Here is a 57671-nt window from a genome sequence, read left to right on the forward strand (position 1 = left end):
CGGGTAATTGATGCGATCCACACAAGACACGAAAAGCTGACAGCGCTAATCATTACAAAAAAGTCGGTAGAAATGAAAAAGGCAATTCATGACCATTTAGTTAGAGGGATTACAACGTTCCCTGCCAAAGGAGCTTTTACAAACGAAAGCAAAGAAATGATGATGATCGTCATTACTCGGTATGAATTATTTGATCTTGAGAGAATTATTAAAGAAGTGGATCCCAATGCTTTTACCAATATCGTTCAAACAGCAGGTGTGTACGGTTTCTTCCGCAGGGATTAAATAACTGGAGGGGTGCAGGGATGCTGCGACTATTAGGTGTTCTGTTTTTTTTAGCATTTTCTCTGCCTTTACAAAGCTCTGAGGCTGCTGGGAGCAAAAAGCCTTATGAATTTGAGGTTTTACCTTATGCAGGACCGGAACGATTGGAAATGGACATTATTTTAAGAAATACTGAAAATGATCCTTTGGATTTTGAATTTCCAAGCTCACAGAAGTATGAAATTTTGATTTATGATGAAAAAGGCAATCCGGTATACTCCTATTCAAAAGGCAAAGTTTTTTTACAGGCTTTGCAAACCCTTAAGTTAAAACCGGATGAGAGCTTGATTTGGAGGGAACAATGGGATTATGTCTATAATGGCAATCGAGTAACGGAAGGGGAATATCGGATTAAAGCCATTCTGCAGGCAAAAAAACTTAACGAGGAAACTTTGACAGAAAAACCTGCTTCCGAATCGCCTGTTTATATACCTGGAAAAAGTGCATCATTCCGCCATGCAAAGACTAGCGGGGAAGACGGCGCTTATACAGTTGCCTTTGAAGCACGCTCTCTAGGAGGAAAGTTATTCTATGCTGTAGAAGATGGCCATAATGAGTTATGGGCTGAACGGCCGCTCCAAACAAAATCCAGGAACTGGGAGTCCATTACATTAAAAATAAATATCCCTAATCGGAAATTGCCTAGAAGCGGTTCTGTAATACTGCATTTGTATGAAAAAAGCCAAAAAGACGGAAGTATTATTCAATCCGTTCCGGTAATACTGGAAAATAGGTAAAAAAAGCTGACAGCCTATTTGGGGCTGTCAGCTTTCTTAAATTTTAAAAAAATGTTTGTCGATAAATGTCTAGCTCCAGCATTTTTCTTCATTATCGGCTCTATTGTTCCAGCTTCTGCTGCATTTCACGCAGCTGCTCCTGTTCAGCCGCAGTGGAATTAGCAAAGGCGGAACTTAACGCATTTTTTGCACGGGAAATAGCTTCTTCCTGGCCAGGAGAACCTTTAGCAATTTCTGCATATTTCCTGGCTTCCTGATATAATCTGTTTCCCATCTTATATTCCTCCGAGGGATGATTCTTTCACATTAGCCAATTTTTCGGCTTCTGCATCAGCATATGTCATGTGATACGGGATACGCTCATCATGCTTACTAACAGTATCAATACCTTGTTGAACGAAGCGTTTTGATTTATTACGTTTACCCATTCGAATCCCCTCCGCCTGAAGATTTTTGAAGCAGCTTGTCTGCTTCATCCTTTAGTATGCTCTAAAGAGATGTTTTTCAAAAGAGGGTTATATTGGCCAGTTTTCTAATTTATGTTTTTTGCTGTGAAGCTGGTTAAAGAGCTTTTAAGTTAAGTAAATCATTTAAATAAATTCCAATTCCATCTTCTTCATTTGTCAAGGTAACTTCGTTGGCAATATTCTTGACCCTGTCAATGGCATTTCCCATTGCAATGCCGTAGCCTGCATATTCAAGCATTTCCAAATCATTATCTTCATCGCCAAAGGCAATAATCCGATTGGAAGGTATTTGGAAATGTTCTGAGGCTTTTTGCAATCCTACAGCCTTATTAAGGCCGGCCTTCACGATTTCTATCACATGCCATGGAGCGGCCCAGCGCCTATGATCAATCACTTCAGCGTGCACTTTGGATAAGTGGTCCCTGATGGTTCTTACATGCTCCTCATCTGTATGGATCAGCATGCTTGTAGGATTATCATTGAGGTAATTGCGCAAGTCGCCAGTTGTTATATTCGGGTCGCCGAATCCAAAGATATCCAGCAGTTTTTCATCATGATAGTGCAAATAAACATCATCAATAACCTCTGCAACGATATTATGGAAAGTATAGCTGTTAACAGCTTCCACAATTTCTTTCGCTACGGTCATTTGCAGCGGAGTATGGTAGACCCCCCAGTTGCGATCTTTGGGATGATGAATGTATGCTCCGTTAAAATTTACAATAGGAGAAGTAAGGTCCATTTCCCGATAATAAATCTCACTTGAACGAAACGGCCTTCCCGTAGCAATCATGACCTCATGTCCCTGTTCACGAGCTTTTTGAATGACCATTTTTGTTTTTGGTGATATTGTTTTATCATCTTTTAATAAAGTGCCATCAAGGTCAAGTGCAATTAAATGTTTTTCTGCCATAATATCTCCTTTTATGCGCTTTGCGCTTTATAAATTTTTTATGTCAGTCATCCACAATAAAAAGATGCCTTTGCATTTAAGTTTAAAGGTTTGTGAAAAAAAAAGTCCACATGTTATTCTGAAAATATAGGAAGAATTTACAATGCTGTGTAAATTTCAGTTTACAAAAATCATTTTATACGTATATGTTACCAATATTCTAATATGGTTGTAAAAAAATTCACTTTGCTTACATAATAAAAACAATTGAACTTGCCACTTAACAATTAGGCATAAATGATTTAGGAGGAAGGCCATTGGTTATTATAGAAAATAAGCTTATCAGGGAGATTCCTGTTCTCGAGGTGGCCAGACAGGAGAAAAAGGAGGATCGATTGCCATTCGTTTTTTTCGTTCATGGATTTACGAGTGCGAAAGAACATAACCTTCATTATGCTTATCTGCTTGCTGAAAAAGGCTTTAGGGTGGTGCTGCCGGATACGGTATTCCATGGGGAAAGATCAAACGGCTTAACAGGTAATCATTTGAACTTCAGGCTTTGGGATATTGTTCTCAATACGATAGCAGAGTTGGGAATGATAAAGGAAGCATACGAAGGGGAACACCTGATAAATCCAGATAGAATTGGTCTTGTCGGAACCTCCATGGGGGGCATCATAACACTTGGCGCTTTAACACAATATGAATGGATTAAAGCTGCTGTCAGCCTTATGGGGATGCCTTATTATGAAAAGTTTGCCCAAATGCAGCTGGAAGAACTTCCGAAACATAATATTGAAATTCCTTTAAGCAATGAAGAGATCTCAGATTTGCTGGCTTCTCTAAGAGAGCGCGATATAAGTCTGCAGCCAGAAAAACTGTGTGGCAGGCCCCTTATGTTCTGGCATGGAAAAAAAGATTCTGTTGTTCCTTATTCCTATACATACCGGTTTTATGAAAACATTCAGCCACTATATCGTGATGCACATGAAAAGCTGAGATTTATTTCGGACGAACAAGCAGGACATAAAGTGAGCAGAGAAGGTGTGCTTGAAACGGTAAAATGGTTTGAAGTGCATCTTTAGACAACATTTTGTCAATTCATTTAAATATTTGTTATGATTAATTAAAGTACAAAAGAAGGAGTGCTTCAAAATGAATCAGGATTTAAAAGACAGCATCATGGGCGCACTAGAACTTGTAGTAGACCCTGAGCTCGGCATCGATATTGTAAACTTAGGCTTGGTATATGACGTAAAAATGGAGGAAGAGGGCAAGGCGGTTATTGATATGACCCTTACTTCCATGGGCTGCCCTTTGGCTGGAACCATAGTAGAACAAGTCAAGGCTGCATTGGCTGATATCCCTGAAGTCAAAGATACTGAGGTAAATATTGTCTGGAACCCGCCCTGGTCCAAAGACAGAATGTCCCGTTATGCAAAAATTGCCCTAGGCGTACAATAAAAAATCCCCAGCTAACCCAGTAGGCAGCTTTTTGCCTGCCGGGTTAGTATATAAAATGAATCCTATAATCCGTAATGATATGCTTAGCTGCTAATTACAGTTTAATGACAAAACCTTCATCACCCTGCACTTATCAATCATCCTTGCACCTTCTAGTCACCTCCTTGTCAAATTTCCAAAAAGAACAGATATTTGTGAGATAGTTCACTTATTTACATTTGAAATTACCCTATAATAACGATGCAAAGACAAATAAAGTTCACTTCAAATGGCATCATCATTGAAGAAGCTGTCTAAAAAGGGGCAGCTAAGGAGGCATCTATTATGGAATTTAATAGAGATTTTAATCAGGACCCTTTTATTGTAATTTGGGAGTTAACAAGAGCTTGCCAGCTAAAATGCCTGCATTGCCGCGCGGAGGCACAATACAGAAGAGACCCTAGAGAGCTTTCCTTTGAAGAGGGGAAAGAATTGATTGATCAAATATATGAAATGAACAACCCGATGCTGGTATTCACAGGTGGAGATCCATTAATGAGACAGGATGTATTCGATATAGCCGACTATGCAGTGAAAAAAGGAGTTAGGGTTTCCATGACACCAAGTGCAACCCCGAATGTAACAAAGGAAGCTATCGAAAAAGCAAAAGAGGTAGGCTTATCTCGCTGGGCATTCAGTCTCGACGGACCCAATGCAGAAATTCATGACCATTTCCGGGGTACCTCAGGCTCGTTTGATCTAACAATTGAAAGGATCAAGTATTTGCATGAACTTGAAATACCAGTCCAAATCAATACGGTTATTTCCCGGTATAATATTGATTATCTCGAGGAAATGGCAATGGTTGTTGAGAATCTGAAGTGTGTGCTTTGGAGCGTGTTTCTCCTTGTGCCTACAGGCAGAGGGCAGGAAAAGGATATGATTTCTCCTGTTGAGCATGAGAAGGTATTTACCTGGCTATATGACTTAAGCAAACGAGTTCCTTTTGATATTAAAACAACAGCTGCACAGCATTACCGAAGAGTGGTTATACAGCAGAAAATAAAGGAAGCAATAGCACAGAATCAAGACATTCAGTATCTTGATGCGCTAACACAGAAGGGCTTGACTGGTTCTATTGATGGGCTGGGAAGGGCGCCAAAAGGAGTGAATGACGGGAACGGTTTTGTATTCATTTCCCACATAGGAGATGTCTATCCGAGCGGCCTTCTTCCTATTAAAGCGGGCAGCGTGAGGGAACAGCCTCTCGCAGAAATTTACAGGGAGTCTCCCATTTTTAAAGATTTAAGAAACCCTGATAAATACAAGGGAAAATGTGGACAATGCGAGTTCAGATATGTTTGCGGAGGGTCAAGGTCCCGAGCTTATGCGATGACCGGAGACTATCTTGAAAGCGAGCCATTCTGTGTCTATATCCCTAAATCATTGAGGAAGAAAGCGGCAAACACCTAATAAAATGATTAGAAACAGCGTCAGTGGAATAAGGATAAGCCTATTTTTCCGGATGAATAAGAGTGCAGCATAAAAGCTGCACTCTTATTCAATGCTGCAATAGACCGCAGGACAATTTTCGCAGCCAATCTCATTTTTTAAGTATTGCAAGTTCTTAACAATAATTTTTCCGTTCAAGCTGGCAATAATATCATCCTTCTTAAGCTCACCCAGGATCCTGTTCGTGCTTTCACGGGAGGTTCCGCAGAAATTGCCCAGTTCCTGGTTGGTGAGAGGCAGGTCAATGAGGATTCCTTCATCCACATTGACACCATAGCTGTTAGTCATTCTTATTAAGGTTGAAAAGAGGGCGCCTTTCTTTCCGTTGAGGACAAGATCTCTAAATTTTGTTTGGGTCTTCCTAAAATGATCGCTCATCCATTTCATAAACTCATAAGCCAGCCTGCTGTTTTTAAAGATTTCCCTTTCCAGAACCTCTTTTTTAACAACAGCGATTTCACCAGCATCAATTACCAAAGCATTTAGTAAATATTTCGGGCAGTTAGTAAAAAGAGTCAATTCACCAATGATTTCATTTTTCCCGCATATTCGAAAAGTAAGCTCTCTTCCCTCTGCCGTTATTTTGCTGATTTGGATTTTGCCGGACAAAATGATATAGAGCTCATTAGCTTCCATTCCTTCCTGAAAAATATAAGAGCCTTTCTTTGTTTGTATATGCCGGTCCGCAAAGTTAAGAAGCTCCTTTATTTCAATGGAATGTGTAGGTTTATTGGCTGTTTGTGACATGCTAATCCTCCATCTGATAAAACTTCTGTCTTTTTTCACAATAATATCATCTAAATAGTGAAAATACGCCCGGTGTTTGTGTCGTTATTGTGGCACTTTGTTGCAGTTTTTGAATACTGGGGATGCGCATAATCAAAAAAAATTAATTAAACTGTTAACAATTATAGAAATTTATGCTCTAATAGTAAAAGCCCTTAATTTTAAGTGCAGGATTATTTCTGTTATCTTAAGGGAAAGGTTAAAATATACATTAGATAAGTTTAAATATATTTTTGCTGAAATAGTTGATGATTTAAAAAAGTCACTCTTTATCTGGAGTTGAACGCAATGGCTAAAACAATCATTAAAGATAAATTAAATAGACCTTTGAGAGACTTGCGGATATCGGTTATTGACCGCTGTAATTTCCGCTGTCAATACTGTATGCCTGCAGACGTTTTCGGCCCTGACTTTGCTTTTCTCCCTAAAAGTGAGCTGCTAAGTTATGAAGAAATTAATAGGCTGGCAAATATCTTTGTCGGCCTAGGCGTTGAAAAAATCAGGTTAACAGGTGGAGAACCCTTAATGAGAAAGGACCTCTCTATACTAGTAAAAATGCTCTCGGAAATTGAAGGATTAAACGATATTGGGTTAACCACCAATGGTGTATACCTCCCGAAACATGCAAAGGATCTAAAGGACGCAGGACTAAAAAGGGTGAATATTAGCCTGGATAGCCTGGATGACGAATTATTTGGGAAAATTAACGGTCGCAATGTTGGTGTAAAACCTGTATTAAAAGGGATTGAAGCTGCAAAAGAAGCCGGGCTTGGCGTCAAACTGAACATGGTTGTAAAAAAAGGACTGAACGATTCAGAAATTGTTCCAATGGCCAAGTTTTGCAAAGAAAATGGGCTGCAGCTTCGTTTTATTGAATATATGGATGTTGGAAGCACAAATGGCTGGAAGATGGACCAAGTCGTGACCAAAAAAGAAATATATGAAATTTTAAAGGAACATTATCTGCTTGAACCGGTAGATCCTGATTATTTCGGTGAAGTTGCTAAACGCTACCGTTATAAAGGCACAAATGTAGATGTTGGATTTATCACGTCTGTATCTGAATCCTTCTGCTCAAGCTGTACCCGTTCAAGGCTCTCGGCTAATGGGCAAATCTTCACCTGCCTCTTCAATGGAGAAGGACATGATTTAAAAGAATTTATGAGAAACAATGCCTCAGATGAAGAAATTACTGAGCGCATTATCACTATCTGGAATGGCCGCATAGATAGATATTCGGACGAGCGTACAGAGGAAACGATTGCAAATAGGAAGAAAATTGAAATGTCCTATATCGGAGGGTAATTTCCCTCGATGTGATTTTCTTATTTGAAAAGGCCCCATCCCTTACCCTATCAAGCTTCATGATTGAGAAATAAAAAATCTGCAGGCTTTTAAGCTGCAGATTTTTTAAGTTAATTAATATATCGTGGGAACAGAATATTATTTTCTAGGTGGACATGCATAAAAGTTTGGCCTTCTAAATCTTCAAGCCGTTTATAGACTAATCGGTAAGATCCGCATGCATCTGACGGCGGAACAAAATCTGAAGTGATTTCGCGAAGCTCTTTTAAAATCGCACCTGCATGATCATGTTCTTTTTCAAGTTCTTGAATATAGCTAATAATTTCCTCGCGATTATCAGCAGGAGGATCCTCGAGCTTGAGCAGCAAAGGGAAAACCGACTCTTCTTCCTTGGCAGTGTGTTCGAGAAGTTCCCTTTTTAACTCGAAGAACAATTCGTGAACTCTTAGCAGTTCCTCATGGCCTGCTCCATGAACCCGGGCAACCTTTGTCACATATGGACTTAATTGCGAAAGTTCTTCTTCAAGCGGTCGGTGGTACTGGTTGATGACGTATTCAATAATATCCACAGAACTGCTTTTTGTCCAAACTTGTATATCTTCTTTAGGATTTTCTTTTTGAATTACCTCGTTTAATTCTTTTATCAGTACTTCCATATCAGCAGATTGCTCAGCTGCTGCCCGTATTAATGAAATATTTCCTCCACAGCAAAAATCTATCCGATGCCTTTTGAATACATCACTTGTCTTCGGGAAATCATTAACAAGATCTTTTACGAGCCGATCCTCAGAAAGCTGCATAGTCATATACTTGCTCCTCCTTTAATATTGCGGATTATATCTATAGGATAAAAGAAGTAATACTGCAAAGTGGTGATGCTCATCACACTTAGAGCATTTTTAAAATTTTCTTTGTTGAAGCAGCGAAGCTGAATGTGTGATGTTTGTCATGTTTGACTATTTCATGTACGTTTATAATAAGCAAAAATAGCATTTTTGGATTATTTAGAAACCGCGATACATAGGAGCTGATATCATGTTGGAAAAAAGAACTCCCATTCAGGTTGGGGAAGCCGTGAAAAGAATAATGGCTTATCAGAAAAAAGGAGATATTGAACATGTTTCCATAAATGATAGCTTTGGACGCTTTCTTGCAGAGGATTTAAAAGCAACCAATGATGTCCCGCATTTTGACCGATCGCCCTATGATGGATTTGCAGTACGTTCGAAAGATACAAAAGGAGCTTCCATGGATAATTCAGTTGAGTTTGAGGTAATCGACCATATTGGAGCAGGTCATGTAACGACTAAACAAGTGGGTGCTTTTCAAACCGTGAGAATTATGACAGGTGCCCAAATGCCTGATGAATGTGATGCTGTTGTGATGCTTGAATTGGCCAGCGCCTATGAAAAGGACGGCAAGAATTACATGTCCATCAAACGTACCTATAAACCTGGCGATAATGTGTCATTCAAAGGTGAAGATGCCAAAGAAGGTGAATCTCTTGTTAAAAAAGGAGCAAGAATTAATCCAGGAATTCAGGCTATACTTGCCACATTTGGCTATGACAAGGTTTCTGTTGCTAAAAAGCCTGTCATTGGATTGTTTGCTACCGGTACGGAGCTTCTGGAAGTACATGAACCATTGCAGCCAGGGAAAATCAGGAACAGCAATGCCCATATGATTTCTGCACAAATTGAAAGAGCAGGAGCAGAGGTTATATACCTCGACAAGCTTCCGGATGAATTTGATACTTGCTTTGATGCAGTAAAAGAAGCTTTGGATCATGTCGATATGCTGATCACAACAGGAGGTGTGTCTGTGGGCGATTTTGATTATCTGCCTGCCATTTATAAAAAAATGCAGGCAGAGGTCCTTTTTAACAAGGTTGCGATGCGTCCAGGAAGTGTTACGACTGTTGCCCAGCATCAAGGAAAGCTTATGTTTGGCCTTTCGGGAAACCCATCTGCATGCTATGTCGGGTTTGAGCTATTTGCAAGGCCAATCATTCGAAAAATGCTGTTTGCTGAAAAACCGCATCTGAGAAGGGAAAAAGCTGAACTTGCAGCAGAGTTCCCGAAAGCAAATCCATTTACCCGATTTGTCAGAGCTACGCTCAATTATGCTGATGGCCGGCTTATAGCTGCTCCAAGCGGTGTGGATAAGTCGAATATCGTCATGAGCCTTGCTGGCGCGAATTCTTTAATGATTCTTCCAGGAGGAACCAGAGGATATAGCAAAGGGGATGAGGTAGAAGTCTTATTGCTGGAGGACCATGAAGGAAGCGAATGGCCATGGTAAGGGAGCCTGTTGTCATACAGGTTTCCGGCTATCAAAATAGCGGTAAAACAACCCTGGTAAATACATTAATTTCCGGATTAAGGGAAGCAGGGGTTTCAGTCATAACGATTAAGCACCATGGGCATGGAGGCATGCCCGAAGTGCCTGGCGGGAAAGATACCAGCAAACATATCAAATCGGGGGCATTAGCCACACTGGTGGAAGGGGGAGGCAGGCTTCTAATACAGGCTGAGAAAGAAGCATGGAGCCTTGAAGAACAAGTAAAATTAGCCTCAAAGATGGATTCCGATCTTATTATCATAGAAGGGCATAAGCATGCTCCATACCCTAAAGTGCTGCTTTTAAGGTACTGTGATGACCTGCACCTGCTAAAGCAATTAACCAATATCAAGGCAGTATTTTACTGGGATGACGAAGCGAAAAGTGCGGAGCATGGGGAAGTGAAGATCCCATTTTTCAATATCCATGATCCAAAAGGTCCAGAATGGATGATCAAATATATAAAAAGTGAATTGAATTCAGAGCCAAAGTAGCGGCTGAGAAAAAGATGACAGCATTACTGTGAACACATCAACTAACTCGGATCACGATCATCAATAAGAAAAAACCTCGTACAAAACAAAGCATCCGTTGCGGAAAAGTAGTCAGCTTGCGCAGAACCATCTACTGTGCATTTGGACACTCAACGTGTAAGCCTCTGGCGTAAACTTCCAGAGGCTTTTTGGCATTAATGAACGTTCTGTGGCGAAACACCAGTTAGTGATAAGCCTCACTTCTTTTTTAGTCTGTAAATTTTATATTATAGGCAGAAAGCAACGGGGAGGAATTAGAAATGAAGTTATTTTTGCCAAAGCAGCATGGTGCATGGGCGATGCTGCTCCTGCCTTTTTGGCTGGGAGCGGCAGCGTCAGAAGTAGTTTGGTCCCATATCCCGTTTTTCTTAGGGTGGACTTTACTATACTTAGCTACTTATCCGTGCCTTCTTTTGTTTAAGAGGAAAAAAGTCGCCTTTTATGCAAAATGGACAGCTATTTATATGATTCCCGCCATTATGCTGCTTTTGTTTCCTTTATTGGCAAGACCTTCTATCATTCAATTCGGGCTTCTCATGGTTCCTTTTTTTATCATAAATGCTTATTATTCATCAAAAAATCAGGATCGGGCACTCGGGAATGATTTCAGTGCCATTTTCGCGTTTTCGTTAGCAGGGCTTGCTAGTAGCTATTTGCCTAGTGGAGAAATTACGCTGCTCTCCTGGATTGTATTTGCAGGCTCTATTTTATTTTTTTCAGGCAGCACTTTTTATGTAAAATCAATGATTCGGGAGAAGAAAAATCTATCTTTTAGGTGGGTGTCATGGATTTACCATGCGGTTGTGCCAGTTATTTGGATTCTGTTGGGACAGTGGGTAGTGGCAGCTGCATTCCTGCCAAGTCTGTATCGAGCTATTGCGTTTTATGGAAAACCTTTGTCTCCTAAAAAAATCGGCATCTTTGAAATCGCAAATGCCGCTATCTTCTTTTTCATTATAATAACCGCTTTTCACAACTAAAACCCGGCCTTTGAAGGCCGGGTTTATTATTTGATGCTGCAAATGTCAGCTGGACAATTCTCACAGTAAATTTTTTAGAAGGCGATTATAACTTCCCTGAAAGCTCCGCAAAAGTTGTCTAGTTTCTGATACGTAAGAAGCACTTCAATGGAATTTATTTCCCTTAATTTAACCCTGAAGCTAATGGAAAGGCGAATCAAAGTTGAATAAATGGCGCCTTTTTTCCATTCAAGATGAGATCCCTGAATTTACTCTGGGTTCTACAGTGCCAGCCCATTGGCTCCAATCTCTTCCTGAAACAAAAAACAGCCCTTTTTCCATTCTTATTTAACGGTGAATAGACAGCAAAAAATTCCTTAGCTCTGCTGATATTTCAGTTGTTGGCTGCATGCTAAAACCACCATTTTCCGATGCATTATGCATTTTCCCCGGGAAGAACGAAACTATCTAATAAGAATCATAAAAAAATGACAATAGAACCCTGATTTAATGCTAAAAGGCCAGTGCCAATAACTTTTCACTTGTTAAAAAATAAAATTTGTATTTTAAGAATCTTTAAAACTTCGAGAAAATAGGTTGCAATTTTCTTCCGCAGTTTTTATAATAAGAGAAACAAAAAATTTATAAATATGTATAAATTTGATTAAATATACATTTAAGTATTGAAGGGAGCAATTATGAACGTTTCAATTATCGGAACAACCGGGTATGGAGGTGCGGAATTGCTTCGTATCCTTCAGCACCACCCGGAATTTAACGTTAAATCCATTCATTCAACAAAAGAAGATTTGCCTATCTGGAAAGAATACCCGCATTTATATGGGATCATGGATAAAGATTTACAGAAAGTTGACCCTGATCAAATTGCAGAGCAATCCGATATTGTTTTTCTTGCCACACCTTCAGGAATCTCGGGAAAACTGGCAAAGGATTTTTCAGGGAAAGGCATTAAGGTAATTGACCTCTCCGGGGACTTACGGATACCTGCAAAAGATTATATCGAGTGGTATAAGCACGAACCTGCGGATGAGGATCTTGTGGGTAGAGCCGTATATGGTCTATCTGAATGGCATCATGATGAGATTGTCTCTGCTGAATTGATATCCAATCCCGGCTGTTATCCAACTTCTGCCCTGTTAGGTCTGGCTCCGGCTGTAAAAGAGAATTTAGTGAACACAACAGGTATCGTTGTAGATGCTAAATCAGGGATATCGGGAGCTGGAAGGTCGCTTTCAAGAACTTCAAGTTATGCGGAAGCCAATGAAAATTTGCGTGTTTATAAGGTAAACCAGCATCAGCACACACCGGAAATTGAACAGGAACTCAAGAAATGGAATCCTGTAGTGGAACCCATAACCTTCACCACTCATCTCCTTCCGATTACAAGAGGAATCATGACTACTAGTTATGCTCAGTTAACAAAAGAATATACAACTGCACAGATTCTTGAACTCTATAAATCAGTTTATGAGAAACATCCATTCATCAGGATACTTCCAGAAAATACTTTTCCTTCTGTAAAAGAAGTGGCTGGCTCCAATTATTGTGATATTGGTGTCCATGCAGATTCACGGACAGGAAGGCTGACAGTTGTTTCAGTGATCGATAACCTGATGAAGGGTGCAGCGGGGCAGGCTGTCCAAAATGCAAATATTATGAGCGGGCTTGATGAATCAGCAGGGCTTGGATTTGTTCCGCTCTATCCATAAGGAGGAATAGCAATTGCCAATATTATCACAAACAGCAGAAGTAACAGAACGGTCCTCAGGAAGCATCATTTCGCCAAAGGGATTCGCTGCTGCTGGCGTTCACGCAGGACTTCGTTATTCAAAAAAGGATTTGGGGGTTATAGTAAGTGAAACCCCAGCACAATGTGCAGCCGTTTATACAACAAACCATTTCCAGGCTGCACCGCTTAAAGTGACACAGGAAAGCATTGCTGAAGAAGGGCTTATACAGGCAGTCATTGTTAATAGTGCCTGCGCGAATGCCTGTACGGGTGAGCAAGGTCTTAAAGATGCTTATCTAATGAGAAAGCTTGCTGCTGAGAAATTTCATTTGAAAGAACATTATGTAGCTGTTGCCTCAACAGGTGTAATCGGAGAGTACATGCAGATGGACAAAATTGAAGCGGGGATTCAGACATTAAATTCAGGCAGCGATACGTCTCATTCGGAGGACTTCCAAACAGCTATTTTAACGACAGATTTAGTAATGAAGAAGTGCTGCTATTCGGCAGTGATCGATGGAAAAGAAGTCACAATGGGCGGATCGGCGAAAGGCTCTGGGATGATCCATCCAAATATGGCGACAATGCTGGCGTTTATAACAACAGATGCAAATATAGATAGCGGCGACTTACAGTTTGCTTTAAAACAGGTTACTGACCGGACGTTCAATCAGATTACCATAGATGGAGATACATCAACAAATGACATGGTTCTTGTTATGGCTAATGGACAAAGCGGGACGGATAAGCTTTCTCCGGATCATCCTGATTGGGACGTATTCATCGAGATGCTATCGAAAACAAGCGAGAGCCTTGCTAAGCAAATTGCAAAAGATGGCGAGGGAGCGACCAAACTAATTGAGGTAGAGGTTTCTGGGACAGAGAGTGACGATGAGGCCAGAAAGGCTGCTAAACAGATTGTCGGCTCCAACCTGGTGAAGACGGCTATGTATGGTGCGGATGCAAACTGGGGCCGTATTATAGGCGCAATCGGGCAGAGTCAGATCAATATGGATCCATCTTCGGTAGATATCTCAATTGGACCTATTGAAATGCTAAAGAATAGTGTACCACAGGCATTTTCAGAGGAAGATGCAAAAGAGTATTTAAGTAATCAATCGATACAAATTTCGGTAAATCTGCATACCGGAAATGGAATAGGGAAGGCATGGGGCTGCGATTTATCCTATGACTATGTAAAGATTAATGCCAGCTATCGTACTTAGGGGGATGCAAGTTGAAAAGTATAGTCATAAAGTGCGGCGGAAGCGTGATGGAAGATTTGGGAGATTCGTTTTTTGAAAGTCTTTCAGAATTGAAGGAAGAGGGATATCAGCTTGTGTTTGTCCATGGAGGCGGTCCTGCCATCAACAAAATGCTCGAACTCTATCAGGTGCCTCATGAATTTGTAAATGGTCTACGAAAAACGACTCCCGAAGTGATGGAAGTGGCGGAAATGGTATTGTCAGGCCAGTCAAATCGGAAGCTTGCTGCCATGCTCCAAAAACAAGGCTTAAAGGCATTGGGATTAAATGGAAGCGATGCGGGATTATTTTTAGGGGAAGTTGTAGACCAGGAAAAACTTGGTTTGGTTGGAAAAATTTCAGGTGTGAATCGGCCCTTGCTTGAAAAATTGCTCAGTGAAGAGCTTATTCCGGTGATCACACCTATTGCATCAACAGAAGATGGTACAAAGCTGAATGTCAATGCAGACTATGCAGCCGCAGCTGTTGCAAATGCAATAGATTCTGAGCACTGTATATTCGTAACGGATGTAGAAGGAATCTTCATTGATGGCAAGCTGTCATCTCATTTGGATAAGAAAGAAATTGAGCAGCATATAAAAGATGAAAAGATAACAGGTGGAATGATTCCGAAGGTTACATCCGCGATGAAGGCAATCAGCCAGGGGATAAACAGTGTAATGATTGTATCCGGGAAGGATGCGTTTTATAAAAATGGAACTTGGATCGGGACGAATGTGTCAGCCAAAAAGGAGGTATTCAATTGAGTTTTCTATTCCCGACATATGCCCGGTGGGAAGTGGAGCCGGAAGCAGCAGAGGGCAGCATCCTAATTGATAAAAACGGCAAACACTATTTGGATTTTACTTCAGGCATAGGGGTTTGCAATTTGGGACATCGTCCCGCAGCTGTACAGGAAGCAGTCAGTACCCAATTGAATAAATTCTGGCATGTTTCCAATTTGTTTGTGCAGGAGCAGCAGGAAATTGCTGCGAAGCACCTTTCTGAAGCAGCAGGCATGGGTCCTGTATTCTTTGCCAATAGTGGTGCAGAGGCAAATGAAGCAGCAATAAAGCTAGCAAGGAAAGCAACAGGGCGTCAGAAAATCATTAGTTTTCAGCAGTCTTTCCATGGCAGAACTTTTGCTGCGATGGCTGCTACAGGACAGGATAAAATTAAAGAAGGTTTTGGCTCCATGCTTGAAACATTTAAGTATGTTCCTTTTAATGATAGTAACGCATTAGAAAAAGAAATGGATAAAGAAACAGCGGCTGTTATGCTTGAAATCGTTCAGGGAGAAGGCGGGATTCATATTGGGACGCAGGAGTTTCTTGAAAAAACAGAACAGCTTTGCAGGAAGTATGGATCCCTCTTAATTATAGACGAAATCCAGACAGGAATAGGCAGAACAGGAAAAGCCTTCGCATTTCAGTATTTTAATCTTGACCCCGATATTGTCACATCAGCTAAGGGGCTCGGGAGTGGATTGCCAATCGGTGCAATGATTGGAAAGCAAGAGTTAGAAGAAGTCTTTGGGCCCAGCAGCCATGGATCAACATTTGGCGGTAATCCAATCAGCATCGCTGCAGCAATCGCCACAATGGAAACTATTTTTAAGAAAGAATTCTTAAAGGGTGTACAGGAGAAGGGCACCTATTTAGCAAATAAATTAACTGAATCACTCGAAATTATTACAGCCGTTAAAGAAATTCGCCAGCTTGGGATGATGGTTGGAATTGAAACAGATGTTCATCTCCCTCACCTGCTTAAGGCATTAAGGGAAAAAGGTTTGCTGGCACTGCCTGCGGGTAAAAATGTGCTGCGCCTGCTCCCTCCGCTGACTGCAACAGAAGCAGAAATTGACGAGGCAGCTGAAATTCTTCAATCCATATTAAAAGAATACTCAAAATCAGCTGTGTAGGCTGTATTATTTTTCATATCATTGCATAAAAATTAGTTTAAGTATATAAATATACGGATTACTTCGAGGTGTTGATAATGGAAGGTTACCTTCATTTAAAAAGCGGCCATTCTTATAAGGGCCAATGGCTGACAAATCAGCCTGAAAAGGATATAAAGGGAGAAATCGTATTTTTCACAGGGATGACTGGCTATCAGGAAGTTTTGACAGATCCTTCTTATAAAGACCAAATAATCGTTTTTACGTATCCTTTGATCGGAAATTATGGGATTAATGAAACTGATTTTGAGAGCAAAAAGCCTCATGTGGCTGGGGTTATTGTATATGAAGGAAGCATGAGCCCTTCACATTATAAATCAGCATTTAGTTTGGCAGATTATTTGCAAAAATGGGATATTCCTTTACTTGGGCATATGGATACAAGGTCAATTGTGAAGAAAATCCGTACCGAAGGAAGTATGCCTGCAAAGATGTCAACAAATGAAATGGGTAGTGCAGAATTATTCCTGGAAAAGGATGAAAAGGTATGTAAAGTATCTTCCAAGGCGATTGAGACATATGGAAATGGTGAGAACCATGTGGTGGTTATCGATTTTGGAGCAAAGAAATCGATTGTGGACTCCTTGCTTAAAAGATCCTGTAAAGTTACATCCCTTCCTTTTAACACGAACTTAGAGAAGATAAAAAAATTAAATCCTGATGGGGTAGTTCTATCAAATGGACCAGGGGATCCAAAGGAATTAATAGGCATCTTGCCTGAAGTGAAAAAAATTCTGAAACAGTATCCGTCATTGGGCATTTGCCTTGGGCACCAGCTTGCTGCACTTGCATTTGGCGGGAATACAAAAAAGCTTTCGTTTGGCCATCGGGGAGCCAATCATCCTGTAGCAGATTTGAAAAAAGGAACTGTATTTATGTCCTCACAAAACCACAGCTATGTAGTGGATGAAGAAAGCTTAAGAGCAACTGGATTCAAAACAAGATATGTAAACCTGCATGACCAGTCCGTTGAGGGACTTATGCACCAGGAGCTGCCTATCCAGACCGTACAGTTCCATCCTGAGGCCCATCCAGGACCTGCAGACGGTGATTACATCTTTGATGAATTTATGATGATGATTAAAGCCGAGAATAGGAGAGTATTTGCTTATGCCTAAAGACACCAGTATCCAATCCATTTTAGTGATCGGTTCAGGGCCGATTGTGATCGGTCAGGCCGCAGAATTTGATTACGCAGGCACACAGGCATGTGCAGCCTTAAAAGAAGAAGGCTATAAAGTAATCCTTGTTAATAACAACCCTGCTACAATTATGTCTGACAAGGCTTTTGCTGACAAAATATACTTTGAGCCGCTGACTGCCGATAGCCTTGAAAAAATCATCAATAAAGAACAGCCAGACGGACTCCTTGCCACCCTAGGAGGGCAGACCGGATTGAACCTGGCCTTCCAGCTGAGCGAAACAGGTGTCCTAAAGCGGTATGGAGTGAAGCTTTTGGGCAGCAGCATTGAATCAATTAAGAAAGGCGAAGACCGTGAAGCTTTCCGAAAATTGATGAAGGAACTAAATGAGCCTGTTCCTGAAAGCATCATTGTCCATGAGGTTAAAGAAGCTATTCAGTTTGCACAAGAAATAGGTTTCCCTATCATTGTCCGCCCTGCATATACGCTTGGGGGAACAGGTGGGGGCATTGCCGGCAATTTTGATGAGTTGCATTCCCTGGTCAGGGGCGGATTAAAAGAGAGTGCGATTAATCAATGTCTGATCGAAAAGAGCATCGCCGGCTTTAAGGAAATTGAGTATGAAGTCATGCGTGATTCACAGAACACATGCATCATCATTTGCAATATGGAAAACATTGATCCTGTCGGGATTCACACAGGTGATTCAATTGTCGTTGCACCTTCACAAACGTTAACAGATGACGAGTATCAGATGCTAAGATCAGCTTCGATCAAAATAATATCTGAGCTTGGCATTATTGGAGGGTGCAATATACAATTTGCGCTGGATCCACATAGCAAAAATTACCATCTGATTGAAGTGAACCCGAGGGTTAGCCGCTCATCAGCACTTGCTTCCAAGGCTACTGGCTATCCAATTGCCAGGATGGCTGCAAAACTGGCAGTCGGATATTCATTATCCGAAATTATAAACCCGGTTACTGGCGATACTTTTGCAAGCTTTGAACCGGCTCTGGATTATGTCATTGTTAAATTCCCAAAATGGCCTTTTGATAAATTTCCCCTTGCAGACCGGAAACTGGGGACACAGATGAAAGCAACCGGAGAGGTAATGGGGATAGACCGAAATCTGGAGCGGGCTCTGCTAAAAGCAGTCCACTCACTTGAAGTAAAAGGGAATGACCTAATTAATCCGGTATTAGCTGGTAAAACAACAGAAGGTCTTGAAGGCTTGCTGAAAGAGCAGACAGATGAAAGATTTTTTATTTTGATGGAATTAATCCGAAGAGGCTATTCTTTAGAGTCATTGCATAACATCACAAAAATTGATTATTTTTATCTGAACATTTTTCAAGGGCTTGTTAATATCGAAAATACCATTTCATCTTTGTCATTAGAGGAAGCCGGAAAAGAAGAGCTTCAGCTTTTTAAGGAAAAGGGTTTCAGCGATCAATATCTGGCATTGGAATGGAAAACCTCGGAAAAAGCAGTGAGGAATAAACGCAAAAAGATGGGAATTCTGCCATCATATAAAATGGTCGATACATGTGCAGCAGAATTTGAAGCACAATCCAACTATTACTACTCAAGCTATTTTGGCGAAAATGAACAGCAAAAAAGCAATAAAAGAAAGGTTCTTATAATCGGTAGCGGTCCTATCAGAATCGGCCAGGGCATTGAATTTGATTATTGTTCTGTTCAAGGGGTGTTTGCTTTAAAAGAAGCTGGCATTGAGACAATTATGATCAACAATAATCCAGAAACCGTCAGCACTGATTATACTACTGCAGACAGACTTTATTTTGAGCCATTAATTCTCGAAGACATCTTAAATGTTATTGAAGCAGAAGGAATTACAGAAGTCATCGTACAGCTGGGCGGTCAGACCGCACTAAATCTTGCGGCTGACTTGGAAGAATATGGAGTATCCTTGCTCGGTACAGATTCTAAGACAATTGATGCCTTGGAAGACCGAAAGCTTTTTTATCAGCTGTTAGATGAGCTCAATATACCGCGTATTAAAGGAGATGTCGTTTACTCTGAAAAAGGGCTGTATGAAGCTGTCGAAAAATTGGGTTTTCCTATTTTGGTCCGTCCTTCGTATGTAATCGGAGGTATGGGAATGGAACGAATTGGTTCGCAATCGGAATTGGTGAACTATCTAGCAAAAGGGAATATTCCTTACCCGATTCTAATCGACCAATTTATGCATGCTTCAGAAACAGAACTTGATTTGGCGGCTGATGGAAATCATATATGCGCACCTGCAATGATGGAACACATCGAAAAAACAGGAGTGCACTCAGGAGATAGCATGTCGGTTCTGCCACCACAGAATATATCCAAAGCTGTACAGGAGAAAATGCTTTCCTATGCAAAAGCAATTGTCCAAATGCTTCATTACAAAGGACTAATGAATATTCAATATATTGTAGACGGTGAAGATGTTTATATTCTTGAAGTTAATCCGAGAGCAAGCCGTACGGTACCTATTATCAGTAAAGTAACAGGTGTACAGCTGGTGCAAATTGCGACAAAAATATTGCTCGGGAAATACACTTTGTCGAAAGATGAAATACCCGCATTTGCAAAGCTTCCCTTCGTTTGTGTTAAATATCCAGTGTTTTCAAATTATGCATTAAAAGGATTAGACTCCAAAGTAGGGCCTGAAATGAAATCAACTGGCGAAGGTATTTCCCTTGCACCAAGCTATGAAGAGGCAATTAGGAAATCCTTTCATTCAGGACTGATGAATGTTGCGGGCAATAAAGTGCTTATTGCGGATAAGGATTTAAACTTTGAAGAACTATCACCTTTTTTGGAAGATGCAGATCTTGAGGCTATCTTCTGGACGGAAAATGACTGGGATATTCAGGAAACCTTTGCCTTATATAATCCCAATCAGCAGGAAAAAGATCAAAAAATGAGGGAAGAAGCAACTAAAAATAGGATTTTGACTTTTACGGAAAAGGAAACCCTGCTTGCTATGTTAAGTTCATTGGCATCAGAAGATTGGGATGTCCAATCAATAGAGGAATGGCATCAGATAAAAAACAATAATCCAGCATCAAAAGTAAAGGAAGTGGGCGTATTATGATATCGACTCAAAGTGCAGATAAGACTCTAAATATAAAAGGGCAAGATTTTTTAACTCTTGCCGATTATTCACCAGAAGTAATAAAGGGGTTATTAAAAAAAGCAGCACAATTAAAAGAAGCCCATTTGATGGGTGAGACTGCCCCATTGCTTCAGGGAAAAGTTCTCGGAATGATTTTTGAAAAATCTTCCACTCGAACCAGAGTTTCATTTGAGGCAGGCATGCTTCAGCTAGGAGGCCATGCTCTTTACCTGAACAGCCAGGATTTGCAGCTTGGTAGAGGAGAGAGCATTGCAGACACAGCTAAGGTTCTGTCACAGTATGTTGATGCCATAATGATACGCACTTTTTCGCACGATAAAATCGAGGAACTTGCTCATCATGCAACAATTCCTGTCATTAATGGCCTGACTGACCAATACCATCCATGCCAGGCATTGGCAGACCTTTTAACCATTCAAGAGATGAAAGGGACTTTCGAAGGCCAAAACCTGGTGTATGTAGGTGATGGAAATAATGTAGCGCATTCCCTTATGATCGCTGCTGCCAAAATGGGTGTCAATATCACCATTGCATGCCCTGATGGCTATGAACCAGATCCCGCAATTCTTAAGTTATCAAAAGAATTTGCGGAACAAAACGGTGCTGAAGTGAAAGTTTCGCATACCCCAGAAGAAGCTGTGAAAGATGCCGATGCCATTTACACAGATGTCTGGACAAGCATGGGACAGGAAGCTGAAAATGAGAAAAGGCTCAATGATTTTGCACTTTACCAGGTTAATGAATATCTTGTCCAATATGCTAAAAAAGATTTCGTCTTTTTGCATTGCTTGCCGGCACATCGCGGTGAGGAAGTGACAGCGGGAGTTATAGATGGATCCAACTCTGCGGTATTTCAGCAGGCAGGAAACAGACTTCATGTTCAAAAAGCGATTCTTTCGGAAATTTTATAATAAAAAGCCTTCTCCTGCGGGAGAAGGCTTTTGCCATTTAAGATAAGAAATAAACAATGGGCCCTATAATAAAGCAGTAAATGGCAAAGTACTTTAAATTCCCCTTGGCCATAATATTCATAAACCACTTCAGTGAAAAGTAGGAAGCAATAAGCGATGCGATAAAAGCAAGAGAATAGGGCATAGCGTAATTAGCTAAATTAGGGTCATTCAATATATCTGAAAAGCCTAAAATCATTCCGCCAACACTTACGGGTATATATAATAAGAAAGAAAATCGTAAAGCTGTTTCCTGTTTCATCCCTGAGCCCATTGCAGCAACAATCGTCGCTCCAGAACGGCTGATGCCCGGTATTAAAGCAACTGCTTGGGCTAGCCCTACAATGATGGCATCTTTAAACGATAATTCAGCATCATTCTTGTTGCCTCTCATATTTCTGATTAGCCATAATGCAAGACCGGTAACAAGGAGTGTTATGCCCACAGTCTTAATGCTGGCCAGGTGCTCATCAATAAAGTCCTCGAATAAAATTCCGATTACACCTGCAGGGATGGTTCCGATGATCAAATAAATAATAAACCGAAAGTCAGATTCGGCCCGCTTATCCTTTGTGGTAATGTAAACAAGCCCATTCCGGACCAGCCTCATAATATCTTCACGATAGATAATTAGAACGGCAATAAGTGAGGCAGTATTTACAAGCAGTGCAAAACTCATTCCCTTAATATCAAGTCCAAAGAAATGCTGGGCTATTTCCAAATGGCCGCTGGATGAAATCGGGATAGGCTCCGTAAACCCTTGAAATAATCCTAAAAATAAATATTTCAGCAATAAGAAAAATTCTTCCACAAGAAAATCCTCCAACTTTAAAATCTCATACCTTCTCATTTAACTATAAAAAGCGTGAAGGTGTAAAGCGATATCCTGTTTCTGTAAAAAGCAATACATGTTAATCCTGCTATTCAAACTGAAGGTTTGAGTTTTGATATTACAGCCAATTTCCATCATAAAGAGTACATCGGTGGGGTTAACTGCCGGACCCTTGAAAAAGGGGTGCGCCTGAGCGGAAAAACAACAGGCAATTGTGTATGGAAACTCTATTCCAATAGTTACCCTTATGAGGGAACTAAGAGTGGAAATAATAATAAATGATTTAAAGAGTAAAGGAGGTATTTGCATGGGACAAAATAGGCAATTTAAACCAGGCCAGAAAGCGCCAAACAATGGAATCTACATTGAAATCGGCGAAACTGGCAGCAACGTCAATAATCCTCAAATGCTAAAAATGAGAGCCGGAGATCAATTTCCGGAGAATTCTAACCATAATCGTGTATGGACATACCAAAGAAAGCCTTAATTTTGATTAACTTGGAGCAATATAGGGAAAAAGTATAAAAAATAATGAAGCCATCCGTTTCTGGGTGGCTTTTCAAACTGCCGACAATCAAGTAAAAAACACTGAATAATTTTACCCAGGGGGATTAGCAGTAAACTTTACATACGATGAAAAAGGAATATAATAAAAATAAAGGTCAAAATAGGTCAAAAAGGAGGTTTTTCGATGGATTTAAATCAAATGACAGAAAGACTCCAGGAAAGCTTTATGAATGCGCAGTCAATTGCCATCAGGAATCAACACCAGGAAGTGGATGAAGCCCATTTAATGTTAGCTTTAATGGAGAAGGAAGATAACCTGATTAATTCAATCCTTTCCAAGCTGCAGATTCCTAGTGAGTCTTTTATGAATAATATGGACGAAGTTCTGCAGAAAAAACCCCAAGTGTCCGGGTCCGGGGCAGAGCACGGCAAACTATATATTACCAGTAAGCTGCAGCGCCTCCTGGCTGAAGCGGAGCGATTTATGAAGGAGTATGAAGATGCATACATGTCTGTTGAACATGTTTTCCTGGCGGCTGCTGCATCAGCACACACCGATTCAGCAGCAATCTTAAAGTCTTATGGAATAAATCAAGGTAAAGTCGAACAAGCAATCAAGGAAATTAGGGGGAATCAGCGAGTGATATCACAAAATCCGGAAACAACATATGAGGCATTGAAAAAATATGGAAGGGATCTTGTTGCTGAGGTGAAAGAGGGGAAAGTTGACCCGGTTATCGGCAGAGACAGCGAAATCAGGCATGTCATTCGCATTCTTTCAAGGAAGACTAAAAATAACCCAGTCCTTATCGGTGAACCTGGAGTAGGGAAAACCGCAATAGTTGAAGGCTTGGCGCAACGGATTGTCCGCAGGGATGTTCCAGAGGGACTGAAAGACAAAACAATCTTTGCCCTGGATATGAGTGCTCTGATTGCTGGTGCCAAGTTTCGAGGTGAATTTGAGGAAAGACTGAAGGCTGTATTGCATGAAGTAAAGAAAAACGAAGGCAGAATTCTTATTTTTATTGATGAGCTCCATACAATTGTGGGGGCAGGAAAAACGGAAGGTGCAATGGATGCAGGGAATATGCTGAAGCCAATGCTTGCAAGAGGAGAGCTGCATTGCATAGGGGCGACCACACTTGAAGAGCACCGAAAGTATATCGAAAAAGATCCTGCTCTAGAACGCCGCTTTCAGCAGGTGCTGGTTCAAGAGCCAGATGTAGAAGATACAATCTCTATTTTAAGGGGGCTGAAAGAGCGTTTTGAAGTTCATCATGGAGTTAATATTCATGATAGAGCAATAGTGGCTGCTGCAACCTTATCCGACCGATATATTACAGATCGATTTCTCCCTGATAAAGCGATTGACTTAGTAGATGAAGCATGTGCGAAGATCAGGACAGAGATTGATTCCATGCCATCGGAATTGGATGAAGTCACAAGGCGTGTCATGCAGCTGGAAATTGAAGAAGCTGCATTGCAGAAGGAAAATGATGAAGCCAGTAAACGCAGACTTTCAGACCTTCAGAAAGAACTGGCTGAATTAAAAGACCAGGCAAATCGTATGAAAGCGAAATGGCAGCTTGAAAAAGAGGGCATCCAGAGAGTGCAGGAGAAGCGGGAACAGCTTGAAAAGATGCGCAGGGATCTTGAAGAAGCAGAGAATAATTATGATTTAAATAAGGCTGCCGAACTTCGCCACGGAAGCATACCTACTTTAGAAAAAGAACTAAAGGAACTAGAAGCCGCTGTTAATGAGAACCAAGGGGACCGTCTTTTGAGGGAAGAAGTTACGGAAGAAGAAATCGCTGGAATTGTGGCCAGATGGACCGGTATCCCAGTTGCCAAGCTTGTAGAAGGAGAAAGGGAGAAGCTCCTTCGTCTTGAAAACATATTACATGAACGGGTAATCGGTCAGGATGAAGCAGTCCAGCTGGTGTCGGATGCAGTCCTAAGAGCCAGGGCAGGAATAAAGGATCCGAATCGTCCAATTGGCTCATTTATATTTTTGGGGCCAACTGGTGTAGGAAAAACAGAGTTGGCTAAAGCCCTTGCACAGTCACTTTTTGACAGTGAAGAACAGATCATTCGAATTGATATGTCCGAATATATGGAAAAACATGCGGTTTCAAGATTGATTGGGGCACCTCCTGGGTATGTAGGGTATGAAGAGGGCGGACAACTTACAGAAGCGGTTCGAAGGAAGCCATATTCAGTCATTCTGCTGGATGAAATAGAGAAGGCTCACCCTGAAGTATTTAATATTTTGCTTCAAATGCTCGATGATGGACGAATTACAGATTCACAGGGCCGGACTGTTGACTTCAAAAATACAGTAATTATCATGACTTCCAATATTGGATCTCATTTTCTGCTCGAACGTTCTGAGGGAGAAGAGGAGATAAGTGAAGACACGGGAAGCAAAGTAATGGGACAACTGAGGAGCCATTTCCGCCCCGAGTTTTTAAATAGAGTGGACGAAATGATCTTGTTTAAGCCATTGACATTAAATGAAATAAAAAAAATAGTCTCCAAATTAGTAACCGAGCTTCAAACAAGATTATCAAACCAGCATATCAAGTTAAGTATAAATGATCATGCTAAAGAATATATTGCAGAAAACGGGTTTGATCCTGTCTATGGAGCAAGACCGCTAAAGCGCTTTATTCAAAGAAATCTTGAAACTGCTCTTGCCCGAAAAATCATAGCAGGAGAGATCAAAGATCACAGTGAATTGATGATAACGGCTGAAAACGGAAAAATAGAACTTTTAGTAAAATAAACAGGCAAAATAAAAAGAATCATCCTGACCAATGTCAGGATGACTCTTTTAAAGTCGGCAAATTTCCTGCAAAATTGCTCCTGATTAATGAAGCCCTTCTTTGCCCGCTGGTCCCTCAGGAATGATGGACGCGACAACAAAAATTAAGATGGATGTTCCTACTGCCAGTATGGCACCGGTTACAAAATCATAATGCGCGCCGAGCATAGAAGATACCACGTAAGTTAACATTTGAACAAGAAGAAAAGTCCAGAAAAATGTCCAAAAGAATCTCATCTATTTCACCTCTAACATAATTAAATCCCTTTCATATTAGCATAAGCTGTTCAATAAATAAATTGATTTTTACAACATGTACATGCACTTTACAGCAAACGGAGTCTATCTACGGAATAATGGAAGCAAACAAAAAGGATGTACGGAGCCAAGCAGATTGTTGAACTTGTCTGAAACTAGGCAAATCCCCCTTTCATTTTAGTTTCGAATACATACATTATTATGAACAAACTGCAAAGGAGTTTTACTATGGAGAGCCGTAACTTTCAATTGGATACCGAATGGTGCATGATTCATTACCCAGATAAACCAAGTGGTTTCGGTATTCTAATCATTGGGGATGATAGGCACTTTGTTGACGCTGGCAGCAGTTTTTGGACTCAAAATGAAGGGAAATTTGCATTAATAAAGAAGCTTAAAGAAAACGGGTATACGATTTTTTATTCAAATCTCTATGGAAGGCACTGGGGCAGCGATAAAGCAGTCGATAAAGCCAAGTGCTTATATGAGTATATAGTCCGCACTGAAATAATAAATGAAAAAATCCATATTATTGCAGAAGGAATGGGATCTCTAGCGGCCTTTAAATTGATTCAGGAAATGGGAGATAAGGTTCGTTCAGCACTTTTAGTAAATCCGATTCTTTCATTAAAGCACCACTTAAATCAGGAGAAAGAACATAAGTTTTTTTATAAAAAACTATTAACGGAGCTCTCAAATTCATATGAACTTGAAACAGGAAAAATACCGGAAATATTAAGCAGGCATGAAAAGAATCTGACAGAAGGACTTGAGGTTCCGATCAGAATTATACAGATTCTGTCAGGAGGAAGAGCCTATAAGCAATCGGAATATTTAAAGAAGAGATCTATACAATGGGAGAATGAAAATGCACCTATCTCTGTCATTTATATGCTTCCGGGTAAAAAGCAGCGAATTTCTTCACAAATGACGAGCTTCTTTAGAAAATACGAAAAGGAGCTATAACAGCTGCTTCCCTCTGCTAAGAAATAAATACAATCCCTAAGGCATAGGATACATTGAGTATGCTTTGAGGAGGAGTGAAAATGGACAGGGCCGTTATAGTGGGAACATTTGAATTTGTCGGTTTTAGCTTGTGCAAACATTTGCTTGAATTAGGCAGTGAAATAGAAGGTATCCATATTAGCAAAGGAGAGGAAGACTACTTTACAGAAGATAAGCGTTTGGAAATTGGACGAAATGCGAACTTCTATGAAAATAACTATACGGAATGGATGGAATCGAAAAAGGAAATAAAGGAAGGTACAGTTTTTTTTATTGATTTTTATGATTACTATTTAATGAATAAACTATCCGCTATAAGAGAGAATGAGATTATAGATAACTTTCTTATTAGACATATAACTGAATTAGCAAAGTCCAAATCAAAGCTCGTTTTTTTATTTCCGCTTCAGTGGGTGAAAGACATAAATCGTGCGCATAGCCGCTGCGAAAGGGCGATGGAGACATTAAAAGAAAACAATGTTTGCGTTCATTCTTTTTACTTGCCTGCAGTCTATGGCCCATGGCAGCCAAAGGAGTTTCTTTATCATCAGGCGATCTTGGGTCGAAGAAAGGCAGCAATAAATAATCGGGAATGGATTCATGATGCTATTTTTATAGATGATCTTATTCAGTCCATTGTACAGGAAGCGGAAAAAAAACAAGGGGGATCGTTTTTACTGAAAAGCAGCCTCCCTGGGCATTGGCAAAAATGCGCTGAGTATCTTTCCATTGAATATAGCAAAAGTCACAGAAATGAGAACTTAGAAATAGGTAATATAATAGAGATAGCAGTGAAGTGTTCAGTGGAATATAAAGAGGGCATTGAACTGCAGAGGAGACACATCCAATCATGGCATAGCAGGAATAGAGATTAAATAAGAAAAAACTCTTTCCATTTAATATAGAGACAAGGTAGAATTAAAATAGTTTGGTAAAATAAGCCTGACTTACCATCAGTATGAAGTGAAAGCAGTGATCAGCTTTTACAGAGAGGCGGAGAAAAGGGAGATGCATAAGACATTATCGAAATTCGGGATCCTTCTTTTGTGCCTTCTTTTATTGGCATCCTGCAGACAACCAATGTCTACGGGGAAACTTGAAAAAGCTGGATTATTAGTGCCTGATACGGTAAATGACCAGGTGTGGGGCACGAAAGGCTATAAAGGTATGTTGAAGATTCAATCCCAATATAATGTTGAGGTCTATTATAAAGAAGGCATGAACTCTGAAATGGTTGTCGAAAGGGCTGTGAAAGAGTTTGACCAAAAAGGGGTCAATCTAATATTTGGCCATGGCAATGAATATGTGGATTACTTTAATAACATCTCGAAAAAATATCCGCATATCCATTTTGTAAGCTTTAATGGCAGTGCCAAAAACGACAATACCACCAGTTTGAATTTTGAAGCCTATGCCATGGGCTTTTTCGGAGGCATGGTCGCAGGCCACATGACAAAAACTGAAACTGTGGGAGCACTTGCGGCGTTTGAATGGCAGCCAGAAATAGAAGGTTTTTATGAAGGAGCCAATTACGTAAACAATAACGTTAACGTGGAAATTCAATTTGTCGGCAATTGGGATGATGACAAAAAAGCGATCAAATTGCTCGATAAACTCATTTCTCAAGATGCGGATGTTGTCTATCCTGCCGGTGATGGGTATAATGTTCCTGTTATTGAAAAACTAAAAGAACAAGGACTGTATGCGATCGGGTTTATATCCGACCAGGCCGACTTGGGCGAATCAGTCGTGCTGACAAGCACTGTCCAGCATGTCGATGTCTTGTACGAAGTCGTGGCAGAGAAATTTAGTAAAGGGGAACTGGAGTCAGGAAACCTGAGTTTTGATTTCCAAGATGATGTCATCTCACTGGGGAAATTCAGCCCTGATATTGATGAAGAATTTATAACGGAATTAAACGCTGCCATAGAAAAGTACAAAAAGACAGGCAAACTGCCCAATGAATAAAAAGCAGATGATACATAGGAGGTAGTACAAGATGCAGCCAAACGACAAAACAATGGAATTCATGCAAATCGCCATGAAATACATGCCTGAAGCGAAACAGCAGCTAGACGAAGCAGGCATCGAACTCTCCATGGAGATGATCCAGCCTTTCATGAACCTCTTCATAAAAGTTATGAACGAGGCCTACGAAATGGGTAAGGCGGACGCGTTGAAAGACAATGAATAGGTAGAGAAAACCAGCTTTGGGCTGGTTTTCTTTGTTGGGTTGTAAAGTGGATTAGTAATAGGTATGGGTGAAGGGTAATGAAAAAGTAAGAAATTGCAGAACACGTTCAGGAAACAAAAAATGGTTGAGGAAGCCGCAGATTCATGAATATAAAATCCAGAAATACAGCCAATAAAGTATTGTCCTCAATGAACCTTAATCTTCTTGAAGATAAGAAAAAGTCGAGCATTTATAAATAAAATTGTCCAACCAAAAAAAGATGAAGAGTCACCTCTCCATCCATACCAGATCTATTTTTTTAAGAATTGTTCAAGGAAGGGGCTTGCTTTTTTAAGCAGCGGTTTTAATTGGTTTGCTGATGACATAAGGGTGTCAATATTATTCATAAGTTCTTCTAAATTAACATTATTAAGTATGCTGTTAACTTTGCTGTTTAAGCTGTTATCATCTCCATGTGAATCCTTGCTTCTGCCAAATAGCATTTCTTCTTTTTCATAAAAATCGCTGCTTCTGCCTCCAAACAGCCAGTCATCATTTCTAATTGATTCTCTGTCTCTACCGCCGAACAGCCAATCAGACTGATGGCGAGTGCTGCTTTCATAATCGCCCCCGTTAATATTCTCTTCCTGAAGATCTTCTTCAAATTGCCTTTTTCGATTGGCGTTCGATCCAAATAAAAAATGTGCAAATGGGTCTATCTCTTCTTTATCTTCATTCCTGTTTTGGTATTCCCCATTAAACATAAACAGATTTCTCCTTTCAGATGCCTATATAACAGCATATGAAAGGGGCTTTTGGCCGGTATGGACGTTTGTGTAGTAAATAGGAGCGAGTGTTAAAAAGTGTTGCTTTTTGGTAGTTATGTTTGATAAAATTAGTACCAAGTCATAATAATTGATAATAAAATATATAAAAATACGTTATGGAATAATACGGTGAAGATAGAAAGGAAGTGGAGCTCCATGAATGCAGGAATTATTGGGATTGGAAGATATCTGCCTGAAAAAGTGGTGACAAATGCTGACTTGGAAAAGATCGTGGATACTTCTGATGAATGGATCCGAACACGCACTGGAATTGAAGAAAGAAGAATTGCGGATGATAACGTAGACACATCCGACATGGCCTATGAATCAGCTAAAAAGGCAATGGAAGATGCGGGAATCGCTGCGGAGGATCTGGATTTGATCCTTGTGGCAACAGTTACTCCTGATCGTCCATTTCCTTCAGTTGCCTGCATGCTTCAGGAACGATTGGGGGCAGTCAAAGCAGCTGCAATGGATATTAGTGCGGCTTGTGCAGGATTCATGTATGGTATCATAACAGCTAAGCAGTTTATTGAAACTGGAACATTCAAACATGTATTAGTAATAGGTGTAGAGAAGTTATCTAAGATTACAGATTGGAATGACCGGAATACGGCTGTGCTATTTGGCGATGGAGCAGGGGCGGCTGTGGTTGGGCCTGTTTCAGAAGGAAGAGGCATCCTCTCATTTGAACTGGGTGCAGATGGTACAGGAGCAAAGCATCTCTACCAAGATGAATATCTTATTATGAATGGGCGCGAAGTATTTAAATTCGCGGTGCGCCAGATGGGTGAAAGCTGTATTAACGTTCTGGATAAAGCAGGGCTTTCAAAAGAAGATGTTGATTTTCTTATTCCTCATCAGGCCAATATCAGAATCATGGAGGCATCAAGACAGAGGCTTGAGCTGCCTGTTGAAAAAATGTCAAAGACTGTTAATAAATACGGAAACACCTCATCATCGTCCATCCCAATTGCTCTTGTTGAAGAACTACAAGCCGGGAAAATCAAAGAAGACGATTTGCTGGTAATGGTTGGTTTTGGCGGAGGGCTCACTTGGGGCGCAATTGCTATGCGCTGGGGAAGATAAACAAACAATATTAAACCATTTGATGATAATGTAAAAGGAGCTGCAATCAAAATGGAAAAAAAAAGAGTTGTCGTTACAGGCATTGGCGCTGTAACACCACTTGGAAATGATACAGAAACGACATGGAACAACATTAAAGCAGGGGTATCCGGAATCGGGCCGCTGACAAGATTAAATGCAGATGAGTATTCCGCAAAAGTTGCGGCTGAGGTTAAAGATTTTAACCCGGAAGAATTTATGGACAAAAAAGATGCCAGAAAGATGGATCGCTTTACCCATTATGCTGTTGCATCTTCACTGATGGCAGTAAGAGATGCCAATCTCCAAATTACAGATGAAAATGCACACCGCATTGGTGTTTGGATTGGTTCTGGCATCGGAGGAATGGAAACTTTCGAGAACCAATATGAAACATTTTTAAAACGCGGATACAGAAGGGTTAGCCCTTTTTTCGTACCTATGATGATTCCAGACATGGCAACAGGCCAAGTTTCTATTTATCTTGGAGCAAAAGGATTTAACTCCTGTACCGTTACGGCTTGTGCAACAGGAACAAACTCCATTGGTGATGCATTTAAAGTGATTCAGCGCGGGGATGCGGATGCGATGATTTCAGGCGGAGCAGAAGCACCAATCACAAAAATGTCTGTCGCTGGATTCTGTGCTAATACGGCTCTTTCAACAAATCCAGATCCGAAAACAGCCAGCCGTCCATTTGATCAAAACCGGGATGGTTTTGTCATCGGAGAAGGAGCGGGGATTGTTGTACTGGAGGAACTTGAACATGCACTTGCCCGGGGCGCTAAAATTTATGCTGAGATCATTGGATATGGTGCAACTGGAGATGCCTATCATATCACTGCTCCAGCACCTGGCGGAGAAGGCGGCTCAAGAGCTATGAAAATGGCAATTGAAGATGGAGGATTAAATCCGGAAGATATTGATTACATTAATGCTCACGGCACAAGCACGGATTACAACGACAAATTTGAAACACTGGCGATCAAAGAGGTGTTTGGAGAGCATGCTTATAATTTGGCAGTAAGCTCAACAAAATCAATGACAGGCCACCTGCTTGGAGCAGCCGGAGGGATTGAAGCTATTTTCACAGTGCTGGCAATGAAAGAAGGAGTTATGCCGCCAACGATAAATCTTGAAACACCAGACCCTGAATGCGATCTTGATTATGTGCCTAATAAATCAAGAGATAAAGAAATTAAGGCTGCGATGAGCAATTCATTAGGATTCGGCGGCCATAATGCTACGATTGTTTTTAAAAAATACGAATAATTAAAAGGCTGACTCAAAAGGGGATAAAAGGCCCTAAATGAGTCAGTTTTTTTTATTTTTTGGCGACTCTAAGAACTATAGTTCGCCTGCTTACATAAAATTTATATAAGAGATTTGGGAAGGGGGTGGTAATAATGGGGTAGTAAGTACAGATAAATGGCTAGAGGAAAGCGTAACCGACCCAATCAAAATCTGTGAATTTCTTCTTGAACCCTTCCATGAGAAAAATCCTAGGAAAATATATCAATACTTAATCAACTTTGGAATGTATAAGCCAGAACGAGGCAGCAGAAATACTTTTACCAAGTTAAAAGAAATAGAGGCATGGCATCTGACTGAAAATATTTATCAAAAATATAAGGGTAAATGGGAGGGACCGGAAATTGATGTATATATTTTTCCGGCCGCAGCAGGTGGACTATTCTCCAAAAATACCGGTAAATCAGGTGTATCCTTTAAAAATATGTTATTTCTATTTCTGCCGGCAGATGTAGATGAAAAGGAGTTGGAGGCTTTATTTGTGCATGAGTACCATCATTCCAGCAGGATTAATAAACAGCGAAAAAAATTGGAGGATTATACTTTGCTGGATTCCATTATTTTGGAAGGGCTTGCCGAGCATGCAGTGGAATTTCATTGCGGAAAGGAATACAGGGGAAAATGGTGCGTATTATATTCAAGAGAAGAGATTAAAGAATTGTGGGAAAAACTACTAAAGGATCATTTAAAGGTGAAAAAGAAGGACAGGATTCACCAGAGGCTTTTATACGGTGAAAATCCTTATCCGAAATTACTTGGTTATGCAGCAGGCTATGAGATTATTAAGGAATACAAAGAGAAAAAAAGTTTTTCTGCAAAACTATCTTTTACTGCGCCATCTGAATATTTTGTAAAACAAACTCAATTTAATCTGGATATGTAATTACTTTAAAGCCCTAAAATTTGGGCTTTTTTCTTGTTAATAAATTTGAATTTTAATAAATTTTAAAAAAATCTTGCAATTGTAATAAATTTGTAATAATATTTTAGACAAATAGAATGAATTGACAGAATAATTAGAAAAAGTTAGAGGTGTCATATGAGCGCTAAATCCCATATACATAAAGACGCACCTTTGCTAGAGGTGAAAAATTTAGAAACGGCTTTTTCCATTGATGGTACATATTATAACGCGGTGGATAATGTTTCGTTCCGGGTTAAACCTAGGCAAATAGTAGGAATTGTAGGTGAGTCAGGCTGCGGCAAATCTGTCATGAGCTTATCAGTCATGCAGCTGCTGCCCAAGGGGATAGGTGAAATCCGCAACGGAGAAATATTATTTGATGGTGTGCACCTGGAAAATATGACAGATTCAGAGATTAATAGGATCAGGGGAAAGGAAATTGCCATGATATTCCAGGAACCTATGACATCTTTAAATCCTGTTTTCTCTATTGGTTTCCAATTGCAGGAAGTTTTCTTTAATCATATGAAAATATCAAAAAAGGAAGCAAAGCTAAAGAGTATAGCACTTTTAAAGAGTGTGGGGATTTCACGGCCGGAAAAAATTGTTGATGAATATCCTCATCAGCTATCAGGTGGAATGCGGCAAAGAGTTATGATTGCCATTGCGATTGCCTGCCAGCCAAAGCTGCTAATAGCCGATGAACCAACAACTGCACTGGATGTAACAGTACAAGCTCAAATTTTGGAGCTGTTGAAAGAAATCCAGGAAGTGAACGATATGTCCGTTATTCTGATCACACATGACTTAGGTGTGGTTGCTGAAATGTGTGACGAAGTAATCGTCATGTATGCAGGGAAAATTGCCGAGCGGACAGATGTTGATTCTTTATTCCACAATCCAAAACATCCTTATACTCAGCTTTTAATGGGAGCCATTCCAAAGATGGATGAAGAAGTGGAAACCCTCAGTACAATAAAAGGAATTGTACCTTCCTTGAAAAATATGACTAAAACAGGGTGCAAATTTGCAGCGCGCTGTCCAAAGGCAATGCCAGAATGCGTAACGGTCACACCTCAATTGGCGGAAAGTGAAGAAGGACATGAGGTTGCCTGCCTTCTTTACGAGACAAGCAGACCTAATACAGAGGTGAACGCATAATGAGTATAGAACGAAAAAATACTGCTGTTTTGAAAAAAGATAAAAGCACCAATGAACTCCTTCTAGAAGTAAAAAACCTGAAAACCTACTACCCACTTAAAGGTGGCATTCTGAGAAGGACAATTGCAGTTGTTAAGGCCGTTGATGATGTTTCTTTCGAAATTAGAAAAGGAGAAACATTGGGGCTTGTTGGAGAGTCAGGGTGCGGAAAATCCACTACAGGCAGAACAATCCTAAGACTGCTTGAACCAACAGATGGTCAAATCATATTTGACGGACAAGACATTACAAATGTAAGAGGAACAAGTTTAAGGAAGATGCGCCAGGACTTCCAAATGGTTTTCCAGGATCCATACGCCTCATTGAATCCCATGATGATGGTTGGGCATTTGGTATCCGAACCAATCAGAAATTACAACAATAAATCGGAAAAAGAACTTAAGCAGGATGTATTGGATCTTCTTTCGAAAGTTGGACTTCCTGAAGATGCTTATTATAAATACCCGCATGAGTTTTCTGGCGGGCAAAGGCAGCGTATTGGAATTGCAAGGGCACTGGCTTTAAGACCTAAACTGATTATTGCTGATGAACCAGTGTCTGCACTGGATGTATCAGTTCAGTCACAGGTGTTGAATCTATTAAAGGAACTTCAAGATGAATTTGATCTTACTTTCTTATTTATTGCCCATGATTTAAGCGTTGTTAAACATATGAGTGACCGTATTGGTGTTATGTATTTAGGCGGCCTGGTTGAAGTGGCGGAAAAAGATAACATTTATGCTGAGCCTCTTCACCCTTACACGCAAGCGCTTATTTCTGCTATCCCAGAACCGGATCCACGCAAAAAGAAAGAGAGAATTATTTTAGAGGGAGATGTGCCAAGCCCAATCGACCCTCCTAAAGGGTGTACATTCCATCCGCGCTGCGCGCATGCAATCCATGAGTGCCAGAGTGTAAAACCGATACTAAAGGAGGTGAAGCCTGGGCACAGAGTCGCTTGTCACTTATATAAATAAGGCTTTGTCAAAAAAAATTTTCAGGGGGGAAAACAATGAAGAAATCAGCATTTTGGCTACTTTCCATTCTTCTTGTCATGTCTGTATTCCTTGCAGCATGTTCAGGCGGCGGAGAGAAAGCTAACACTGAAAAAGAACCTAATGACGGTACTGATGGAGAAACAAAAACAGAAGCCGCAGAAGGCGGAACAGTAACTTTTGGTTACACGCAGCCATTCAAAGGCGTATTCGCCTATGCATACTATGAAGGAGAAGATGATGTCAATGCCCTTCAATTTATGCACGAAGGCTTAGTAGCTACAAACGATGAGCTTCAGCCTGAGCCAAACCTTGCTGAGTGGGAACTATCAGAAGATAAAACGAAGTTAACTTTCAAGCTTAAGCAAGGTGTTAAATGGCATGATGGAGAAGAGTTAACTGCTGAAGATATGGAATATGCCTGGTACTTAATTGCTGATCCAACTTACGAAGGGCCACGATTTGCTAATGTAGCAATGATCAAAGGTGCTCAAGAATACAAAGATGGAAAAGCTGACACTATTGAAGGTATTAAAGTAATTGACGACTACACAGTTGAAGTAACAGTAATAGAACCTTCTGTTAACTTACTGGATAATATCTGGTCTTTTCCGGAGCCAAAGCACTATTACGGAGATCTTACTTCAAAAGAAATTCCTGACTCTGACCAAGTTCGTAAGAACCCAATCGGTGTTGGACCATTTAAAGTAAAGAATATCGTACCTGGTGAAATGGTTGAATTTGAGCGTTTTGATGATTACTGGCAAGGCAAGCCGCAATTAGATGGCGTAGTATACAAAATCATTGATGGTTCTCTTGCACAAGGTTTAGTGCAAAACGGAGAAATCGATGTCATTGAAGCTCCGAAGGATCAATGGGAGGCAATTAAAGCTCTTGATAATGTAAATCCAGTAGAAGCAGATGCTATGTCTTACAGCTATATAGCTTTTGACTGGGGTCACTATGACACTAAAAAAGGTGTAGTAGTTTCTGATAACAAGAAGTTTCAAAACAAAGCCCTTCGCCATGCAATGGCACATGCAATTGACCGTCAAGCATTCATCGATGGTTTTGCAAACGGCTTAGGAAAACCTTTGAACACCCCGTTCCCATCAGTATCTTGGGCGAAGATTGATGATTCAGAAATCAATCAGTATGAGTATGATGCAGAAAAGGCTAAGAAATTACTTGACGAAGCAGGTTTCGTTGATAAAGACGGCGACGGCTTCCGTGAAGATCCAGAAGGAAAGCCATTCACAATTAACTTTGATGCAATGGCAGGCACTGAAACTTCAGAAGCACGTGCTCAATTCATCCTGCAATCCTGGCAGGAAGTTGGCTTAAACGCAAAGCTTAACGGCGGTTCATTAAAAGATTTCAACCTTTTCTATGACACTATCGAAGCAGATGATCCATCTGTTGAAACATTCATGGGTGCATGGGGACTTGCGGCTGACCCGGATCCATCTGGCATCTGGTTATCTACTGACAAGTGGAACATGTGGAGATGGTACAGTGAGGAGTCTGATGAGCTAATCAAGAAGGGTGTTACATTCCCTGAAGAATCTAGTAAAGACGTAACTGAACACCGTCAAGAAATCTATAACGAATGGCAAAAGCTTGTTAACGAAGAATTGCCAATCATCTTCTTTGAACAGCGTATTGATCCATGGGCAATCAACAAGCGCGTTGGCGGAGTTAAAGTAACTCCTTTTGGAACAGACGAGTTCCATAAATGGCATATTGTAGAGTAATAGCTTAATGAAAACTGCATCATTGGGGGGGGTTGTCCCCCAATGAATGCTAGTTTAACCAACGAATAAATTTTTGTTTGGTAAGGGGAATGGAAATGCTACAGTACACAATTCGACGACTTATAGGTATGATTCCAATAATTTTCCTTATCTCAGTAGTTGTATTCACTTTGGCAAAGCTAATGCCTGGCGATGCACTATCTGGTAAAATTGACCCTTTAAACTCGGATCCGGAGTATATTGAGGAAATGCGTGAGAAGATGGGATTGAATGATCCAATTCCTGCACAGTATGTTCGCTGGATGAGCGGAGTGGTCAAGGGAGATTTTGGAGATTCATTTATTCACAAGCGCCCGGTGATGGAATTGATCGGAGACCGTTTGCCGAACACAATTGTATTGGGATTAACAGCATTAGTAATAACATATATATTAGCCTTTTTAATGGGAAGATACTCTGGGCGATTTGCCTATAGTTTTGGAGATTATATTATATCGGCTTTTAACTATTTGGGACTGGCCATTCCTAGTTTCGTTGCTGCATTGGTTGCCATTTATATTTTTGCTATTCATCTTGGCTGGGTTCCAGCAAGCGGAAGTATTGGCAGCGGTGTGGAAGCGGGTACGTTCGAGTACTATCTCAGTAAAGCAAAACATACAATCTTACCGGCTCTTGTATTAGGTACAATGGCTACGGCCGCCTATACACAATTTTTGAGAAATGATATGATCGAAAGCTCTCGCAAGGATTACGTTCGTACTGCAAGAGCTAAAGGTACGAAGGAATCTGCGATTTATAATAAGCACATTCTAAGAAACTCAATCATACCTATCGTTACATTGCTTGGTTTTGATATTGCCAACCTTTTTGGAGGGGCAATTATTACTGAAACGATTTTCACATACCCTGGCATCGGTTATTTATTTGTAGAATCAGTTAATTCACGAGATTATTCAGTTATGATGGCAATTACCATGATGTTGACAATATTAACATTAATTGGCAATTTAATTGCAGATTTACTATATGGTTTAGTAGATCCGCGTATTCGTTTAAGTTAGGAGGGTGGGAGAATGGAACCTTCAATGCCACAGCAAACTTCGCCTGGTTTAGCAGAATCTGCTAAACCGCCGAAGAGTCAATCACCATGGGCTCTCGCCCGCCGCAAATTTTTGCGCAATAAAATAGCTATGATCAGTTTAGTCTTTTTGCTGATTGTCTGTGTAATGTCCGTATTGGCTGAGCCGCTAACTATGCCTGTCGAAGAAACAGCTAAAATTAATTTAACGCAAATGAGCAAGGAACCTTCTGCAGAACATTTTTTTGGAACTGATAAATCAGGAAGGGATGTATTTGCCCGCACATTGCATGGAGGCAAAACTTCACTATTGCTTGCGTTCTCCATTACAAGTGCAGTAATAGCAATAGGTACCCTTGTCGGTGCTGCAGCAGGATTTTTTGGCGGCTGGGTCGATAATGCCCTGATGAGATTCACAGACTTTATGATGAACTTTCCGTTTCTATTGTTTGTAATCGTGTTAAAGTCCATCTTTATTGAATCAAGTACGGGAACCTTGATTTTTGTCATCAGTGTAATAAGCTGGACAGGTACAGCACGTCTTGTTAGAAGTAAGGTTATGGCTGAAAAGGAAAATGAATACATTATGAGTGCCATTTCAATCGGAAGTTCATCCCCAAAAATAATCTTTAAGCATTTGCTGCCAAATGTGATGTCAACTATTATTGTACAGGCAACTATTACATTGGCCGCAATGATTGTGGCAGAGACAGCACTAAGCTTTCTGGGATTCGGTGTCCCGATCAACATTCCAACCTGGGGGAACATGCTTCAGGAAGCAAGAAGCCCGGATGTATTAACAAGCAAATGGTGGATTTGGATTCCTCCAGCAGCTATTTTAACTCTCACTATCCTATCAATTAACTTTATTGGTGAAGGATTAAAGGATGCTTTCAACCCTAAATCTAACAGATAATGAAAAAGCGCCAGATTGTGGCGTTTTTTTTTTAGTCGTTTGAAACTTTAGAAGCATTAGCTTGTACATATCTTAACTTTTCATTACATATAGATGTAAAAAAGTAAAGTTCAAGGAGTGAGTTCATGTCATCATTTATACTAATTAGGGCTCACAGATTAGTGATACCATATGCTTTTTAGGGCGTTTTGGCTATTAACTGGGTTTGGAATTGCTGTGTCAGGCGGTGTCAGTGTAATCGCTTATTTAAATTTGCTTGCGACGGGACATGCCTTTAAAGAATATTTGATCTTTATATCCCAACGTCCCGAATGTTATTTGCTTCCTATAGGAATAATGGTCATTTGGATAAGCATATATTTGCCTTTAAGAAAAAGTAATGAATAAAAAATGGATTGTGAATGTAATTAAGGAATAAATTTACTGCTGGCTGCCCATACTGAATGACAAATAGTTTGTTGAAGTGGGGGGTTGTAAATGTTATATCTTCATGATGTTTGGGTGAACTGGTTTGAAGGAGAAGAAAATGGTTATAACGTATGCCATTTTCATGAATGGAGAAAAGATGATGGAGTTGAACTGTTAGATCAGGTACCGCTATTAAAGATTGACCCAATTTTATTTCATTACATTGAGAATGATCTTTCTGAGCTGCCACAACAACTGCTAGATGATATATATCAAAAAGCTTATTTGCGGAAAAATCATGAGCGAATTCAATTGGAATATTGCTTTGTTGTATCAGATGGGACAGGCATATTGGCTGTAGATACAATTGGCTATAATATTCCAATAAGAAAAAGTAGGCTTATTCCCCGACAGGAACAGCTTGCTTATGAGATGCTGGAAAATCAAGAAACGAAAACCTATTTATTCAATGACCAGACTGCTTTAAAAGAATTTAATATTCTTTCTCCGGCCCCCGAGTTTATGGCGGGGCTGACCAGAAAAGAAAGGCAGTTAAAGCAATTGCTCTTTATGGCACTGGATCAGTTGCATTCCTCCAATAATGATGCAGAGGTCAGATATTGGTATACAGAATGGAGTCCAGAACGCTATTCAAAAATCCAGTCAATGAATTTTGAAGAAGCATGGTATGAATTATATGAAGAAAGCAAGTATGGCTGGTCAAGCAAACATGAAAAATTCTGTGAGAATTTAATTAAGGGGCAGCCATTTTTTGAAAAGTTATGGGAAATGGAACATGGTCCAAAAGTGAATTAAGCCAGGAAATAAAAAAAACAGCCTTTATGGCTGTTTTTTTATTTCCTTTTTCGGCCAAGTCCCATGGCATTTTCCATTTTCTTAACCATTTTATTTGCGACAGTACGCGCTTTTTCTGATCCTTGATCGAGCACTTTATCAAGTTCTTCAGATTCCATTAGTTCGTAATATTTATCCTGGATCGGTTTAATAGTATTAATAACCACGTCTGATAGTCCAGCTTTAAAGTCTCCATAGCCCATCCCTTCATATTCTTTTTCAATATCGTCAACAGGTTTACCGGAAAGAATGGAGTACATGGAAAGGAGGTTTGAGACACCTGGTTTATTTTCCTTATCATATTTTACGATTCCTTCTGAATCTGTTACGGCACTCTTTATTTTCTTTTCAATTTGCTTTGGATCATCCAACAATGAAATAAATGATTTTTTATTAGGATCTGATTTGCTCATTTTCTTTAATGGATCCTGAAGTGACATAACACGTGCGCCAACTTTAGCAATTCTTACATTAGGGATAGTAAAAATTTCATTGTATTTCTTATTGAATCTCTCCGCTAAATCACGCGTCAATTCCAAGTGCTGTTTTTGATCCTCTCCTACAGGAACTAAATCTGTACTATATAATAGGATATCGGCTGCCATAAGTGGCGGATAAGTAAGCAAACCTGAAGAAACAGCATCCTTTCCTTCAGATTTGTCTTTAAATTGAGTCATGCGTTCCAGTTCGCCAATATAAGAAACACACTGCATCATCCATCCGGCTTGAGCGTGTGCCGGAACCTCAGATTGAATAAATAGTGTTGATCTTTCAGGGTCAATACCAACTGCCAGATAAAGGGCAGCAAGGCTTCTGATGTTTTTTCTTAATTCCAGTCTATCCTGAGGGACTGTAATGGCGTGCTGATCAACAATGCAAAAATAACAGTTATATTCATTTTGCAGTTCAACGAACTGCTTCATGGCACCAATGTAATTTCCAAGGGTAATCATACCGCTCGGCTGTATGCCTGAAAAAATGGTTTTCATTTTTTTCCTCCTTAATCAGCTAAAAAAAGAGAATTGTAATACGGAAAGCCGCAATAACCAGGATCTATTGGAAGGATACCTTCGAGTGCGAAATACACAAAAAAGACCATTCATCCCTAACAATAGGGACGAATGGTCCGCGTTGCCACCCTAATTACTCATAATGAGTCACTCTGTCCTATGCAAATTTATGCATAGATCCTCGATAACGAGAGGACACGTCTGTAAAGACAGAGGGCTCAAAAGTCCATTCGATTTACCGGATATCCTGTTTTCACCAGCCACAGGATCTCTGCTTACCCTAAGTAAATGTACTACTCTTTTTTCATTGCCGATTGTAAATAAATTTTATTGTTATTATATAATAAAATATACTATCGAGTTACAAAAATCAAGTAATTGATTGGATGATAACATGTATATAGGTACTTGTTTTCAGTAGTTGAATTGGCAATATATAGGAAGAAGATCCCATGGTTCATCTGGAAATTAACAAATTAAAAAACTTTTTAAAATCTTAAAATTCTTAATTTATAAGACATTTAAGCTATAAATAAAATACTAGATTGTTTTGAAGCCGAGAAAAGCTACTTGCAATAAGTTTTTAAACTATTTATAATAAACGTAACAAACATATTCTTTACGTTTTTGTAACATTTTAAAAACACCTATATCACTCCGGATAGCGAGAGTATGGTACATAATCAGTAAGTTTATAGCTTACATATTAAAGATCTCTTTCTTTTATGCTGAATTGTCAGAATAGAGGGATAATCTGTCTTTAAGAGAATATAAACTTGCTTTTTTTGTTGCCTTCTAAATAGTCTGCAAATTTTTGCAAATTGAATTAACAGACTATTTGAGCAATACATCTGGGGCGTACAGTTGTGTTTTAAAATAGAGGCATCCCGTAAAGGTATTGTTTGAGGAAATTATATAGGGGGTTAATACAGTGAACAAAAGATTATCGATCTTTTTTAGCATGCTGCTAGTGCTAAGCATGTTCCTTGCTGCGTGCAGCGGCGGCGGAGACAATGCATCTGACGGCGGTGAAAAAGGCGGGGACGAAGGCGACGGCGGAAAGTCTGACGTACCGCAGGAATTAAGAGTAAATATCAATACTGAACCACCTTCATTAAATCCAGGTTTAGCTGAAGATTCCACATCTGGTACTGTACTTCGCCAAATCCTTGAAGGTTTAACTCGTATTGGTCAAGACGGAAAGCCTGAAAATGCAATGGCTGAAGATGTACAAATCTCTGAAGACCAAAAGACTTACACTTTCAAAATACGTGATGCAAACTGGTCAAATGGCGACCCTGTAACTGCAAACGATTTTGTTTATGCTTGGAAATGGGCGCTTGATCCTGCGAACAATTCAACATACGCATACCAGCTATATTACATCGAAGGTGCTGAAGCTGCCAACACGGGCGAAGGTTCACTAGATGCTGTAGGCGTTAAAGCTGTAGATGACAAAACTCTTGAAGTTAAATTAGTAAACCCAACTCCATATTTCTTGGAATTGACAGCATTCTATACTTACCTACCAGTTAACAGCAAAATTGCCGAATCAAATGCTGAGTGGGCAACAGATGCTGGTGAAAACTTTACAACAAATGGACCTTTCCATATGACTGAATGGTCTCATAGTGACAAAATTGTCCTAGAAAAAAGCGAAACTTACTGGGATGCAGAAACAGTTAAGCTAGACAAGATTGAAATGATTATGATTAATGATCCAAACACTGAGTTATCAATGTTTGACAATGGCGAATTAGATTGGGCTGGAGCTCCAACTGGTGCACTTCCAACGGATGCTATGCAGGCTCTTAAAGATGACGGCCGCTTAGTAACGAACCCAATTGCAGGAATCTATAACTACAAGTTTAATACAACTGTTGAACCTTTCAACAATGTAAATATCCGTAAAGCATTTGCTCATGCAATCAACCGTCAGGAAATCATTGACAACATCCTTCAGGGTGAGCAGCTTCCAGCTATGGCGATTGTTCCTCCATCAATGTTCGAAGAGAACAAAGAGGGGTATTTCCCTGACAATGATGTTGAAGCTGCAAAAGAATTCTTGCAAAAGGGTTTAGAAGAGCTTGGATATAAAGATGCTTCTGAACTTCCTGCTGTAACTCTTTCTTATAACACATCAGAGGCACACCAGAAGATTGCTCAGGCAATCCAGGATATGTGGAAGCAAAACCTTGGTGTTGAAGTAAATCTTGATAACGCTGAGTGGAATGTTTTCCTTGATAAAGTTAACACAATGGATTATCAAGTTGCACGTATGGGCTGGTTAGGTGACTTCAATGATGCAATGAACTTCTTAGAAATGTATCGTGACGCTGACGGCGGTAACAACAATACTGGCTGGGAAAGCAAAGAGTTCCAGGATCTGCTTGCTAAATCTGCAACAGAAACTGATGCTGATGCTCGCCAGCAATTATTGAAAGATGCAGAAGCAATCTTCATGGAAGATATGCCTGTAGCGCCAATCTACTTCTACACTAACAACTGGGTACAGGCTGAAAACTTAAAAGATGTTGTAGTATCCGGTCTAGGTGATGTCCAGTACAAATGGGCATACTTTGAATAAGAATAGCTAACTTGACGAAAGGTATATGGGATATTTAATCCCATATACCTTCGTTTCTGAATAAGGCATTGTAATAAATTGGAGGTGTTTGACAATGGCGAAATATATTGGAAAGCGCTTACTGTATATGATCATATCGTTATGGATGATTGTAACAGCAACGTTTTTCTTCATGCGCATTGCACCCGGAAACCCTTTTGCATCTGAGAAAAAACTTCCTCCCGAAATTGAAGCTAATCTAAATGCCCATTTTGGCTTGGACAAGCCATGGTATGCACAATATTGGGAGTATCTAGTAAGAATTGTCAATTGGGATTTCGGCCCATCATTTAAATATAAAAGCCAAACTGTTAATGACTTAATTAATGAAGGATTTCCCGTTTCATTCTTACTTGGTATGGAAGCAATCTTTATCGCTGTAGCAATTGGTGTGCTTTTAGGAATCATTGCGGCATTAAAACATAATAGATGGCCGGATTATACAGCAATGATTATTGCTGTTTTAGGCATCTCCGTGCCTTCCTTTATAATGGCATCTTTTTTGCAATATTTCCTCGCTATTAAAATGGGTATCTTCCCGGTAGCTCGCTGGGAAACATTCATGCACAGTGTTCTGCCAGCCTTGGCACTTGCTTCAACACCGATGGCTTTCATTGCGCGATTAACACGTTCAAGCATGCTGGAGGTTTTGGCAAACGACTATATTAAAACAGCAAAATCCAAAGGGTTAAGCAGTGGAGTTATTACAGTTAAACATACAATCCGTAATGCACTATTACCAGTTGTAACATATATGGGACCGTTGACTGCAGGCATTTTAACAGGAAGCTTCGTAATTGAAAAAATCTTTGGTATTCCTGGACTGGGTGCACACTTTGTAACTAGTATCAATAACCGGGATTATACGGTAATTATGGGTGTTACAGTTTTCTACAGTATTCTGTTGCTTGTATCTATTCTCCTTGTTGACATTGCATACGGAATCATCGACCCACGCATCAAACTTGCTGGCGGGAAGAAAGGAGAGTAATTATGCAGATTTCGAAAGATAAGTTTAAACTAGTCGGAACGCAGCTTAGTGAAGCTGAAAAAATTTCAAAACCGAGTCTTTCATTTTGGAAGGATGTATTTATCCGATTTCGAAAAAACAAGCTCGCTTTGTTTGGGTTAGTACTATTAGGTTTGCTAATCTTCATGGCGATCTTTGGACCATATATGACTCCATATGATTATGCATCAAATGACCTTGTCAATAAGAACCAGCCTCCTTCATCTGAGCATTGGTTTGGTACAGACGATCTGGGACGCGATGTTTTTGCACGAACCTGGGAAGGTGCCAGAATTTCTATCTTTATTGGTGTTGCTGCAGCGTTGATTGATTTGATTATCGGTGTAATATGGGGCGGAATCGCCGGATATAAAGGCGGTCGTACCGATGAATTTATGATGCGTTTTGCCGATATACTTTACGGTGTTCCTTATCTTCTATTAGTTATTTTATTAATGGTTGTTCTTGGGCAGGGTTTAACTACTATGATCATAGCGATGTCAATTACAGGCTGGATCAACATGTCCCGTATTGTACGTGGACAGGTGCTCTCTCTGAAAAGCCAAGAGTATGTATTGGCAGCCAAGACGCTTGGAGCGAATACGAACAGAATTATGGCTAAACACTTAATTCCAAACTCAATGGGACCAATCCTAGTCACAATGACATTGACTGTCCCTTCTGCTATTTTTACAGAAGCATTCTTAAGTTTCTTGGGCCTTGGATTAACTCCGCCACTAGCCAGCTGGGGAACAATGGCGAATGACGGCTTGCCTGCTATGCGTTACTATCCATGGCGTTTATTCTTCCCAGCTACGTTTATTTGTCTTACAATTTTTGCCTTTAACGTAGTCGGCGACGGATTACGTGATGCATTAGATCCAAGAATGCGAAAATAAGGAGTGAGAATATGGAAAAATTATTAGAAATCAAAAATTTAGAAGTCTCATTCCAAACATATGGAGGTACAGTAAAAGCAGTCCGAGGTGTCAGCTTTGACCTTCATAAGGGAGAGACGCTTGCGATAGTTGGTGAATCAGGGTCCGGCAAAAGTGTTACGTCCCAATCAATTATGAAGCTAATACCTATGCCGCCTGGCCATATTTCCGGAGGCCAAATTTTATTAAACGGTGATGATATCGTACCTAAAACCGAAAAACAAATGGAAAAAATCCGTGGAAAAGAAATCAGTATGATTTTCCAGGATCCTATGACGTCCCTAAACCCGACAATGAAAATAGGGAACCAGATAACTGAAGGCTTAATAAAGCACCAAAATATGTCCAAGCAGGATGCTAAGAATAGAGCGATTGAACTTCTTCGCTTAGTTGGTATTCCAATGCCTGAAAAAAGGGTTAACCAGTATCCGCACGAATTTTCAGGAGGTATGAGACAGCGTGCAATGATTGCAATCGCTCTTGCAGCAAATCCAAAGCTGTTAATTGCGGATGAGCCTACAACAGCACTTGATGTTACAATCCAGGCGCAAATTCTTGAGCTAATGAAGGATCTTCAAAGCAAAATGGATACATCTATTATTTTCATTACCCATGATTTAGGCGTAGTTGCCAACGTAGCAGATAGAGTAGCTGTAATGTATGCAGGACAAATTGTTGAGATGGGTACAGTAGATGAAATATTCTATGACCCGCGCCACCCATATACATGGGGTCTTCTAGCTTCCATGCCAAGTGTGGATAGTGATCATTCAGCTGACTTAGCCGCAATCCCTGGTACTCCTCCGGATTTAACAAATCCTCCAAAAGGAGACGCGTTTGCAGCTAGAAATAGCTATGCACTTGCAATTGACTTTGAAGAAGAGCCGCCGATGTTCCAAATTTCTGAAACTCATTTTGCAAAAACATGGCTTCTTCATCCGGATGCGCCTAAAGTTGAGCCTCCAGAAGCTGTTAAAAAACGGATCCGTCAATTATCCTCCACGTTCGAAAAGCCAGTATTAGTTAAGGAGGGTAAATAATCATGTCAGAAAAATTGCTTGAAATTAAAAACTTGAAACAGCATTTCAATGTTGGGCGTCCTAATATGATAAAAGCAGTTGATGGAATCACATTTGATATTTATAAAGGAGAGACCCTAGGTCTTGTTGGTGAATCTGGATGCGGTAAATCAACTACTGGACGGACAATTATTAGATTATATGACGCGACAGACGGTCAAGTTCTCTTTGAAGGTGAAGATGTCCATGGCAAAAAGTCTGCAAAAGAACTAAAAAAATTCAACCGAAAAATGCAAATGATCTTCCAGGATCCGTACGCTTCATTAAACCCTCGTATGACTGTAGCAGATATCATTGCTGAAGGTATTGATATCCACGGACTTGCCAAGAGCAAGAAAGAACGTATGGAGAGGGTTTATGAGCTTTTGGAAACAGTTGGTTTGAACAAGGAGCATGCCAATCGTTATCCGCATGAATTCTCTGGCGGACAAAGGCAGCGTATTGGTATCGCTCGTGCACTTGCTGTTGATCCTGACTTTATCATTGCAGATGAACCAATTTCAGCACTTGATGTTTCGATTCAGGCTCAAGTTGTCAACCTAATGAAGAAACTTCAGCGTGAGAAGGGCTTAACATACTTATTCATCGCGCATGACTTATCGATGGTTAAGTATATCAGCGACAGGATTGGTGTTATGTACTTTGGCAAACTGGTAGAATTGGCACCCGCAGAGGATCTATATAACAATCCAATGCACCTATATACTCAGTCGCTTCTGTCAGCTATTCCGCTTCCAGATCCGGAAACGGAGCGCTCACGCAGAAGAAAGTCCTATGATCCAGCTGTGCATAATTACGCTGAAAATGAAAATCTTGAAATGCGTGAAATCACACCTGGACACTTTGTTTATTGCTCTGATAAAGAGTATGAACAACTAAAAGTCCAATATTCAAACTAACAAAAACGATCTCATATGAGATCGTTTTTTACGTCTTGGGATGGGTATAGTAAATACTTTAAGCCAAATCCTTTCACTGTTACAAAGGATATACCAAGATGTAAAAAATGATTCGCATACATTTAGGAAATAGAAATACTACTTTAACACTTTTATTCGTTAATGTGTTTTTCTTTAGTATATAATACAACATATTTCCTGAAATTACTATTAGAATTTTCTATTAATTATATTTTCATCCATTCATTTAATTAAACGTGATTTGCAATGGAAAAGCATGATATTCTTTTACATAATAGGTTTAAAGATTAGCAGGAAAAGATACATATATAGAAGATACAAGTTTTTAAGATTCATCATAGCATGGGCTTTACTATAACTTTATAATGAAGGTGTCGTTTTAGAACTCTGTAAGGAAGAGGGGGTATAACAGTTGATAAAGACAAAAAGGATCGCTGCAGCCTTGATATTTACGGCAGTTATTTCAATGTCTGCCGCACCTGGTGAAGCAAAAGAACAGGAACTTTTAGAGCCGGGGATTCAGCCTCAGAGGGAATATGTTTCTCTGGTGAAGGAACTCCCAGAACAAATAAGCCGTTTTCAATTTGATTCCGGCTATGCTTTTCAATATCCGGATGCTGTAAGAGGTGTATATGTTACAGGACATTCCGCAGGAGGGGAAAGGTTTAAAAAGCTTGTAAGTTTAATGGATGAAACAGAGTTAAATTCTATGGTCATAGATATAAAAGATGATTGGGGCAATCTTACCTATATCCCTGATAAAAACTCCTCATACACTGAGATAGGAAAGCCTTACATAAAAGATCCAAAAAAAATTCTTAAAACAATGGAAGAAAAGCAGATTTATCCAATAGCACGGGTGGTTGTGTTTAAAGATTCCGTACTTGCCAAAAAGAAACCCGAGTGGTCTTATAAGGATGGAAAAGAAGTTTGGAAGAATGGCAGAGGAGAATCATTTGTGAATCCATTTTTAAAACAAGTATGGGATTATAATGTCGATATTGCAATAGAAGCCGCTAAAATGGGCTTTCAGGAGATTCAGTTTGATTATGTCCGCTTTCCAGAAGGCTTTGAACACAAGGATGAATCGCTGACGTATAGCATGGGAAAATATAAAGATTTAAAAATGGAAAATGTTCAAAAACGGGTAAGTGCAGTAACTGACTTTGTTGCGTACGCAAAGGAACAACTAGAGCCTTATGGAGTAAAGGTATCAGTCGATATATTTGGCTATACTGCCACATTGCCTGAGGCTCCCGGTATAGGCCAGAATTTCACGAAAATATCCGAGCATGTAGATGTAATTTCATCAATGATTTACCCCAGCCACTGGAGTTCTTATTTTGGGATAGCCAAACCTGATTTGGAGCCATATAAGCTAGTAACTGAGTATGCTAAGCTTGAGAAAGGAAAATTAGATGAACTGGAAAACCCACCTCTCTCAAGACCATGGCTGCAGGACTTTACTGCTTCTTATTTAGGGGCAGGAAACTACAAGAAATATGGAAAAGCGGAGGTCGAAGCACAGATTAAAGCGCTTAACGAACAAGGGATTAATGAATTCCTGCTGTGGAATGCAGGAAATACTTATACGAAGAACGTGGATTATACCCCATAGAAAAGAGGCTGATGACTTCAGCCTCTCTTTTTCATATTATTTGACACCATTTTTGTATGCGGTATCATAGTATATGGGCGTATTGAAATTACTTTTTCTTTCCGCCTACGCTTTTCCATCCAGTCTGCATTCTTGCAGATTGGTCCACGAATTCGGATTTATTTTTACCGCCAAAAACCTTTTCTCCAATCCCATTTGTTAGTACACCTAACAAGGCAGTAAATCCAATTATGAGCAAAGCAACAATCGTTAAGTCTGTTATGTAACCAACCATGATAAACCTCCATCTTTCTTTTCACAAAATCCTGTGATTATTTATAAAACATCCCTTATCTCTATTTTATTCGAAATTTTCTTGTATTAAAAGGGGGAAATCCACAAATACTTAATCTGACAGGATGTATTATTTGATGCCTTATTTTTAGGAGAGATTTTTTCGAAAGCTTACTGCATACAGTAACTAACAACAATTCTTGATTTCTGAGCTGATTGTAGCGGAAGGTGCGGGATCCTCAAAAATGCTATCGCATTTTCTTCGTGCGATGCCTATTCAAGGAAGATTATTCAATGTCCTGCGGGATAGCGTCCGAGTGAGACTCTGAGATGCAGAACGTGGAGGAGACTTCCAGCAGCCCCGTGGAAAGTGAGTACCTGCAGCGGATATCAACGGGCAGAGATTACAAGATAAATTCAATCTATGTGAAAAGATCCTTGGGAAAAGAGTCTTAGAAAAATTTTTATTTATTCCTAAAAACACAGCTATGGAAATGAAAGCTGGGAGCTTATCATGCTGGAATAAAAACTCACGCAACCAAATCCACAGGTTTGGGAGCTAAAAAAGGAGAAGATCCATGCATTGGTACGAAAAATTGAATCAGTATTTTCCAATCGAGGAAATGAAGTCAAAAGAACATATGGAAACTCTTTTGAAGGAGCGTTCTGATATTTACCATAAGGATGAAGGTCCATACCATGTCCTTATGTACGCAGAATTTGATAACTTTGTGTTTATAGACTATTTGTTTGTATCAAAGGAATCACGAGGGCAGGGACTGGGACACAAGCTTCTTGAAAATCTTAAGTCAAAAGGAAAGCCAATTATTTTAGAAGTTGAGCCAGTTGACTATGAGGATACAGATACTGAAAAACGGTTGCGTTTCTATAAAAGAGAAGGATTCGAGCATGCTCAATCGATTGGATACACCCGCAGGTCTCTTGCAACCAATGAAATCAATACGATGGAAATCCTCTATTGGTCCCCTGGAAGTGAAAGTGAAGAATTGATTTATGAAGCAATGAAAAAAACGTATGAATTGATACACACGTACAGGGATACTCATTTTTATGGAAAATCTTATCAGCCGGTTGAAGAAGTTCTAACCTTTGAAGAAGAAAAAAGCAGCCAGGATGTTTTAGAGGATGTGTAATTAAATTGCCTTTAAAGGGTTTGGGGATTGGAAAAACACGGCCATTTATCTTAATGGCTGTGTTTTCAATTTCAAAAAATAATTGAGAATAGAAAATGATTTTAAAGGTTTAAAATACAGATACTTGGGTATTTAATAAGAAATTAGATCATTTTATAAATTGTTTTAGTCTACATAATTACCCTTTTAAAGGTGTCAGTAACCGTTGTTTCTTAAGAAAAAATTTAAGAAATTAATAAAAAAGTGAAACTTTTCACTTGCTGGCTCGTCTTATATAGTAGATTCTTTGTTTTACACATTTGTTTAATTAATGTATAAGACTTTTATCATATTTATAAAAAATTATACCAAACGGTCAATGTTTAGTGTATAATAATTAATATAAATTACTTGATTAAAGTTATTTTAATTTAGATAGCTTAAAAATATGTAATTAAACAAATATTAATCTAAATGGTTGTATATATGTCTAATTTAAAGGAGTGTGAAATTGTAAAATGGTCACATTATACACTTCACCAAGTTGTACATCATGCAGAAAAGCGAAATCATGGCTGGAAGAGCATGAAATAAGCTATAAAGAAAGAAACATCTTTTCAGAGCCGCTATCCATTGAGGAGATAAAAGAAATTCTGCGAATGACTGAAGATGGGACAGATGAAATTATTTCTACCCGCTCCAAGACATTCCAAAAACTAGATGTAAACCTTGAAACAATGCCTTTGCAAGATTTGTTCGAACTAATTAAAGAGAATCCAGGACTTCTTCGCCGACCAATCATTATCGACGAAAAGCGTTTGCAGGTTGGATATAATGAGGATGAAATCAGACGTTTTCTGCCAAGAAAAGTTCGTACTTACCAGTTGCGTGAAGCACAGCGCATGGTTAACTAAAAATAGATCAGGCCTTCTTTCTGCTTGCAGAAGAGGCTTTTTTTATTATCTAATATGAAAAATAACAAGGATATTGGCAATAATAATAGAATATATAAAAAACCCTGCTAATAAGCTGAACCCCTTATTGGATAAGGGAGGAATAGGCAGATAACGGTTTTTCTAAAGATATGGCTTTTTAATTCCCTTTATGCTTATTTTGTCATAAAATAAAAGTACAAGGTACAAAATACACTTTGCCTTCTTTTCATGGGATTAACCGATTGATTTACGGGTAAAAGGATTACACACACATGACTGCTGGGGGTATTTAGTCCCTTCAATCATAGCCAGAAGGGAGAGTTGCTGCATGGAAATCGAACGTATTAATGATCATACAGTTAAATTTTATATATCTTATCTTGACATAGAAGAAAGAGGCTTTGACCGTGAAGAGATTTGGTACAATCGTGAACGGAGCGAGGAGCTCTTTTGGGAGATGATGGATGAGGTTCATCAAGAGGAAGAATTTCTAGTAGAAGGGCCATTATGGATACAGGTTCAGGCTTTGGATAAAGGTTTGGAGGTATTAGTTACTAAGGCTCAGCTTTCCAAGGATGGGCAAAAGTTTGAACTGCCTGTACCTGATGAAAAAGTGAAGGATTTGCCTGTTGATGAGCATATAGAGGAAATGCTGGACCATCACTTCCGCAAATCCGGTGATGATGATACAGATTACGATGGGGACCTTGAATTTTTATTAACATTCAAGGATTTTGAGGATATTATTTCCTTATCAAAACGAACCAACCTGGACTCCATTAACACCAAGCTTTATTCCTGCGAAGGGAAATACTACTTATTTTCAGAGTTTCCGGAAGATTTATTTGAAGAAGATGATGTAGATAACATGTTAAGCATTCTTCTGGAATACGGGCAAGAAACAAGCACGACAATTCACCGTATCGTGGAATACGGTAAATTGATTATAGAAGAAAATGTATTTGAACATCTAAGAAAACACTTTAAATAATCAGAACCGATTTCAATTTTTGAAATCGGTTTTTGTATTTTGGAAAAAGATTTCTTATCTGAGTTAGAGGAATCAGGCAGAAAAAACAGAATAAACATTATAATAAGAAAGGGGATGGTTGTTTGTTAGTAGCTCACACAAATGAAGGAGAACGAGTAAATCTGGCTGAAAACCAGGATTTGCTTACTTTAAAACGACTGAGGAAACAGACAAAATTTTTTTGTCCTGAATGCAGCGAAGAGGTCATCATGAAAGTTGGAACTAAACGCATTCCACATTATAGCCACAATAAGGGGTCAAGCTGTACAGAAAGCTATGAAAGGGAATCAGAATATCATAGCACCAGCAAACTCATTTTATTGAACTGGCTAAAGGAAAAGGGGCTGAATCCGGTACTTGAACCTTATTATCCGGATATTGCTCAACGGCCTGATATTGGCGTCCGTTATAAAGGTATTGATTATGCAATCGAGTTTCAATGTTCCATCATATCAGAGGAACTATTTGCAAAACGTTCGAGGTCGTATTTTCAATCAGGCATCATTCCCATTTGGATACTGGCAGGGAAGAATATTAGCCGCATTGGAAATAATAAAATATCTTTATCAGGATTCCACTATTTATTTCTCCGAAAAACTGACTCAGACAATTGGGTCATTCCTTCTTTTTGTCCCATTACGAAATCATTTATCAATATTCACCACATCGTTCCTATTACAGTAAAAAACGCATTTTCAACTTATCAAATTAAGCCATTGAATAAGGCTGATTTATCAACTCTATTTTGTCCGAAGTTTCATGGTCAAATCAGCAAGTATGAATGGTACAAAGAGCTGCGAAAAACTAAAGACTTTCTTCCACAGACCCGAGGAGCCTTTAAGAATAAATTTCTGCGAGAATTATACACCCATTCGCTTTCCCCTATTTATCTGCCTCCTGAGGTAGGCCTTCCGGTATTTCAAGCCCCACTTATTGAAACTTCACCTATACAGTGGCAAAGCTACTTATTTATGGATGTCCTAAAGGAAGAGAATCCTTTCTCTTTAGAAAAGGTGATTTCATGCTTTCATAAAAGGGTATACAAAAATGACATAAAAATCAGGAGGCTGCCCTTGGTCTGTGGTACGGATGCCTCTTTTGCCGTAAAAGAATATTTAAATCTGCTTGTTAATTTAAAGGTATTAGCCAAAGAAGGGGGGCTATACAAAAGGTCTTCCCCCTATTCAATTCATGAGAGTCAATCATGGCTGCTTCGAAAGGAAGAGGCTTTCTACCATGAGAAAGGTATGTTGATTATGGAAGGCATAAAGCAACCAGGAATAAATTGAATAAAAATAAATGAAAACCTCATCATTAACATAAAATAATCGAGGATTGCACAATAATTGGCGATAAAAGAAGGATTTTTTTGCTGAAGAGAGAAGATACAGTAATGGTGTTTTATGACATGGGACTTTGGAATGGAGGATAAATAATGACTAACGAAACAACAGTAAAAAAGCTGCCTGCAAGAAATGAAATAGCAATAGAAGACACTTGGCGTTTAGAAGATATTTTCTCAAGTGATGATGATTGGGATAAAGAATATAAAGAAGTAGAGAAGCTTATTCCGGGAGCAGGCAATTATCAGGGAAAGATTGGTGAAAGTGCTGAGACTTTATATGAAGCGCTTCAGTTTCAAGATCATTTGCTGTCACGGCTTGGCAAGCTATATACATATGCCCATATGCGATATGACCAGGATACAACAAATTCTTTTTATCAGGGCATGGATGATAAAATTAAGAACCTTTATTCTGATGCTGCAAGTACATTAGCTTACATCGTTCCGGAACTGCTTGCGGTCGATGAAAAGAAGATCGACCGTTTTCTGAAGGGAAAAACAGAACTTCAATTATATAAGCACTCTCTAGAGGAAATTAACCTCCAAAGGCCTCATGTATTATCGGCTGAACAGGAGGCACTGCTGGCCCAGGCTTCGGAAGTCCTTGGAGCTTCGAGCAATACATTTGGCATGCTGAATAATGCTGATTTGGAATTTCCCTCGATTAAGGATGAGAATAGCGAAGAAGTTGAAATTACACATGGTCGCTTTATCCGTTTTCTTGAAAGCGATGATCAGCGTGTAAGGCATGACGCATTTAAAGCGGTGTATGGAACTTATGGGAAATTCCGCAATACATTTGCAAGCACGTTGAGCGGCAATGTGAAAAAAGACAATTTTAATGCTAAAATCAGAAATTTTAATTCAGCACGCCATGCTGCACTTGCTGCAAATAATATTCCTGAAAGTGTCTATGAAAATTTAGTGAACACAATTAATGATAATCTGCACTTGCTGCATCGCTATGTAAAACTTCGCAAGAAGGTTTTAGGCGTTGATGAACTTCATATGTATGATCTGTACACACCATTGGTGAAAGAAGTAAAAATGGAAATCCCCTATAATGAAGCCAAGGATCTCATATTAAAAGGCCTGAAGCCGCTGGGAGAAGACTATTTAGGTATTTTAAAAGAAGGCTTTGAAAGTCGCTGGGTAGATGTTCATGAAAATAAGGGAAAAAGAAGCGGGGCCTATTCGTCAGGTGCTTACGGAACCAATCCTTATATCCTAATGAACTGGCAGGATAATGTGAATAATTTATTCACCCTTGCACATGAGTTTGGCCATTCTGTGCACAGCTATTATACGAGAAAGCATCAGCCATATCCGTATGGAAACTATTCAATCTTTGTAGCCGAAGTGGCTTCAACCTGCAATGAGGCGCTTCTTAACGATTATTTGCTAAAAACAATAGATGATGATAAGAAACGTTTATATTTATTGAACCATTACCTTGAAGGCTTCAGAGGAACTGTTTTCCGCCAGACAATGTTTGCAGAATTTGAACATCTGATTCATCAAAAGGCTCAGAACAATGAGGCTTTAACAGCGGATTCATTAACAAAAGAATATTTTGAGCTCAATAAGAAATACTTTGGGGAAGATGACATCATGATCGACAAGGAAATTGGTCTGGAATGGTCTAGAATCCCTCATTTCTATTACAATTATTATGTATACCAATATGCAACAGGCTTCAGTGCTGCAACCGCACTAAGCAAACAAATACTACAGGAAGGGCAGCCTGCAGTGGAGCGATATATTGAGTTCTTAAAGTCCGGAAGCTCTGATTATCCGATCGAAGTTCTCAAGAAAGCGGGTGTCGATATGACAAGCAGCAAACCAATTGAAGATGCGTGTAAAGTCTTTGAAGAAAAGCTTATCGAAATGGAGAGCCTGCTGTCCTAATAGAAAGGAGCCAGACAACATGTCTGGCTTCCTTTTTTATTTGATCTAAAATCCTTTAAATCGCCTGCGGTCATTCAAATATAACAATAGAATCAGAAGTGATACAAATAATAGCGGTGAGGTAATTAATATAGGAATGAGCTTCATTAATCCAAAAATATTTAAGATAAAGGAGAGCAGAATGAGCAATAGCATCAGGATAATAGGCAGTTTTTTCACTATGTTCTCCTCCTTGGCTGGACATTTATTGGTGCTTCAAAAGGTGATCTTTTTATAAGCATTCTATACAATCTTATGCGGTTGTCCTGTTTAATATGACTTGTTTTTGACTATATTGTGAAGGAACACACAAACTTATTGTATATCAGCTTTTTTCCATGGTATCTTACAGGTGTGAAGTTGATCACAAGCAAGCATATACCCCTTTGTTTGATCGTGAAAAATTTCTCCCATCCTCATTGTTCGAATAATTAACCTGAAAAAAGCCGTGTTCAACGACCTCCATGGGTTTTTTCATTTTTTAACACAATCGATTAGAAAAAGCTGTGCAATTGCACAGCTTTTTCTAATCGATATATTTCCAAAAATTCCCGTATTTTGCTGGAATTTGTTCAACCACTTGCTTTAATTGCAATTTTTTCATTTCCCGATTTACTTCGCTATCTGGCATATTATAGACAACAGAAATTTCCTTGCTTGCCACCACTTTAAAATACTTTAAGAAATATTCCAATGGCGGAAGAGAAGAACGCTCTGGTTTAATAGGCAGCATTTCCTCCAAAATTTGCTCATAAATTTCATAAGGGTAATAACCTGTTACTTTGATTCCTTCATCTTCAATATTTTCATTAAAGAATACAAGGGTTGGGATTTCCTGGACATCCATTTCAGAGGTGATTTTTAGATCGCATTGAAATGCTTTGGCAGCACTATCTGAATGGATATCTGATACAAATTCGACAACATCAAGACCAACATCTTTTGCACAATTCTTTAAGACTTCAAAGCTGGAGACATTCTGTTTCTCAAGAAACAACACCTCTTGAAGTTTGCGTAAAAACTTGATGCCTGCTTTCCTTCCCTGTAATTCAGCTGCTTTTATTGCTATGGATGCAAGATGGGGAGAGGAAACAGGATTTTCGAACCATAAGCTGCCATCACAGGACATCCCCGATCGGCTCGCTGTCTTTTCCCATAAATCTGCAATATTTTCGTAATTTTGCCTTTTTCCCATATTTAAGGTAGCCAGCCGTCCGCTTAATACATGCTTTATTGAAAAATAGCGTCCATATTCAATGAGCAGCTTTTTAATAATGGGTTCAAGTGCCCAGCATTCAGGACAAAGAGGATCGACGAATATATATACTTCAATCGGCTTTTTCTCACTGCCATGGCAATGGGGAGATG

At 39.6% G+C, this 57671-nt stretch carries 54 protein-coding genes and 1 other annotated feature (2 of these 55 cut by a window edge); of the genes, 42 read left to right on the forward strand and 12 right to left on the reverse strand.

From position 1 onward, the window contains the following. Nucleotides 1-285, forward strand: partial view of a YitT family protein gene (locus tag NCCP133_RS05205; protein WP_264803871.1) — the end only. 546 nt of this gene lie to the left of the window's left edge; 285 of the gene's 831 nt are visible here — the last part of the coding sequence; the start codon falls outside the window, past its left edge; its stop codon occupies nt 283-285. A 20-nt stretch (nt 286-305) separates the two neighbouring features. Next, a complete protein-coding gene (locus NCCP133_RS05210; protein WP_264803872.1) occupies nt 306-1061 on the forward strand; it encodes a BsuPI-related putative proteinase inhibitor in 756 nt (251 codons plus the stop codon). Between the two features lie 100 nt (nt 1062-1161). Here NCCP133_RS05210 and NCCP133_RS05215 read toward each other — a convergent pair whose 3' ends face one another. The 3 genes from NCCP133_RS05215 to NCCP133_RS05225 form a co-directional block, all read right to left on the reverse strand. Further along, nucleotides 1162-1335 carry a DUF3813 domain-containing protein gene (locus tag NCCP133_RS05215; protein ID WP_264803873.1) on the reverse strand — a complete coding sequence of 58 codons (174 nt, stop codon included), beginning with the start codon at nt 1333-1335 and terminating at the stop codon, nt 1162-1164. Between the two features lies 1 nt (nt 1336). Beyond that, complete coding sequence (locus NCCP133_RS05220; protein ID WP_264803874.1) at nt 1337-1489, reverse strand: hypothetical protein; 153 nt, start codon at nt 1487-1489, stop codon at nt 1337-1339. 133 nt (nt 1490-1622) lie between these two features. Further along, a complete protein-coding gene (locus NCCP133_RS05225; RefSeq protein WP_309298034.1) occupies nt 1623-2441 on the reverse strand; it encodes a Cof-type HAD-IIB family hydrolase in 819 nt (272 codons plus the stop codon). Between the two features lie 296 nt (nt 2442-2737). Here NCCP133_RS05225 and NCCP133_RS05230 point away from each other — a divergent pair, with 296 nt between their 5' ends. The 3 genes from NCCP133_RS05230 (at nt 2738) to NCCP133_RS05240 (ending at nt 5336) form a co-directional block, all read left to right on the forward strand. Further along, a complete protein-coding gene (locus NCCP133_RS05230; protein ID WP_264803875.1) occupies nt 2738-3505 on the forward strand; it encodes an alpha/beta fold hydrolase in 768 nt (255 codons plus the stop codon). A gap of 70 nt (nt 3506-3575) precedes the next feature. After that, on the forward strand, nt 3576-3884 hold the full coding sequence (locus NCCP133_RS05235) for a metal-sulfur cluster assembly factor (RefSeq protein ID WP_264803876.1): 309 nt from the start codon (nt 3576-3578) through the stop codon (nt 3882-3884). 324 nt (nt 3885-4208) lie between these two features. Beyond that, nucleotides 4209-5336 carry a TIGR04053 family radical SAM/SPASM domain-containing protein gene (locus NCCP133_RS05240; RefSeq protein WP_264803877.1) on the forward strand — a complete coding sequence of 376 codons (1128 nt, stop codon included), beginning with the start codon at nt 4209-4211 and terminating at the stop codon, nt 5334-5336. A gap of 84 nt (nt 5337-5420) precedes the next feature. Here the strand turns inward: NCCP133_RS05240 and NCCP133_RS05245 are convergent, their stop codons facing one another. Next, entirely contained in the window at nt 5421-6122 is a 702-nt protein-coding gene (locus NCCP133_RS05245; RefSeq protein ID WP_264803878.1) for a Crp/Fnr family transcriptional regulator, read from the reverse strand. A gap of 327 nt (nt 6123-6449) precedes the next feature. Here NCCP133_RS05245 and moaA point away from each other — a divergent pair, with 327 nt between their 5' ends. Continuing rightward, on the forward strand, nt 6450-7466 hold the full coding sequence (gene moaA / locus NCCP133_RS05250; RefSeq protein WP_264803879.1) for a GTP 3',8-cyclase MoaA: 1017 nt from the start codon (nt 6450-6452) through the stop codon (nt 7464-7466). Nucleotides 7467-7576: 110 nt separating this feature from the next. Here moaA and ric read toward each other — a convergent pair whose 3' ends face one another. Next, on the reverse strand, nt 7577-8272 hold the full coding sequence (gene ric / locus NCCP133_RS05255) for an iron-sulfur cluster repair di-iron protein (protein WP_264803880.1): 696 nt from the start codon (nt 8270-8272) through the stop codon (nt 7577-7579). 229 nt (nt 8273-8501) lie between these two features. On the opposite strand from ric, the gene NCCP133_RS05260 reads away from it, so the two are divergent. The 10 genes from NCCP133_RS05260 (at nt 8502) to argF (ending at nt 21447) form a co-directional block, all read left to right on the forward strand. Then, nucleotides 8502-9767 (forward strand): molybdopterin molybdotransferase MoeA, encoded by a 1266-nt coding sequence (locus tag NCCP133_RS05260; protein WP_264803881.1) that lies wholly within the window; start codon nt 8502-8504, stop codon nt 9765-9767. Further along, nucleotides 9755-10300: a molybdopterin-guanine dinucleotide biosynthesis protein B gene (gene mobB / locus NCCP133_RS05265; protein ID WP_264803882.1), complete on the forward strand. Its 546-nt coding sequence runs from the start codon at nt 9755-9757 to the stop codon at nt 10298-10300. Before NCCP133_RS05260 ends, mobB begins: the two co-directional genes overlap by 13 nt. 299 nt (nt 10301-10599) lie before the next feature. Next, nucleotides 10600-11319, forward strand: coding sequence for a YwiC-like family protein (locus NCCP133_RS05270; protein WP_264803883.1), 720 nt, complete (start codon nt 10600-10602; stop codon nt 11317-11319). Nucleotides 11320-11996: 677 nt separating this feature from the next. Then, nucleotides 11997-13028, forward strand: a complete 1032-nt coding sequence (gene argC, locus NCCP133_RS05275; protein ID WP_264803884.1) for an N-acetyl-gamma-glutamyl-phosphate reductase — start codon at nt 11997-11999, stop codon at nt 13026-13028. A gap of 13 nt (nt 13029-13041) precedes the next feature. Further along, complete coding sequence (gene argJ / locus NCCP133_RS05280) at nt 13042-14274, forward strand: bifunctional ornithine acetyltransferase/N-acetylglutamate synthase (protein ID WP_264803885.1); 1233 nt, start codon at nt 13042-13044, stop codon at nt 14272-14274. Nucleotides 14275-14285: 11 nt separating this feature from the next. After that, nucleotides 14286-15059: an acetylglutamate kinase gene (argB, locus tag NCCP133_RS05285; RefSeq protein WP_264803886.1), complete on the forward strand. Its 774-nt coding sequence runs from the start codon at nt 14286-14288 to the stop codon at nt 15057-15059. After that, the gene (locus NCCP133_RS05290) at nt 15056-16213 is read left to right on the forward strand and encodes an acetylornithine transaminase (protein WP_264803887.1); all 1158 of its coding nucleotides are present in this window, start codon (nt 15056-15058) and stop codon (nt 16211-16213) included. The genes argB and NCCP133_RS05290 overlap by 4 nt, the downstream gene beginning before the upstream one ends. A 77-nt stretch (nt 16214-16290) precedes the next feature. Further along, on the forward strand, nt 16291-17370 hold the full coding sequence (locus NCCP133_RS05295) for a carbamoyl phosphate synthase small subunit (RefSeq protein WP_264803888.1): 1080 nt from the start codon (nt 16291-16293) through the stop codon (nt 17368-17370). Beyond that, nucleotides 17363-20494, forward strand: a complete 3132-nt coding sequence (locus tag NCCP133_RS05300) for a carbamoyl phosphate synthase large subunit (RefSeq protein ID WP_264803889.1) — start codon at nt 17363-17365, stop codon at nt 20492-20494. Before NCCP133_RS05295 ends, NCCP133_RS05300 begins: the two co-directional genes overlap by 8 nt. Continuing rightward, the gene (gene argF, locus NCCP133_RS05305) at nt 20491-21447 is read left to right on the forward strand and encodes an ornithine carbamoyltransferase (protein ID WP_264803890.1); all 957 of its coding nucleotides are present in this window, start codon (nt 20491-20493) and stop codon (nt 21445-21447) included. Before NCCP133_RS05300 ends, argF begins: the two co-directional genes overlap by 4 nt. A 37-nt stretch (nt 21448-21484) precedes the next feature. Here argF and NCCP133_RS05310 read toward each other — a convergent pair whose 3' ends face one another. After that, nucleotides 21485-22297: an undecaprenyl-diphosphate phosphatase gene (locus NCCP133_RS05310; protein WP_264803891.1), complete on the reverse strand. Its 813-nt coding sequence runs from the start codon at nt 22295-22297 to the stop codon at nt 21485-21487. Between the two features lie 328 nt (nt 22298-22625). Between NCCP133_RS05310 and NCCP133_RS05315 the strand changes: the two genes are divergently transcribed. Then, nucleotides 22626-22805: a YjzC family protein gene (locus NCCP133_RS05315; RefSeq protein WP_264803892.1), complete on the forward strand. Its 180-nt coding sequence runs from the start codon at nt 22626-22628 to the stop codon at nt 22803-22805. Nucleotides 22806-23009: 204 nt separating this feature from the next. Then, nucleotides 23010-25610 (forward strand): ATP-dependent chaperone ClpB, encoded by a 2601-nt coding sequence (gene clpB / locus NCCP133_RS05320; protein ID WP_264803893.1) that lies wholly within the window; start codon nt 23010-23012, stop codon nt 25608-25610. A gap of 84 nt (nt 25611-25694) precedes the next feature. Here the strand turns inward: clpB and NCCP133_RS05325 are convergent, their stop codons facing one another. Then, a complete protein-coding gene (locus NCCP133_RS05325) occupies nt 25695-25886 on the reverse strand; it encodes a YjzD family protein (protein WP_264803894.1) in 192 nt (63 codons plus the stop codon). 249 nt (nt 25887-26135) lie between these two features. Here NCCP133_RS05325 and NCCP133_RS05330 point away from each other — a divergent pair, with 249 nt between their 5' ends. From NCCP133_RS05330 to NCCP133_RS05345, 4 genes are all read left to right on the forward strand, one after another. Continuing rightward, nucleotides 26136-26873 (forward strand): lipase family protein, encoded by a 738-nt coding sequence (locus NCCP133_RS05330; protein ID WP_264803895.1) that lies wholly within the window; start codon nt 26136-26138, stop codon nt 26871-26873. 80 nt (nt 26874-26953) lie between these two features. Next, on the forward strand, nt 26954-27787 hold the full coding sequence (locus NCCP133_RS05335; protein ID WP_264803896.1) for a hypothetical protein: 834 nt from the start codon (nt 26954-26956) through the stop codon (nt 27785-27787). 133 nt (nt 27788-27920) lie between these two features. After that, nucleotides 27921-28880 (forward strand): BMP family ABC transporter substrate-binding protein, encoded by a 960-nt coding sequence (locus tag NCCP133_RS05340; RefSeq protein WP_264803897.1) that lies wholly within the window; start codon nt 27921-27923, stop codon nt 28878-28880. A gap of 31 nt (nt 28881-28911) precedes the next feature. Continuing rightward, a complete protein-coding gene (locus tag NCCP133_RS05345) occupies nt 28912-29106 on the forward strand; it encodes a ComZ family protein (RefSeq protein WP_264803898.1) in 195 nt (64 codons plus the stop codon). Between the two features lie 290 nt (nt 29107-29396). Here the strand turns inward: NCCP133_RS05345 and NCCP133_RS05350 are convergent, their stop codons facing one another. Continuing rightward, on the reverse strand, nt 29397-29849 hold the full coding sequence (locus tag NCCP133_RS05350; RefSeq protein WP_264803899.1) for a hypothetical protein: 453 nt from the start codon (nt 29847-29849) through the stop codon (nt 29397-29399). A 219-nt stretch (nt 29850-30068) separates the two neighbouring features. On the opposite strand from NCCP133_RS05350, the gene NCCP133_RS05355 reads away from it, so the two are divergent. The 9 genes from NCCP133_RS05355 (at nt 30069) to NCCP133_RS05400 (ending at nt 40401) form a co-directional block, all read left to right on the forward strand. After that, entirely contained in the window at nt 30069-31001 is a 933-nt protein-coding gene (locus NCCP133_RS05355) for a beta-ketoacyl-ACP synthase III (protein WP_264803900.1), read from the forward strand. 51 nt (nt 31002-31052) lie between these two features. After that, nucleotides 31053-32291: a beta-ketoacyl-ACP synthase II gene (gene fabF / locus NCCP133_RS05360; protein WP_264803901.1), complete on the forward strand. Its 1239-nt coding sequence runs from the start codon at nt 31053-31055 to the stop codon at nt 32289-32291. A 265-nt stretch (nt 32292-32556) separates the two neighbouring features. After that, the gene (locus tag NCCP133_RS05365) at nt 32557-33213 is read left to right on the forward strand and encodes a DUF2268 domain-containing protein (RefSeq protein WP_264803902.1); all 657 of its coding nucleotides are present in this window, start codon (nt 32557-32559) and stop codon (nt 33211-33213) included. A gap of 156 nt (nt 33214-33369) precedes the next feature. Continuing rightward, the gene (locus tag NCCP133_RS05370; protein WP_264803903.1) at nt 33370-34395 is read left to right on the forward strand and encodes an ABC transporter ATP-binding protein; all 1026 of its coding nucleotides are present in this window, start codon (nt 33370-33372) and stop codon (nt 34393-34395) included. Next, nucleotides 34395-35411: an ABC transporter ATP-binding protein gene (locus NCCP133_RS05375; protein WP_264803904.1), complete on the forward strand. Its 1017-nt coding sequence runs from the start codon at nt 34395-34397 to the stop codon at nt 35409-35411. Before NCCP133_RS05370 ends, NCCP133_RS05375 begins: the two co-directional genes overlap by 1 nt. 35 nt (nt 35412-35446) lie before the next feature. After that, complete coding sequence (opp4A, locus tag NCCP133_RS05380) at nt 35447-37183, forward strand: oligopeptide ABC transporter substrate-binding protein (protein WP_264803905.1); 1737 nt, start codon at nt 35447-35449, stop codon at nt 37181-37183. Between the two features lie 95 nt (nt 37184-37278). After that, nucleotides 37279-38244 carry an oligopeptide ABC transporter permease gene (gene opp4B, locus NCCP133_RS05385; RefSeq protein WP_264803906.1) on the forward strand — a complete coding sequence of 322 codons (966 nt, stop codon included), beginning with the start codon at nt 37279-37281 and terminating at the stop codon, nt 38242-38244. A 12-nt stretch (nt 38245-38256) separates the two neighbouring features. Continuing rightward, the gene (gene opp4C, locus NCCP133_RS05390) at nt 38257-39177 is read left to right on the forward strand and encodes an oligopeptide ABC transporter permease (RefSeq protein ID WP_264803907.1); all 921 of its coding nucleotides are present in this window, start codon (nt 38257-38259) and stop codon (nt 39175-39177) included. 477 nt (nt 39178-39654) lie between these two features. Further along, nucleotides 39655-40401, forward strand: coding sequence for a YjbA family protein (locus NCCP133_RS05400; protein WP_264803909.1), 747 nt, complete (start codon nt 39655-39657; stop codon nt 40399-40401). 38 nt (nt 40402-40439) lie between these two features. On the opposite strand, the gene trpS is transcribed toward NCCP133_RS05400, so the two are convergent. Next, nucleotides 40440-41429, reverse strand: a complete 990-nt coding sequence (gene trpS, locus NCCP133_RS05405) for a tryptophan--tRNA ligase (protein WP_264803910.1) — start codon at nt 41427-41429, stop codon at nt 40440-40442. Between the two features lie 121 nt (nt 41430-41550). Continuing rightward, nucleotides 41551-41767 (reverse strand) — a binding site (T-box leader). Nucleotides 41768-42381: 614 nt separating this feature from the next. Between trpS and NCCP133_RS05410 the strand changes: the two genes are divergently transcribed. From NCCP133_RS05410 to NCCP133_RS05435, 6 genes are all read left to right on the forward strand, one after another. Then, entirely contained in the window at nt 42382-44037 is a 1656-nt protein-coding gene (locus NCCP133_RS05410) for a peptide ABC transporter substrate-binding protein (protein ID WP_264803911.1), read from the forward strand. Between the two features lie 94 nt (nt 44038-44131). Further along, on the forward strand, nt 44132-45067 hold the full coding sequence (locus NCCP133_RS05415; RefSeq protein WP_264803912.1) for an ABC transporter permease: 936 nt from the start codon (nt 44132-44134) through the stop codon (nt 45065-45067). Continuing rightward, a complete protein-coding gene (locus NCCP133_RS05420; RefSeq protein WP_442874240.1) occupies nt 45067-45984 on the forward strand; it encodes an ABC transporter permease in 918 nt (305 codons plus the stop codon). The genes NCCP133_RS05415 and NCCP133_RS05420 overlap by 1 nt, the downstream gene beginning before the upstream one ends. 11 nt (nt 45985-45995) lie before the next feature. Next, nucleotides 45996-47063: an ABC transporter ATP-binding protein gene (locus NCCP133_RS05425; protein ID WP_264803914.1), complete on the forward strand. Its 1068-nt coding sequence runs from the start codon at nt 45996-45998 to the stop codon at nt 47061-47063. A gap of 2 nt (nt 47064-47065) precedes the next feature. Continuing rightward, nucleotides 47066-48001, forward strand: a complete 936-nt coding sequence (locus NCCP133_RS05430) for an ABC transporter ATP-binding protein (protein WP_264803915.1) — start codon at nt 47066-47068, stop codon at nt 47999-48001. Between the two features lie 487 nt (nt 48002-48488). Next, nucleotides 48489-49640: a putative glycoside hydrolase gene (locus NCCP133_RS05435; RefSeq protein ID WP_264803980.1), complete on the forward strand. Its 1152-nt coding sequence runs from the start codon at nt 48489-48491 to the stop codon at nt 49638-49640. An 88-nt stretch (nt 49641-49728) separates the two neighbouring features. Here the strand turns inward: NCCP133_RS05435 and NCCP133_RS05440 are convergent, their stop codons facing one another. After that, nucleotides 49729-49914, reverse strand: a complete 186-nt coding sequence (locus NCCP133_RS05440; protein ID WP_264803916.1) for a hypothetical protein — start codon at nt 49912-49914, stop codon at nt 49729-49731. A gap of 577 nt (nt 49915-50491) precedes the next feature. Between NCCP133_RS05440 and NCCP133_RS05445 the strand changes: the two genes are divergently transcribed. The 5 genes from NCCP133_RS05445 to pepF all read left to right on the forward strand — a co-directional run bounded on the left by NCCP133_RS05445 (nt 50492) and on the right by pepF (nt 56264). Beyond that, nucleotides 50492-51067, forward strand: a complete 576-nt coding sequence (locus NCCP133_RS05445; protein WP_264803917.1) for a GNAT family N-acetyltransferase — start codon at nt 50492-50494, stop codon at nt 51065-51067. Nucleotides 51068-51564: 497 nt separating this feature from the next. Continuing rightward, the gene (gene spxA, locus NCCP133_RS05450) at nt 51565-51960 is read left to right on the forward strand and encodes a transcriptional regulator SpxA (RefSeq protein WP_026582716.1); all 396 of its coding nucleotides are present in this window, start codon (nt 51565-51567) and stop codon (nt 51958-51960) included. Between the two features lie 349 nt (nt 51961-52309). Beyond that, entirely contained in the window at nt 52310-52972 is a 663-nt protein-coding gene (gene mecA, locus NCCP133_RS05455; RefSeq protein WP_264803918.1) for an adaptor protein MecA, read from the forward strand. Between the two features lie 122 nt (nt 52973-53094). Continuing rightward, the gene (locus tag NCCP133_RS05460; RefSeq protein WP_264803919.1) at nt 53095-54300 is read left to right on the forward strand and encodes a competence protein CoiA; all 1206 of its coding nucleotides are present in this window, start codon (nt 53095-53097) and stop codon (nt 54298-54300) included. Nucleotides 54301-54446: 146 nt separating this feature from the next. After that, nucleotides 54447-56264 (forward strand): oligoendopeptidase F, encoded by a 1818-nt coding sequence (pepF, locus tag NCCP133_RS05465; RefSeq protein ID WP_264803920.1) that lies wholly within the window; start codon nt 54447-54449, stop codon nt 56262-56264. A 45-nt stretch (nt 56265-56309) separates the two neighbouring features. On the opposite strand, the gene NCCP133_RS05470 is transcribed toward pepF, so the two are convergent. Both NCCP133_RS05470 and NCCP133_RS05475 read right to left on the reverse strand, forming a co-directional pair. Next, nucleotides 56310-56483, reverse strand: coding sequence for a hypothetical protein (locus tag NCCP133_RS05470; protein ID WP_264803921.1), 174 nt, complete (start codon nt 56481-56483; stop codon nt 56310-56312). Between the two features lie 346 nt (nt 56484-56829). Next, on the reverse strand, nt 56830-57671 hold the 3' portion of the coding sequence (locus NCCP133_RS05475) for a ClpXP adapter SpxH family protein (protein WP_264803922.1). It continues 34 nt past the right edge of the window; the window shows 842 of its 876 coding nt (coding positions 35-876); its start codon lies beyond the right edge, outside the window; the stop codon is at nt 56830-56832.

This window comes from Cytobacillus sp. NCCP-133 (assembly GCF_026011715.1).
In the GTDB taxonomy this organism is placed as follows: Bacteria; Bacillota; Bacilli; order Bacillales; family Cytobacillaceae; genus Cytobacillus.

Coding starts and splice junctions, on each gene's coding strand:
- NCCP133_RS05215 (WP_264803873.1), bottom strand. CDS start 1,335: ATGGGAAACAGATTATATCAGGAAGCCAGGAAATATGCAGAAATTGCT.
- spxA (WP_026582716.1), top strand. CDS start 51,565: ATGGTCACATTATACACTTCACCAAGTTGTACATCATGCAGAAAAGCG.
- mecA (WP_264803918.1), top strand. CDS start 52,310: ATGGAAATCGAACGTATTAATGATCATACAGTTAAATTTTATATATCT.
- NCCP133_RS05315 (WP_264803892.1), top strand. CDS start 22,626: ATGGGACAAAATAGGCAATTTAAACCAGGCCAGAAAGCGCCAAACAAT.
- NCCP133_RS05295 (WP_264803888.1), top strand. CDS start 16,291: ATGGAAGGTTACCTTCATTTAAAAAGCGGCCATTCTTATAAGGGCCAA.
- moaA (WP_264803879.1), top strand. CDS start 6,450: ATGGCTAAAACAATCATTAAAGATAAATTAAATAGACCTTTGAGAGAC.
- NCCP133_RS05400 (WP_264803909.1), top strand. CDS start 39,655: ATGTTATATCTTCATGATGTTTGGGTGAACTGGTTTGAAGGAGAAGAA.
- NCCP133_RS05260 (WP_264803881.1), top strand. CDS start 8,502: ATGTTGGAAAAAAGAACTCCCATTCAGGTTGGGGAAGCCGTGAAAAGA.
- NCCP133_RS05220 (WP_264803874.1), bottom strand. CDS start 1,489: ATGGGTAAACGTAATAAATCAAAACGCTTCGTTCAACAAGGTATTGAT.
- NCCP133_RS05445 (WP_264803917.1), top strand. CDS start 50,492: ATGCATTGGTACGAAAAATTGAATCAGTATTTTCCAATCGAGGAAATG.
- NCCP133_RS05355 (WP_264803900.1), top strand. CDS start 30,069: ATGAATGCAGGAATTATTGGGATTGGAAGATATCTGCCTGAAAAAGTG.
- NCCP133_RS05365 (WP_264803902.1), top strand. CDS start 32,557: ATGTATAAGCCAGAACGAGGCAGCAGAAATACTTTTACCAAGTTAAAA.
- NCCP133_RS05335 (WP_264803896.1), top strand. CDS start 26,954: ATGGACAGGGCCGTTATAGTGGGAACATTTGAATTTGTCGGTTTTAGC.
- fabF (WP_264803901.1), top strand. CDS start 31,053: ATGGAAAAAAAAAGAGTTGTCGTTACAGGCATTGGCGCTGTAACACCA.
- trpS (WP_264803910.1), bottom strand. CDS start 41,429: ATGAAAACCATTTTTTCAGGCATACAGCCGAGCGGTATGATTACCCTT.
- NCCP133_RS05375 (WP_264803904.1), top strand. CDS start 34,395: ATGAGTATAGAACGAAAAAATACTGCTGTTTTGAAAAAAGATAAAAGC.
- NCCP133_RS05440 (WP_264803916.1), bottom strand. CDS start 49,914: ATGGTTGGTTACATAACAGACTTAACGATTGTTGCTTTGCTCATAATT.
- NCCP133_RS05270 (WP_264803883.1), top strand. CDS start 10,600: ATGAAGTTATTTTTGCCAAAGCAGCATGGTGCATGGGCGATGCTGCTC.
- NCCP133_RS05210 (WP_264803872.1), top strand. CDS start 306: ATGCTGCGACTATTAGGTGTTCTGTTTTTTTTAGCATTTTCTCTGCCT.
- NCCP133_RS05425 (WP_264803914.1), top strand. CDS start 45,996: ATGGAAAAATTATTAGAAATCAAAAATTTAGAAGTCTCATTCCAAACA.
- pepF (WP_264803920.1), top strand. CDS start 54,447: ATGACTAACGAAACAACAGTAAAAAAGCTGCCTGCAAGAAATGAAATA.
- NCCP133_RS05340 (WP_264803897.1), top strand. CDS start 27,921: ATGCATAAGACATTATCGAAATTCGGGATCCTTCTTTTGTGCCTTCTT.
- NCCP133_RS05415 (WP_264803912.1), top strand. CDS start 44,132: ATGGCGAAATATATTGGAAAGCGCTTACTGTATATGATCATATCGTTA.
- mobB (WP_264803882.1), top strand. CDS start 9,755: ATGGCCATGGTAAGGGAGCCTGTTGTCATACAGGTTTCCGGCTATCAA.
- NCCP133_RS05325 (WP_264803894.1), bottom strand. CDS start 25,886: ATGAGATTCTTTTGGACATTTTTCTGGACTTTTCTTCTTGTTCAAATG.
- NCCP133_RS05345 (WP_264803898.1), top strand. CDS start 28,912: ATGCAGCCAAACGACAAAACAATGGAATTCATGCAAATCGCCATGAAA.
- argC (WP_264803884.1), top strand. CDS start 11,997: ATGAACGTTTCAATTATCGGAACAACCGGGTATGGAGGTGCGGAATTG.
- NCCP133_RS05370 (WP_264803903.1), top strand. CDS start 33,370: ATGAGCGCTAAATCCCATATACATAAAGACGCACCTTTGCTAGAGGTG.
- NCCP133_RS05300 (WP_264803889.1), top strand. CDS start 17,363: ATGCCTAAAGACACCAGTATCCAATCCATTTTAGTGATCGGTTCAGGG.
- ric (WP_264803880.1), bottom strand. CDS start 8,272: ATGACTATGCAGCTTTCTGAGGATCGGCTCGTAAAAGATCTTGTTAAT.
- NCCP133_RS05225 (WP_309298034.1), bottom strand. CDS start 2,441: ATGGCAGAAAAACATTTAATTGCACTTGACCTTGATGGCACTTTATTA.
- opp4A (WP_264803905.1), top strand. CDS start 35,447: ATGAAGAAATCAGCATTTTGGCTACTTTCCATTCTTCTTGTCATGTCT.
- NCCP133_RS05350 (WP_264803899.1), bottom strand. CDS start 29,849: ATGTTTAATGGGGAATACCAAAACAGGAATGAAGATAAAGAAGAGATA.
- opp4C (WP_264803907.1), top strand. CDS start 38,257: ATGGAACCTTCAATGCCACAGCAAACTTCGCCTGGTTTAGCAGAATCT.
- argF (WP_264803890.1), top strand. CDS start 20,491: ATGATATCGACTCAAAGTGCAGATAAGACTCTAAATATAAAAGGGCAA.
- NCCP133_RS05430 (WP_264803915.1), top strand. CDS start 47,066: ATGTCAGAAAAATTGCTTGAAATTAAAAACTTGAAACAGCATTTCAAT.
- NCCP133_RS05235 (WP_264803876.1), top strand. CDS start 3,576: ATGAATCAGGATTTAAAAGACAGCATCATGGGCGCACTAGAACTTGTA.
- clpB (WP_264803893.1), top strand. CDS start 23,010: ATGGATTTAAATCAAATGACAGAAAGACTCCAGGAAAGCTTTATGAAT.
- NCCP133_RS05245 (WP_264803878.1), bottom strand. CDS start 6,122: ATGTCACAAACAGCCAATAAACCTACACATTCCATTGAAATAAAGGAG.
- NCCP133_RS05240 (WP_264803877.1), top strand. CDS start 4,209: ATGGAATTTAATAGAGATTTTAATCAGGACCCTTTTATTGTAATTTGG.
- NCCP133_RS05435 (WP_264803980.1), top strand. CDS start 48,489: ATGTCTGCCGCACCTGGTGAAGCAAAAGAACAGGAACTTTTAGAGCCG.
- NCCP133_RS05330 (WP_264803895.1), top strand. CDS start 26,136: ATGGAGAGCCGTAACTTTCAATTGGATACCGAATGGTGCATGATTCAT.
- opp4B (WP_264803906.1), top strand. CDS start 37,279: ATGCTACAGTACACAATTCGACGACTTATAGGTATGATTCCAATAATT.